The organism is Pseudomonas sp. Soil_N_39, assembly GCF_057655955.1.
In genome coordinates this window covers 1-55981 of record NZ_JBDGLI010000007.1, presented here as the reverse complement: position 1 = coordinate 55981, position 55981 = coordinate 1, and the positions used below count along the sequence as shown (strand labels likewise).

Below are 55981 nucleotides of genomic sequence, written 5' to 3'. Positions count from 1 at the left end.
GCAATTGGAGGAGGCCGAACAAGCCTTGCAGGAACAGCACAGCGAGCCCTCCGGGCTGGTGCGGATCAACGCCCCAGTAGTGTTCGGCCAGCGCCACCTGACGCCGTGGCTGGGCCAGTTATGCGAACGCTACCCAAAGCTGCAATTGGAGATCCAGCAGACCGACAGTTACGTCGACCCACTGCAGGAAGGCGCAGACCTGCTGTTTCGGATCGGCCCGTTGCAGGACTCAGGCATGCAGGCGCGGGTCGTCGCCCCCCATCGTTTCCAGATCGCGGCCAGCCCCGCTTACCTGGCTCGCCACGGCGCGCCGCTCAAACCCCAGGACCTGGCGGCTCACCAATGCCTGGCCTACAAAGGCGTGACCGGCCAGCAGCGCTGGTTCTTCCGCCGCCCGGGCCAGGCCTGGACACCCTACAGCGTCAAGGGCCCGATCACCGGCAACCACGCCGACACCTTGACCCAGGCCGCCGAACAAGGCCTGGGGTTAGTGATGTTTCCGTCCTGGCTGATCGGCGAAGCGTTGCGCAACGGTACGCTGGTCCCGGTACTGGAGGATTACCAGGCCTCCAACAGCCTCGAACCCCAACAGATTGCCATCCTCTGGCCGGGCAGCCGGCGCCTGTCGGTGAAGGTCCGCACCGTCATCGATTTCTTCCTGGCGTGTTTTGGCGAAGTGCCCTACTGGGATCGCTGACCGCAGTGTGGCGCTCCTTTATTGACTTCATCACTGAGCATTTCGAACGCGAAGGGCCGGCCAGGCGTTCCTGCGCGCTGGAATCCAGTGCAGCGCCCATGGGATGATCAGCCTCCGAGCATGACCATCCGTGGAGCGTTTCAATGTCATTGCTGAGTAAACAAGCCACTGCCCTGTTGCTGGGGGCCATCGCCAGCCTGGTCGTGGCAACCGCCCATGCGGCCCCGGCCAAAACCACTGGCGATGCACCGGCGCAGAAGATTTCGTTGCTGGGTGGCAAGCTCAATTTCACCCTGCCCAAGGGGTTCACGGCGACGCCACTGCCCGCCGGTGAACTGACCCAGGGTACGGCCGGAGCAACGGGCATAATGTATAGCAATGCCACCCGTAAAACCGTGGTGATCACCGCTGAAAACACCATCGTCAACGGCGCGAATGTGAAGGACAACGACAATGCCTTTCTCGACATCACCTTCGCCGACTTCGCCGTTCAGAAAACCAAAGCCTTGCCGGACGCCAAGATCCTCGGCGAAAAAAGCCTGACCCAGAAAGGCACAGGGCTGGGTCTGCGCCAACTCGACACCAGCGCCACCCAGGGCGGCGGGCCAACCCTGGACACGACGTTGATAGGTGCCTCCGGCACGCGCATGGCGGTGGTGCAGATCATCTCCCGGGCCAGCGACAAGACCGGTCATGAGGCGTTGGTGAAACAGATCGCCAGCGGTCAGTGACGGGCACCGCATAGCCCTCAATCGCGAGCGAGCTCGCTCCCACATTGGCTACCCGACACCCTGTGGGAGCGAGCTCGCTCGCGATGACGTCGGCACAGCCAACTTTGATGCAAGCTGACCCACCGCTATCGCGAGCAAGCTCGCTTCCACAGGGATTTACAGGGGTCAGGGGTTGAGACGCTCCAACCAGGCTCGCAGGTCCTGCACCTCCTGCGCACTGATGCTGTGGCCCAGGCCCAGGTAGGCATGGAATTCCGGTTCCAGTGCCAGGGTCTTCAGGAAGGTGTTGGCCTCGGTGCCATCGTGGTAGGGAATGATCGGGTCTGCCGTGCCATGGCCGATGAACACCGCCAGTGTCCGTCGCGACTCATCGGGGGTCAGTTCCGCCCGCAGCACCGATAGAACTCGCCCGCCCATCGCGGCAATACCACCGACGGCTTCGGGGTGTCGCAAGGCCACTTCGTAGCTCATCATCGCCCCCTGGCTGAAACCCACCAGGTAGACCTTGCTCGCGTCGGTCGAATATTTGGCCCGGGCCTTGTCGATGAAATCCAGCAGCATCTGGCCGCTGGCCTTCAGGTCCGAGGTGTCACCGTCATAGGCGCCCTCGCCCTTTTTGGCGAACCACTGGTAACGGTCCTGCTCCATGCTCTTGGGCGCCCGCACCGAGAGGTAGTTGTAATCCCGCGGCAACTCGTCCTTGAGTGCGAACAGGTCCTGCTCGTTACTGCCGGAACCGTGCAGGAAGATCACCAGCGGTCGGTTCCGGGCTTGCTCATCGATTTGGGCCAGGTAGTTGAGCGGCAGGTCCGTGTGCAGCGAGGGTTGGGCCTGCAACCCGGACGAGACCAGCAACAGAAACAGGGCGAGCGCTTTGAACATCGATCTTCCTCCATCGTTTCGATAGCCGCGCGGCAACGCACGTGCGGTGAGGTAGACAGCAGTTATCAGTCGTTGATCAATTTCCCCGTACGAATCGGTTCACGCCCGGCGACTTTTGCCTGCCAGATCCCCGGCTGGGTATAGCGCCCACGGTCCAGGGCAAACAGCACGCCGCTGGTGCCGGCCCGCACGGTGGTGACCCGATCACTCAACGGATCGACCACTTCGAACAGCGGATCGCCCCGCTCCACCCATTCGCCAGCCTCCCGCAGGAAACTCACCACGCCATGGTGCGGCGCGAACAGGTATTGGGTGCCTTCGAACGGGAAGCCTTCACAGCACTGCGCCGGCGCCGGCAGCCACTCCCCGGCGATGAAACCTTGCTCGGCCAGAAACCCGAGGATGGCTTCACAATTGGCCTGGGCCTGCTCCACCCGGGTATCGCCCATGCTGCCCAGTTCCAGGGTCGTCGCCAGGTTCGCCGCAGGGATCGCCGCCGTGGGAAAGGCCTTGGCCAAACGCAACCAGGGCGAGGAGCAGGACTCGTCGAACGAACTGCCGCCCGAATCCTCGCACAACAACGCCACACCGGCTTTCAAGCGTGCGGCCAGGGAGCGCCATTGCGGCCACTGCTGCGGCAAGGCGTACAAGTGGATCGCCGCCTCGAAATCACAATGCAGGTCCAGGGTGATGTCGGCGTCGCAGGCATGGCGCAGCAGCAGGCGATGCAGCGCTTCGAGTTGCGAAGGCGGTGCTGGCAAGTCATCGAGTACCTCAGCCATGGTCTGGCGGATCAGGGTGATATTGGCGGCCGGGTCGTCACCCAAGCGATCACCGATGCGTTGCGCCACCGGTGCGCTGAGCTCCACGAAGGAACGGTTGAAATTCTTGCCGCTGCCCAGTTCGAAACGCCCCATGTGGGCGCTTTGCAGATGTTGATCCAGGCCAATGGGGTTGGCCACCGGCACCAGTTCGATCACACCTTTGAGCAAGCCCTGGGCCTCAAGATCGTTGAGCCGCTGCTTCAGCTCCCAGGCGGTGCGCATGCCCGGCAGTTCATCGGCGTGCAGGCTGGCCTGGATGTAGGCCTTGCGCGGCCCATGGCCGTAACGAAACACACTGAGTCGGCGCTCGGTGCCCAGGTGGCTCCATGGCAAGGTATGGTCGATGCGTTGCATGAGGGGCTCCGAATGGCGGCATTACGATAGGCGCAGGGTAAACAATCGCCCATGAAAAAGGTGGCCGGCCGGGTCAATGGCGGGCCACCTTGGGGTTCAGCGATTAATGGCCGTAGATGTCAAAGGCGAAGTATTTGTCCTGCACCTGCTTGTACGTGCCGTTGGCACGGATTTCGGTGATGGCCGCGTTGAATTGATCGGCCAGGGCCTTATCGCCCTTGCGCACCGCAATGCCTGCGCCGCCGCCGAAGTATTTCGCGTCGTCATAGGTCGGGCCGACGAAGGCGAAGCCTTTGCCGGCGTCGGTTTTCAGGAAACCTTCGTCGAGGTTGACCGAGTCGGCCAGCATGGCGTCGAGGCGACCGGCGACCATGTCCAGGTTGGCTTCCTGCTGGGAACCGTAACGCACCAGGTCGATACCGGCGGGCACCAGCACTTCGGTGGAGAAACGGTCATGGGTACTGGCGCGCAGCACACCGACTTTCTTGCCCTTGAGTTCGGTCAGTGGGTCCTTGATGTTGGAGCCTTCCTTCATCACGAAGCGCGCTGGGGTGTGGTAGTACTTGATGGTGAAATCGACGTTTTTCTTGCGATCGTCGGTGATGGTCATGGACGACAGGATCGCGTCGATTTTCTTCACTTTCAGCGCAGGGATCAGACCGTCGAACTCCTGCTCGACCCAGACGCACTTGACCTTCATCTGTGCGCAGAGCGCATCACCGATATCGACATCGAAGCCGGCCAGCTTGCCGTCGGGGGTTTTCATCGAAAAAGGCGGGTAACCGGCTTCGATCCCGAGGCGGATCGGCTTGGCGTCTTCGGCCACGGCCGACAGGGACAACACGGACAGTGCCAGGGCACCGAACATGGCTAGCTTCTTCATTTTCGCTCCTGAGTGTGCAGGTATTTTATTGGATCGTTATGGGCAGATTCGTCGGCAGTGTTCGGTCAGCAAAAACCGAAGTGGCCGGGAGTCTAGAGGGGCACTCAGGAGGGGAATTATGTTGAAGCGACAAATAGTTATAAAAACAGCCAGGTGCGGCTGGCGGTCAGAGGATTTGCGAAAAACCTGACAGGTAAACATCCCCGGGACAGGCAAATACCCCTGTGGCGAGGGAGCTTGCTCCCGCTGGGCTGCGCAGCAGCCCTTGATGTCCGTCAGATGAAGGCATCGTCACCCTTATTAGGGCCGCTGCGCGCCCCAGCGGGAGCAAGCTCCCTCGCCACAAAAGCCTGTTTGCAATCTGCTTGTGACGCAGAATCAACAGTCGCAGCGGATCGCCTCGTCCGCCACGCGCTCCACCGAGCCGGTCAGGCGAAAGCCTTCATCGAGCCAACCCATGACGCCACCGATCATTTCCTTGACCGGGTAACCCAACGTTGCCAGACGCACCGCCGCCTTGTTCGCGCCATTGCAATGGGGACCGGCGCAATACACCACGAACAGGGTGGTCTTGGCATAGGCGGCCAGCGCCTGGGCGGTGAGCGTGCGGGTCGGCAGGTTGATCGCCCCGGGTACGTGACCGCGCTCATAGGCCAGCGGTCCGCGTACGTCCACCAGCACAAAATCGACGCTGCCGGCCTGTTGGCTGGCGTGAACGTCGGAACAATCCGTTTCGAACGACAAGCGACGACTGAAATGCTGCAGGGCGATATCGGCAGGGGCAGCAGGCACTTCGCGAACCAGGCTGGTCATGGGGATGTACTCCAGGGGTAGAGAAAGGCGTGAAGAGACTTTATCCCCCCGATGCTTACCGCTACAGTGGCGTACAAGACACTCTGTGGGAACTTTCCGACAAATGCAGCCTTTCCCGGGTCTGGTCGCGATCCTCGCCTACGACGGCCTGTGCACCTTCGAATTCGGTGTCGCCGTCGAGATTTTCGGATTGGAGCGCCCGGAATTCGATTTCCCTTGGTACGAACATCGGATCGTCGCGGTCGATGACGGCCCGATGCGCGCCATGGGCGGCTTCCAGGTATTGGCCGATGGCGGCATGGAACTGCTCGAAACCGCCCGGACCATTGTCGTGCCAGGCTGGCGCAGCCGCAGCGAGCCCCCCTCCCCGGCGTTGCTCGACGCGCTACGCCGGGCCCACGCCCGTGGTGCGCGCCTGCTGTCCATCTGTTCCGGGGCCTTCGTACTGGCCGCCGCAGGGCTGCTCGATGGCCAGGGCGCCACGACTCACTGGCGCTACACCGACGAGTTGGCCGAAAGCTTTCCCGCCGTTCGGGTCGACCCGGATGTGCTGTATGTCGACTCAGGACAGGTCATCACTTCGGCGGGCAGCGCCGCCGGCATCGACGCCTGCCTGCACCTGGTGGCACGGGACTATGGCGTCCAGGTCGCCAACACGGTGGCGCGCCGGTTGGTGATGTCGCCGCAACGTACGGGCGGCCAGGCGCAGTTCATTCCCTCGCCGGTCAGCCGTACGCCACGCAGCGACCTGTCGAGTGTCATGCAATGGGCCCGCGAGCGCCTGCACGAGCCTCTTGGCGTGCGCGAACTGGCCAGCCAGGCGGCCATGAGTGAACGCACCTTCCTGCGCCACTTCACCCAAGCCTGCGGCGTGTCGCCCAAGGCCTGGCTGCAACACGAACGCCTGGCCCGGGCCCGCGAGCTGCTGGAAAGCACCGGGGACAACACCGACAACATCGCGCAACTGTGTGGCTACCGCTCGGTGGAGAGCTTTCGCGTGGCGTTTCGCAGCGTGGTGGGGTTGGCGCCGTCGGTGTATCGGGAGCGGTTTGGGCGGGGGTGAACAGCCTACTGGTGATGACGCTGTCGAACGCTGTTATGGCGAGGGAATATAGGTGGGAGCAAAGCTTGCTCGCGATATGAGCGCCTCGATTTCTGAAAGGCCGCATCGCCTGTATCGCGGGCAAGCCTTGCTCCCACATACCTCTGGCCACAGGTTGATGTGCGGCATCATTGAGGCTTGCGCAACAAGTACGTATCCATGATCCACCCATTGGCTTTGCGCGCGGCCTTGCGGGTGCGTTCGATGTCATCGGCCACATCCCCCAGCCGGCCGGCGATCAGGATTTCATTCGGTGTCCCCACATAGGCGCCCCAGTAAATCTGCGTATCGGGATCACTCACCTGGCGGTAGGCGTCCTCGGCATCGAGCATCACCACCACGCTCGCCGCATCGCCCACCTGCCCCGCCGCCAAGCGGCGTCCGGTGGTGATTTCCAGCGACCCGCCAATGCTGTTCAACGGCACTTTGTGCCGGGCGGCCAGGGCCTGGGCACTGGTGATACCAGGGATCACCTCGAATTCAAAATCGCAGCGGCCCGCGTCGAGCATCGCCTGCAGGATACGCACGGTACTGTCGTACAACGCCGGATCGCCCCACACCAGAAAACCACCTCGCTGCCCGTCGGACAGTTCTCCATCGATCAAGCGTTCGAAGGTGGCTTGTTTGGCGCGGTTCAGCGCTTCGACGCTGTCCTTGTAGTCCAGCTCGCCGCGTTGGCGCTCCGGGCTGTAGGCTTCGACGAAACGGTAGGTGCGATCAACGATGTAGCGTCGACAGATTTCGCGCCGCAGGTCCAACAGCTTGTCCTTGGCGGGGCCCTTGTCCATGAGGAAGACCACGTCCAAGCGGTTCAAGGCTTTGACTGCCTGCATCGTCAGGTGATCCGGATCGCCTGCCCCAATGCCAATGACTGACAACTTCTTCATCGCGGCGACTCCTGGCCATGTCCCTCGGCGCGCAATCGCCATACGCCGTTGAAACGCAACTCAAGGGTGGACAACGGTTCAATGTCGATCCGGTTGAATGTGGCGGCCGGGCAGCCCAAGACATTCATCAAGGCTGCGCGGATCACAAAAGGGTGGGTGACGGCCAGCAGGTGCCCCGGTCGGGTTTCCAGGCGGGTCAGCCAGTCTCCGACACGCCGACACAACTGGGCGACGGATTCACCGCCATGGGGGGCCACCTCGGCATCGTCGAGCCAGGTTTGCAGGGCGTGCGGTTCAACCTTGAGCAATTCATCGATGGACGACCCGCGCCAGCGTCCCAGATCGCAATCGGCCAGGGCCGGGTCCACCTGGGGCTCGTCGCCGAACAGCGCGGCGGTCTGGCGAGTGCGCAGTTCCGGCCCGCACAGCAGTTGCCGGACGTTTCGATAGCCGTGCTCGACCTGCCCACGGCGCGCCAGCCAGTCGGCGTCCAGCGCTTCGTCCAGACCGAAGTGCGCCAACTTCTGGGCGGCGGTGCGGGCATGGCAGATCAACGTCAGGCGAGTGGTTTGCACACTGGATTCTCGGGTAATCGAACGGGTCCCATGGGCGGGATATTCACAGGTTTAGTTGTACAGCACCTTATACGAAATCAAATAAGTGAGACAAAAAGGCGTTATGTCCCACATATCCAGAAGTATCGACTGACATATCGGTTCCACCTGGCCGCGGCCAACTCCTACAAGGCTTTCGCACAATTCTGGAGCATTTTAAACGGAACGTAAAAACCACTGGACATGTAGCACCAGCTACATAAATACTGTTTTCAGGAGTTATGAAAGAAAACCAACATTCATCCAGGCAAGGAGCACGGATGCCGCCCCTCAGAGACCTGATTACCGATCCCGGCCTGATTTTGACGCCGTCGGAACGCAAGGTCGTACGTGCCCTGCTCGATCACTACCCACGCAACGGCCTCGGTCCGATGTCACGTCTGGCAGACCATGCCGGCGTCAGCGACCCGACCATCGTGCGGCTGGTGAAAAAACTCGGGTTTGGCGGTTATGCCGAATTCCAGGATGCACTGCTCAGTGACATGGACCATCGCCTGCGCTCCCCTCGCACGCTGTTGCAACCGCGGGCCAAATTGCAGCAAGGCGATACCTGGAGCCAGTACCTGGCCGCCAGCCAACGCAACCTCGTCGACACCCAGGCCCTGACCCAACCCGAAGACGTGCGCATTCTCGTGCAGTGGTTGCTCGACAGCCGCCATCAGGTGCATTGCTTCGGCGGGCGCTTCAGCAGCTTCCTGGCCCATTACCTGCTCAACCATTTGCGATTGCTGCGCGCCGGCTGTTTTGCCCTGGAAGATAACGCCCAGCTGCCTGACCGGCTATTCGACGTGCAGCGCCAGGACGTGGTGCTGATTTTCGATTACCGCCGCTACCAGGCCCAAGCCCTGCGTGTGGCCAGTGCGGCCAAGGCGCGGCACGCCCGGGTGGTGCTGTTCAGCGACGTCTATGCTTCGCCGTTGCGCGAGCTGGCCGACCTGATCATCAGCGCCCCGGTGGAATCGGTCTCGGCCTTCGACAGCCTGGTGCCGGCGCTGGCCCAGGTCGAAGCCCTGATCGCCTGCCTGACCCTGCAATGCCCCGAGCTGGCCGAACGCCTGGAAGGCATCGACGCCTTGCGCACGGAATTCAACACGCACCTGTTGGAGGAAAAATAAGGATGTTCTCGCTCCCCCACCGCTCCCCCCGGGATTTGCCGTTCACCCGCCAGCACACGGCGTTGCTGTTGGTGGACATGCAACGCGCCTGGCTGGAACCGCAATTCGATGCCCACCTGCACCGCCCCGAGGCCGAGTATTTCCTCCATCGGGCCCGCCAACTGGTCATTCCCAACCAGCAGCGTTTGCTCGATGCGATGCGAGATGCACAGCACAACGTGTTGCACACCCACATCGAAAGCCTCACCGCCGATGGCCGCGACCGTTCCCTGGACCACAAGCTGTCGGACATGCACCTGCCCAAAGGCAGCCCCGAGGCGCAGATCATTGCCGAGCTGACGCCGCAGGAAAACGAAATCGTGCTGCCCAAGACCTCCTCCGGGGTGTTCAATTCCACCAACATCGATTACGTGCTGCGCAACCTGCAGACCCGGCACCTGATCGTCGCCGGGATCGTCACCGACCAGTGCGTCGACATGGCCGTGCGTGACGCCGCCGACCGTGGCTACCTGGTCACGCTGGTGGAAGATGCCTGTGCCACCTACACCGAACAACGGCATCTGGCGTGCCTGAACGCGATCAAGGGCTATTGCTGGATCACTGACACCGACACCGTACTCGCTCGTTTGCGGGAGATGCAGCCATGAGTCACCTCGACGCCGCCGCCCTCCTCGCGCCGCTGCCGGTCACGACCCTGGTGACCACCGACCTGATCGGCGTGACCCGCGGGCGCTCGTTTCCCAGCGATGAATTGCCCCACTACGTCACCGCCGGTTGTGGCTGGGTGCCGGCCAACAGCGCGTTGACGCCCCAGGACATCATCGCGTCGACCAACCCCTGGGGCGCCTATGGCGACCTGCGCCTGGTGCCGGACCTGTCCAGCCGGGTAACCGTCAACAATGGGCCCGACACCCAAGCGCCGGCCCTGGACTTCATCCATTGCGATATTCGGGAAACCGACGGCCGTCCCTGGAGCGCCTGCCCGCGCACGCTGCTGCAGGGCGAAGTGGAGCGTTATCGCAGCGAACTGGGCCTGCAGGTTTTCGCCGCGTTCGAGCATGAATTCAACCTTGCCACCACGCCTGCGCAGCCTGATCGCCTGGCCTTCAGTCTCCAGGCCCAGCGCCAGCAGGCCGGGTTCGCCGGGTGGTTGCTCAGTGCCCTGCGAGCCGGCGGCGTCGAACCGGAAATGTTCCTGCCCGAATACGGCAAGCAGCAATACGAAATCACCTGTCGCCCGACCCTGGGCGTGGCCGCTGCCGACCGGGCGGTGAACGTACGGGAAATCACCCGCGAGATCGCCCGGCAGATGGGCCTGGACGTGAGCTTTGCCCCCAAGACCTCGGAAAATGCCGTGTGCAACGGCGTGCATCTGCACCTGAGCCTGCAAGACCTGAGCGCGGACCCGGTGCTGCATGACGCCGCCAGCAGCAATGGCTTGTCCAGCCTTGGCCAGCATTGGGCAGCGGGTGTGCTGCATTATCTGCCGGCGCTGTGCGCGCTGACGGCGCCGACGCCGTTGTCCTACGAGCGCCTGCAACCTCATCATTGGAGCGCCTCCTATGCGTGCCTGGGACAGCGCAACCGCGAAGCGGCGCTGCGCATCTGCCCGACCGTGAGCCTGGGTGGCAAGCCGCTGGCAAACCAGTACAACCTGGAGTTTCGCGCCATGGACGCCACCGCCTCGCCGCACCTGGCGATGGCGGCGCTGTTGATTGCCGGACGGCTGGGCATCCAGCAACGGCTGCCATTGCAGGCTGTCACCGATGAAATACCCGATGAGCTGGATGAATCACAACGGCGCGCCCGTGGCATTATCGCCCTGCCGACAACCCTGGCCCAGGCACTGGACTGCCTGCGCCACAGCGGGGCACTGCTCGAGACCCTGCCCGGCCCGCTGGCCGAAACCTATTTCGCCTTGAAGGCCCAGGAGCTGGCCTTGACCCAGGCGCTCTCACCTGCCGAGCGTTGCGAGCACTATGCACGAATCTATTGAATGCGCTGAATCAGGCCTCTACACCAGGCCGGCCTATCGATTGACCCGGGAGGAATCCGATCACCCGGTGTTGCTGGTGTGCGAACACGCCAGCCGTTTCATTCCCGTGGCGCTGAATGACCTGGGCCTGGATGAAACCGCGTCCCAGGAACACATCGCCTGGGACATCGGCGCCCTGCTCCTGGCTGAACGCCTGTCCGAAACCCTCGGCGCGACCTTGCTGTCGGCCAATTACTCACGGCTGTTGATCGACCTCAACCGCCCGCTGCATGTGCCGGACAGCATTCCGGCCCAGAGCGAGATCTACCAGGTCCCGGGCAACCACGACCTGGACGACGCCACGCGCCAATACCGTCAGCAGCGCCTGTTCCATCCTTTCCATGACCGGTTGCGGGCGTTGATCGACCAGCGCCTGGCCGCCAACCGGCCGGTACGCGTGGTGGGCATCCATAGCTTCACCCCGGTGTTCTACGGCCAGCCACGCGCCCTGGAAGCCGGCGTGCTGTTCGGCGAAGCCAAGGAGTACGCCCAGCACATCGTCGACGGGCTGAGCCGGCATTCGCTGCGGGCAGCGGGCAACCAGCCCTACAAGATCAACCCCCTGACCGACATGACGGTCCCGGTGCACGGCGATGGCCGCGGCCTGGACTCGGTCTTGATCGAAGTGCGCAATGACCAGTTGCGCAGCCCCGAGGGAGTAAGGACCTGGAGCGCCTACCTGGCGCCTCTGCTGTAGATAGGCAGCGGCAAGTTTCCAGCGACAGACAACAAGCAAGCGCAACCCACACAGCTGAAAAGGAAAACGGCTCATGAGCATCGAGGCATTTGGCTACAAACAGGAATTGAAACGCGGCCTGTCGCTGACAGACCTGGTGGTATACGGGATGATTTTCATGATCCCCATCGCACCGTTCGGCGTGTATGGCTACGTCAACGCAGAAGCACCGGGGATGGTGCCGCTGGCCTACATCATCGGCATGCTGGCAATGCTGTTTACCGCGTTGAGCTACGGCAGCATGGCCCGGGCCTTTCCGGTGGCAGGTTCGGTCTATTCCTACGCGCAGCGGGGCCTTAACCCACACGTCGGGTTCATCGCCGGCTGGTTGATGCTGCTGGACTACCTGCTGATCCCGCCGCTGCTCTATGTCTACGCCGCCATGGCGCTGAACCATTTGTACCCGGACATTCCCAAGGTCGGTTTCATCCTGGCCTTCCTGGTAAGCGCGACTTTCGTCAACCTGCGGGGCATCACCTTCACCGCGCGGATGAACATCATTTTCTTGCTGGCACAGCTGGTGGTGCTGGGGATTTTCCTGTTCTACGCCTGGAATGCCCTGCACGGCGGGGCCGGTCACGGCCAACTGACCCTGGCGCCGCTGTACAGCCCGGAACACTTCAACTTCGCCCTGCTGATGCAAGCCGTGTCCATCGCGGTACTGTCGTTCCTGGGCTTCGACGCCATTTCCACCCTGGCCGAAGAAATCAAGGGCGACCCGGGCCGCAGTGTCGGCAAGGCAGCCTTGGTGACCTTGCTGGTGATGGGAGCGATTTTCGTGGTGCAGACCTGGATCGCCACCGACCTGGCAGCAGGCATGGGCTTCAAGTCCGCCGACACCGCATTCTATGAAATCGCCGAATTGGCGGCCGGCAGTTGGCTGGCCACCTTGACCGCGGTGGCCACAGCCCTGGCCTGGGGCGTGGCGGTGGCGATCACCTCCCAAGCGGCAGTGTCGCGCCTGTTGTTCGGCATGGCCCGGGACGGCCAACTGCCCAAGGTGCTGGCCAAGGTCCATCCGAAACATAACACCCCTTACATGAGCATCTACCTGGTGGCGGTGTTGTCGTTGCTGATCTGCTACCTGTTCATCAACGCCGTGGACACCCTGACCTCCCTGGTCAACTTCGGTGCCCTGAGCGGCTTCATGTTGCTGCACATCACGGTCATCAACCACTACTGGCGCCGCCAGCAGTCCGGCCAATGGATTCGCCACCTGATCTGCCCGCTGATCGGCTTCGTGATCGTCGCGGCCATCCTGTACAACATGGGCGTGGCCGCGCAAAAGCTCGGCCTGATCTGGATCGCCGCGGGTGTGGTCTATCTGTGCCTGCTCAACAAATTCGGCAGTCGTACTGCCTTGCCCGATCCGGCGGGCCAATGAGAGGCGGCGGTCGAAGGGTTCGGCCAGCCGTGGTGACAACGCGTGGACATCGACAGTGATCGTCAAGCCCGGTGCCAGTCACCGGGCTCCCTGGAACAGGAGTGCAATCCATGCTGGCCTTACGTCCAGTTCAATTAGCCGATCTGCCGCAACTGCAACAACTGGCCCGTGACAGCCTGGTGGGGGTCACGTCGCTGCCGGACGATACCCGGCGCCTGGAGGAAAAAATCCTCGACTCGTGCGCCTCGTTCGCAGTCGATGCGCAAGAGCCGGGGGCGGAGAATTACTTTTTCGTCTTGCAGGATCTGGAGTCCGGGCGCCTGGTCGGCTGTTCGGAAATCCTCTCCAGCACCGGTTGCAACGAACCGTTCTACAGCCTGCGCAACCGACCGTTTTCCAGCGAATCCCGGGAGTTGAATATCCAGCATGGCGTACCCGCCTTATCCCTGTGCCAGGACCTCAACGGGCAAACACTGCTGCGTGGCTTCCACATCGACGCCGAACGGGTGCGCACGCCGGAATCAGAGCTGCTGTCCCGGGCCCGGCTGATGTTCATCGCCGCCCACCCCCAGCGCTTTGCCGAATCGGTCATCACCGAAATCGTCGGTTTCAGCAGCGAAGACGGCCAGTCGCCTTTCTGGGACGCCATCGGCCAGCACTTCTTCGACTTGCCTTATGCCGAAGCCGAACGGTTGTGTGGCTTGCAGAGCCGGACCTTTCTCGCCGAGCTGATGCCGCAATACCCGATCTACGTGCCCATGCTGTCGCCCGCAGCCCAGGCCTGCATCGGCCGGGTTCATCCCGACGGCCAGGAAGCCTTCGACATCCTCGAACGCGAGGGTTTCGAGACCAACAGCTATGTCGATATCTTCGACGGTGGGCCGACCTTGCATGCCCGTATCGTCAATATCCGTTCCATCACGCAAAGTCGCATCACCACAGCCAGGCAGAGCCCGCAGATTGACGCACGGGGCCTGTACCTGGTGAGCAACGAGCGCCTCGGCGGCTACCGGGCCATCGTCGCCGAACTGGACGTTAACGCCGACGGCCCAGTGGCCCTGTCGCCCGCCATGCTGACCGCCCTGGACATCCAGTCTGGCGCGCGGATCCGGGTGGTTGCCCTATGAACCTCAATCGATCCCATGGCCTGCACCGACGTTTGGACCGACACGATGAAGGAGTTGCAGCATGATTGTCCGTCCGGTGGCCATCACCGATCTGCCTGCCTTGCTGGACCTGGCCCGTTGCGCGGGTCCCGGGTTCACCAGCCTGCCGGCCAACGAAGAGCGCCTGGCCCACCGCGTTCGCTGGGCCCAGCGGACCTTCGCCGGCCAAGTCGAACGTGCCGACGCCGACTACCTGTTCGTGCTCGAAGACGATGACCGGCAGGTGGTGGGCATCAGCGCCCTGACCGGGGCGGTGGGGCTGCGTGAGCCTTGGTACAACTATCGGGTCGGGGTCACGGTCAGCTCGGCGCCGGAGCTGGGAATCCAGCGGCAGATCCCGACGCTGTTCCTCAACAACGAGATGTCCGGACAATCGGAAATCTGCTCGTTGTTCCTGCACCCCGAGCAACGCCACGGCCACAACGGACGCTTGCTGTCCCTGGCGCGCCTGCTGTTCGTGGCCGAGTTTTCCCAGCTGTTCGGCGAAAAACTCATTGCCGAACTGCGGGGCCATGCCGACGAACAAGGTTGTTCACCGTTCTGGGACAGCCTGGGACGGCACTTTTTCCAGAAGGATTTCAGCTACGCCGACCAGTTGTCCGGCATGGGCAACAAGTCGTTCATCGCCGAGCTGATGCCACGCCAGCCGCTGTACACCTGCCTGCTCACCGAACAAGCCCAGGCGGTGATCGGCAAGGCCCACCCGAACACTGAGCCGGCCCTGAAGATCCTCAGTGCCGAAGGCTTCAGCCATAGAGGCTATATCGACATTTTCGACGGCGGCCCAGTGATCGAAGCACCGGTGTCGAAGATCCGCAGCGTACGCGACAGTCAGGCGCTGACCCTGGCCATTGGCACCCCGGACGAACGGGCGCCGATCTGGCTGATTCACAACCGGCGCCTGGCAAACTGCCGCATCACCAGCGCCCGCGCGCACCTGCATGGCCACAACCTGCTGGTTGATCGCCTCACCGCCAAACGCCTGCAAGTGCAACCGGGCGACACAGTGCGCGCCGTGGCATTACCCAGGCAGGGGCAACAGGCGGTGGCGGCCTAGTGGTCTATGGTCTCGCTTGATGCCATAACAGCATCGCCCATACACATTCGTCATCATCTTTGCGCTTGCCACGTGATAGCCTTTGGATCTTTCGGCGTTGACACTTTTGCTCAAGCCTTTCCATTCCATTGGTGGAACTCATATGTCCAGGCTTTCCCATCAAGATTTGCGTCGTAACTTTCGTCAACTGCTGGCTTCCCAGACCTGCTACCACACCGCCTCGGTGTTTGACCCGATGTCGGCGCGCATCGCCGCCGACCTGGGTTTTGAAGTAGGCATCCTGGGAGGCTCGGTCGCGTCGTTGCAAGTATTGGGCGCGCCGGACTTCGCCCTGATCACCCTCAGCGAATTTGCCGAACAGGCCACCCGTATCGGTCGCGTGGCCCAGCTGCCAGTGATTGCCGACGCCGACCATGGCTACGGCAATGCCCTGAACGTGATGCGCACCATCATCGAACTGGAGCGTGCCGGCGTGGCGGCACTGACCATCGAGGACACTTTGCTGCCAGCCCAGTTCGGGCGTAAATCCACCGATTTGATCGGCGTGGCCGAAGGTGTCGGCAAGATTCGTGCGGCCCTGGAGGCGCGAGTCGATTCGGAAATGGCGATCATTGCCCGTACCAACGCAGGAATTTTGCCGGTCCAGGAAATCATCAGCCGCACCCAGCAATATGAGCGTGCCGGGGCGGATGGGATTTGCATGGTGGGTGTGCAGGACTTCGAACACTTGGAGCAAATCAGCGAGAACCTGACGCTGCCGTTGATGCTCGTCACCTATGGCAACCCGAAGTTGCGCGACGACAAGCGCCTGGCCGAGTTGGGCGTGCGCGTGACCATCGATGGCCACGGCGCCTATTTCGCCGCGATCAAGGCCACCTACGACAGCCTTCGTGAACAACGGCAGATCTTCACCCAGGCGTCGGATCTCAGCGCTACCGAACTGACCCACACCTACACCCAGCCCGAGGAGTACATCCGCTGGGCCGAGGAGTACATGAGCGTCAAGGAGTAAGCGAATTCGCTGCCATAGGATTAGCCTGTGGGAGCAAAGCTTGCTCGCGATAGCGGTGGGTCAGCTTGCATCAATGTGGGAGGTACCACCGCCATCGCGAGCAAGCTTTGCTCCCACAGAGGCCCTTGGTGGGCCAGATCCTAGCCCTTGCTGCGCAGCATTTCCTTGGGCACGTATTTGCCGATCTCGAACTTGCCGATCGCGGCGCGGTGGACTTCATCCGGGCCGTCGGCCAGGCGCAGGGTGCGTTGCATGGCATACATGTAGGCCAGCGGGAAATCGTTGGAAACTCCGGCGCCACCGTGGATCTGGATTGCCCGGTCGATGACCTTCAAGGCCACGTTCGGCGCGACCACCTTGATCTGGGCAATTTCGCTTTTCGCCACTTTATTGCCGACGGTGTCCATCATGTACGCCGCCTTCAACGTCAGCAGGCGCGCCATGTCGATCTCCATCCGCGAGTCGGCGATCTTGTCGATGTTACCGCCCAGACGCGCCAGCGGCTGGCCGAAAGCGGTGCGGCTGACGGCACGCTTGCACATCAATTCCAAGGCGCGCTCGGCCATGCCGATGGAACGCATGCAGTGGTGAATCCGGCCTGGGCCGAGTCGACCCTGGGCAATTTCAAAACCGCGGCCTTCGCCCAGCAGGACGTTTTCGTACGGCACCCGCACGTTATCGAACAGCACTTCGGCATGCCCGTGAGGCGCATCGTCGTAGCCGAACACCGGCAACGGCCGGACGATCTTGACCCCGGGGGTGTCCACCGGGACCAGGATCATCGAATGCTGGGCATGACGCGGTGCATCCGGGTTGCTCAGGCCCATGAAGATCAGGATCTTGCAGCGCGGGTCGCACGCGCCTGAGGTCCACCACTTCTTGCCGTTGATCACCCATTGGTCGCCGTCACGCTCGGCGCGGGCGGCCATGTTGGTGGCGTCCGAAGAGGCCACGTCCGGCTCGGTCATGGCAAAGGCCGAGCGAATCTCGCCGCGCAGCAGTGGCTCGAGCCAGCGTTGCTTTTGTTCTTCGTTGGCGTAGCGCACCAGCACTTCCATGTTGCCGGTGTCCGGCGCCGAGCAGTTGAACGGCTCCGGCCCCAGCAACGAGCGCCCCATGATCTCCGCCAGCGGCGCGTATTCCAGGTTGGTCAGGCCGGCGCCCAGCTCGGATTCCGGCAGGAACAGGTTCCACAGGCCCTCTGCCTTGGCCTTGGCCTTGAGCTCTTCCATGATGGCCGTGGGTTGCCAGCGGTCGCCTTCAGCCACTTGTCGTTCGAACACCGCTTCGGCCGGATAGACGTAGGCATCCATGAACGCCGTGACGCGTTCACGCAGTTCCTGAACCTTGGGGGAATAGGCAAAATCCATGAGCAGCACCTTCTGGGCAGAGGTTGTTTTAGGTCATGAAATCGATGCTAGTTCAGCTACGAAAATTTACCTAACCTATTCTCGGCGTGTATTAACATTCATCACCGATATATGTTTCACTGATTCTCATCGCCACCCGGCACCTCACAACAAGCCCAAGAACAAGAGTGCAGCGCCATGAATCTGAGCAAGGTCGACCTCAACCTTTTCATTGTCTTCGATGCGATCTACACCGAAGCCAACCTGACCCGCGCCGGGCAGATCGTCGGCATCACTCAGCCGGCCGTGTCCAATGCCCTGGCGCGTCTGCGCGAGACTTTCAACGACCCGCTCTTCGTGCGCACCGCCCAAGGGATGGTGCCAACGCCCATGGCCCAGAACATCATCGGCCCGGTGCGCAACGCCTTGTCGCTGCTGCGGGTGTCGGTGCAGGAAAGCCGGATCTTCAACCCATTGCAGGCCGTCAAGACCTACCGCATCAGCATGACCGACCTCACCGAAGGCGTGATCCTGCCGCTGCTGTTCCAGCGCCTGCGCCGCCTGGCCCCGACCGTGGCGATCGAGAGTTTCCTGTCCAAGCGCCGTGAAACCACCAAGGAACTGGCCGCCGGCCGCCTCGACTTCGCCGTGGATGCACCGCTCAACACCGACCCGCAGGTGCGCCACGTCAAGTTGATGGAAGATCGCTACGTGTGCGCCATGCGCAAGGGCCATCCGTTGGCAGGCAAGGAAAAGATCAGCCTCGACGATTACCTGGCCCAGACCCATGTGCACATTTCCAGTCGCCGCAACGGGTTGGGTTATGTCGACCTGGCCCTCGGCAAGATGGGCATCCAGCGCAAGATCGCCCTGCGTTCCCAGCATTACCTGATGGCGTCCCAGGTGCTGCAGCAGACCGACATGGTCATGACCGTCCCCGAGCGCTTTGCACGGCGTCACGATTTGCACGCCTTCCTGCTCCCGGTCAACGACGTGCCACCGGTGGAAACCCATCTCTACTGGCACGAAAGCACCGACCAGGACCCGGCCAACCGCTGGATGCGCGAGCAGATGATCGAGCTGTGCCAGCAGGTGACGGCCCATGAGAAAAAGCTCGACACGGTTTAGAAGATCAAAATTGTGGGAGCGAGCTTGCTCGCGATAGCGGTAGGTCTGCTCATATCAATGGCGACTGATCCGACGCTATCGCGAGCAAGCTCGCTCCCACAGGTTTTGTGTGCAATACCTCATTGCTTGACGCGAACGTCAACCTGCCTTTAGCTTAGCGCCAGCCCCTTTCGTTTTCGAGCGCTTCCATGAGCAGCCAGACCTACAGCATCTCCGACCTCGCCCGCGAATTGGATATCACCACACGGGCCATCCGCTTCTATGAAGAACAAGGCCTGTTGAGCCCGGAGCGACGGGGCCAGGAGCGCATTTATTCGCCGCGGGACAAGGTCAGCCTGAAGCTGATCCTGCGCGGCAAGCGCATTGGCTTTTCCCTGGCCGAGTGCCGCGAGTTGATCGAACTCTACGACCCTACCAGCGGCAATCAGAAACAGCTGCACAGCATGCTGGCGAAAATCGCCGAGCGCCGGGAACAGCTCGAACAGCAATTGCTGGACATCGAACAGATGAAACTGGAACTCGACACCGCCGAAGAACGCTGCATCCAGGCGCTGGAACAGACGATCAAAGGCGAGGAAATCGTCCAGTAACACCCCATGTCCCTTGTGGGAGCGAGCTTGCTCGCGATAGCGATGTAACGGACAACATCAATGTGACTGACATACCGCTATCGCGAGCAAGCTCGCTCCCACAGGGGGTCCTTCATCGTTCTCGATACTTTGGCAACTCACCACAGGTCAATCCCCATGTCCCTCCCCTCCTTTGTACGCTTGATCGAAGTCGGCCCCCGCGACGGGCTGCAGAATGAAGCCCAGCCCATCAGCGTCGCCGACAAGGTGCGCCTGGTGGATGCCTTGAGCGCTGCCGGCCTGGGCTATATCGAAGTCGGCAGTTTCGTCTCGCCCAAGTGGGTGCCGCAGATGGCGGGGTCCGCCGAGGTGTTCGCGCAGATCCAGCGCAAGCCCGGCGTGACCTATGGCGCCCTGGCGCCGAACCTGCGGGGGTTTGAAGATGCGCTGGCGGCGGGCGTGAAAGAGGTGGCCGTGTTCGCCGCCGCGTCCGAGGCGTTTTCCCAGCGCAACATCAACTGCTCCATCAAGGACAGCCTGGAGCGCTTTGCGCCGATCATGGCGGCCGCCAAACAGCACGGCGTCAGTGTGCGCGGCTACGTATCCTGCGTGCTGGGCTGCCCGTATGAAGGTGCGGTCAAGCCTGAGCAAGTGGCTTGGGTCGCCCGGGAACTGTACGCGATGGGCTGCTACGAGGTCTCCTTGGGCGACACCATCGGCACGGGCACCGCGGGCGCTACCCGCAGGCTGTTCGAGGTGGTGGGCTCCGAGGTGCCACGGGACAAACTCGCCGGACATTTCCACGACACCTACGGCCAGGCCATGGCCAACGTCTACGCCAGCCTGCTGGAAGGCATCGCGGTGTTCGACAGCTCCATCGCCGGCCTCGGCGGCTGCCCATATGCCAAGGGCGCCAGCGGTAACGTCGCCACCGAAGACGTGCTGTACCTGCTCGATGGGTTGGGTATCGAAACCGGTGTCGACCTGGACGCACTGATCGCTGCGGGCCGGCAGATTTGTGATGTGCTCGGCCGCCCTACGGGTTCTCGCGTGGCCAAGGCCCGCAACGCACAGTGAGGTGTTACCGCCGGCTTTGTAACAGCGACGAAACGAGTAACACGGAAACAATTTGTCAGGTTTGGCCTGACATATTTTTCAGAGGAAAATCACAACATATTGATTTATATGGATTTTTAAAAGTTGGCACGCCACCTGCTATATCTCTGGCATAACAAGAATAAAAAAACGCAGCAAACCCAATAAAAACAAGACGAAACGACTCTGACATAACAAAAACAACACGGCAGAGACGCAGCTAACAGATTTTTTTGGAGAAGATGGGCTTTTCAGGGTGCTTTCAGGAGCAACCCGCAACCGGGCAGAGAATAATAAAACTACCTTCAGGTAGCGCCCGAATCGGTTGGATCGCAAAGCGAAAAAGCAGATCAGCGCTCAAAAAAATACGTTTGCTCTTGATCCCGGATGGGGATCGCCAAAAACAGCGGTAAAGGGCCACGGCTACCAAAAACAACAACAGGCCGCCCCTCAATAATAAAAAAGAGCACGCGACGACAAAATTAAAGGGGAGCTTCGGCTCCCCTTTGTGCTGTCTGGGGTTTGGGTTTTTCGTGTGGGAGCGAGCTTGCTCGCGAAGACAGCGGCACCGTCAACATGTATGTCGCTTGGCACACCGCTTTCGCGAGCAAGCTCGCTCCCACAGGAGATTTTGCTCAGCCTTCTCTATCGCGCAGTTCTTCGATGCTGATTTCGCGCATGCGGAATTTCTGGATCTTGCCAGTGACCGTCATGGGGAATTCTTCGACGAATTTGAAATGACGCGGCGTCTTGAAGTGGGCGATGCGCGCCTTGCACCAGGCTTGCAGTTCTTGCTCGGTGGCGCTGTGGCCGGGATGGAACTTGATCCACGCCACGATTTCTTCGCCATAGCGTGAACACGGGATGCCGATCACTTGCACGTCCGCCACCGCCGGGTGGGTGAAGAAAAACTCCTCCAGCTCGCGCGGGTAAATATTCTCCCCACCACGGATGATCATGTCCTTGTTGCGCCCGACGATGCGGACGTAGCCCTGTTCGTCCATGGTTGCCAGGTCGCCGGTGTGCATCCAGCCATCCGCGTCGATGGCATCGGCGGTTCCCTTGGGGTTGTTCCAGTAACCGAGCATCACGCTGTAGCCGCGGGTACACAATTCGCCGACGGCGCCACGTGGAAGGAGATTGCCCGCCTCATCGATAATCTTGCTTTCCAGTTGCGGCTGGGTGCGGCCGACAGTGGTCACACGCAGCTCCAGTTCATCTGAAGGACCGGTCTGCAACGACACCGGGCTGGTTTCCGTCATGCCGTAGGCAATCTGCACTTCGGCCATGTGCATTTCGTTGATAACCCGCCGCATCACTTCGATGGGACATGTCGCCCCGGCCATGATGCCCGTGCGCAGGCTGGACAGGTCGAAGTCACCCCGCTGCGGCTGGTCCAGCAGGGCGATGAACATGGTGGGCACGCCATACAGCGCAGTAGCTTTTTCCTCGGCCACGGCCTTGAGCGTCAGCAACGGGTCGAAGGCATCGTTGGGGTAGATCATGGTGCTGCCATGGGTCATGCAGCCCAGGTTACCCATGACCATGCCAAAGCAATGGTAGAGCGGCACCGGGATCACCAGCCGGTCGCCAGCTGTCAGGCCCAGGCTTTCGCCCACCATGTAACCGTTGTTGAGAATGTTGTGATGGCTGAGGGTTGCGCCCTTGGGGAAGCCGGTGGTGCCGGAGGTGTACTGGATATTCACCGGCTCATCGAAGTGAAGACTGGATTGGCGCTCGGCCAGTTGTCCAGGCGTCACCGCCGCCCCCAGTGCGGCCAGTTGCGACCAGGGCAGAAAGCCTGACGGCGGTTGGGCATCGAGGCTGATCACGCCGCGTAAATCCGGCAAGCGCTCGCTCTGCAGGTGGCCGATCGATTGCTCTCCCAGCTCCGGCGCCAGCGCTTGCAACATGGCGTGATAATCCGAGGTCTTGAACGCGCCGGCGCATACCAGCCATTGGCATCCAGATTGTTTGAGCACGTATTCGAGTTCAGAAACGCGATAGGCCGGATTGATGTTGACCAGAATCACGCCGATCTTCGCACTGGCGAACTGGCTGATGCACCACTGGGCGCAATTGGGCGCCCACACGCCGAGGCGGTCGCCGGTTTTCAAGCCCAGCGCCAACAACGCCCTGGCGTGCAGATCGACGGCCTCGGCCAGTTGCTGCCAGGTGTAACGCAGCGATTGATGGCGAACCACCAACGCCTCGCCCTCTGGATAACGGGCCACCGTCTGGTCGAAAACCTCGCCGATGGTTTGGGCCAGTAAAGCCTTGTCCTGCGAACCTTGGGTGTAGCTGAGTTGCGAATGCGAACCGGATTGATCCATGACGCCCCCTCTTATCTTTATTAGTGGGTTGCTACGCTTGGAGATGAACCTATAGCGTTAAAGCTTGCCAGCAACCTGTGGGAGCAAAGCTTGCTCGCGACGAAAACACCCCGGCCTATCTTTCGGAGACCGTGTCATCGTTCATCGCGAGCAAGCTTTGCTCCCACATCGGGCATGCCTCTTCGCCGCCAGTGCCTGACTTACTCTGGCTCAAGTTGACGTTAACGTAAAGGGCGATTGACAGCTTCTCATCGCAGGCTTACGTTAACGTAAAGGTGAGAGCCATTCCCCCACTCTCCACACCCGATAAAAAAAGCCAAAGGTGTCCCATGAGCTACCCATCCCTGAACTTTGCCCTCGGCGAAACCATCGACATGTTGCGCGACCAGGTGCAGGCCTTCGTCAAGGCCGAACTGGCGCCCCGCGCGGCGCAGATCGATATCGACAACCTGTTTCCCGCCGACATGTGGCGCAAGTTCGGTGACATGGGCCTGCTGGGCATCACCGTCCCGGAAGAATACGGCGGCGCTGGCCTGGGCTACCTGGCACACGTGGTGGCGATGGAGGAAATCAGCCGCGGCTCGGCCTCGGTCGCCCTCTCCTACGGAGCCCACTCCAACCTCTGCGTGAACCAGATCAACCGCAACGGCAATCACGAACAGAAAACCAAGTACCTGCCCAAGCTGATCAGCGGCGAACACATCGGTGCCCTGGCGATGAGCGAACCAAACGCCGGCTCCGACGTGGTATCGATGAAACTGCGGGCCGACAAGCGCGGCGACCGTTACGTGCTCAACGGCAGCAAGACCTGGATCACCAACGGTCCCGATGCCAACACCTACGTGATCTACGCCAAGACCGACCTGGAAAAAGGTCCTCACGGCATTACCGCCTTCATCGTCGAACGCGACTGGAAAGGCTTCAGCCGTAGCAACAAGTTCGACAAGCTCGGCATGCGTGGCTCCAATACCTGCGAGCTGTTTTTCGATGACGTCGAAGTGCCGGAAGACAACATCCTCGGCGCGCTCAACGGTGGCGTGAAAGTCCTGATGAGCGGCCTCGACTACGAGCGCGTGGTGCTGTCCGGTGGCCCGACCGGGATCATGCAGGCTTGCATGGACTTGATCGTGCCCTACATCCACGACCGCAAACAATTCGGCCAGAGCATCGGCGAATTCCAGCTGATCCAGGGCAAGGTCGCGGACATGTACACCCAACTCAACGCCAGCCGCGCCTACCTGTATGCGGTGGCCCAGGCTTGCGAGCGCGGCGAAACCACCCGCAAGGACGCCGCCGGGGTGATCCTCTACAGCGCCGAACGCGCCACGCAAATGGCCCTCGACGCGATCCAGATCCTGGGGGGCAATGGCTACATCAATGAATTCCCCGCCGGTCGTCTGCTGCGAGACGCCAAGCTGTACGAAATCGGTGCTGGCACCAGTGAGATTCGTCGGATGTTGATCGGCCGCGAACTGTTCAACGAAACCCGCTAACGGAGCTGACCATGACCACGCTGCACACTCAGCTCAACCCGCGCTCGCCGGAGTTCATCGCCAACCGCGATGCCATGCTCGGACCCGTCGAGGCCCTGCGCAGCCTGCTCGCGCAAATCCGCCAGGGCGGCGGTCCCAAGGCCCAGGAACGGCACACCTCACGGGGCAAGTTGCTGCCCCGTGACCGCATCAACCGGCTGCTGGATCCGGGCTCGCCGTTTTTGGAAATCAGCCCGCTGGCAGCCCACGAAGTCTATGGCGAAGACGTGCCGGCGGCCGGCGTGATTGCGGGTATCGGCCGCGTGGAAGGCGTCGAATGCATGATTGTCGCCAACGACGCGACGGTCAAAGGCGGCTCCTATTATCCGCTGACGGTGAAAAAACACCTGCGCGCCCAAACCATCGCCCAGCAGAATCGCCTGCCGTGCATCTACCTGGTGGATTCCGGCGGCGCCAACCTGCCGCGTCAGGATGAAGTGTTCCCAGACCGCGAGCACTTCGGTCGGATCTTCTTCAACCAGGCCAACATGAGTGCCCAGGGCATCCCGCAGATTGCGGTGGTCATGGGTTCCTGCACCGCCGGTGGCGCCTATGTGCCGGCCATGGCGGACGAGGCGATCATGGTCCGTCAGCAGGCAACGATTTTCCTCGCCGGCCCACCGCTGGTGAAAGCCGCCACTGGCGAGGTGGTCAGTGCCGAAGACCTGGGCGGTGCCGATGTGCACTGCAAGATCTCCGGCGTGGCGGATCATTATGCCGACAGCGACGAACATGCCCTGGCCCTGGCCCGACGCAGCGTGGCCAACCTCAACTGGCGAAAACTCGGTGAATTGCAGCAACGTCAGCCCATCGCCCCGCTGTATTCGAGTGACGAGCTGTATGGCGTGGTGTCGGCCGATGCCAAGCAGCCCTTCGATGTTCGGGAGGTGATCGCGCGCCTGGTGGACGGTTCGGTGTTCGATGAATTCAAGGCGCTGTTCGGCACGACCCTGGTCTGCGGTTTCGCGCATTTGCACGGCTACCCGGTGGCGATCCTGGCCAACAATGGCATCCTCTTCGCCGAGGCTGCGCAGAAAGGCGCGCACTTCATCGAACTGGCCTGTCAGCGGGGCATTCCCCTGCTGTTCTTGCAGAACATCACCGGCTTCATGGTCGGACAGAAATACGAAGCCGGCGGCATCGCCAAACATGGCGCAAAACTGGTGACCGCCGTGGCCTGCGCCAAGGTGCCGAAATTCACCGTGATCATTGGTGGCAGTTTCGGTGCGGGTAACTACGGTATGTGCGGCCGCGCCTACGATCCGCGGTTCCTGTGGATGTGGCCGAACGCGCGGATTGGCGTGATGGGCGCCGAACAGGCGGCCGGCGTGCTGGTGCAGGTCAAGCGTGAACAGGCCGAACGCAGTGGCCACCCCTTCAGCGCCGAGCAGGAAGCCGAGATCAAGCAACCGATCCTCGATCAGTACGAAGAACAGGGTCACCCCTATTATTCCAGCGCACGGCTGTGGGACGACGGTGTCATCGACCCGGCCCAGACCCGCGACGTACTGGGCCTGGCCTTGTCCGCGTCACTGAACGCGCCTATCGAACCGAGCCGCTTCGGCGTGTTCCGGATGTAAACGGGGAATGTCCATGGATAATTTCAACACCCTCGAACTGCACACCGACCCACGGGGCGTTGCCACCCTGTGGCTCAGCCGCGAGTCGAAAAACAACGCGTTCAACGCCGAAATGATCCGCGAACTGATCCTCGCCCTGGACCAGGTCGGCAGCGATCCAAACCTGCGCTTTCTGCTGATCCGCGGTCGCGGCAAGCATTTCAGCACCGGTGCCGACCTGGCCTGGATGCAGCAATCGGCCGAGCTCGACTACCACACCAACCTCGATGACGCCCGGGAACTGGCGGAGCTGATGTACAACCTCGCCAAACTGAAAATTCCTACGCTGGCCGTCGTCCAGGGGGCGGCGTTTGGTGGCGCGCTGGGGCTTATCAGTGCTTGCGACATGGCCATTGGCGCCGATGAAGCACAGTTCTGTCTGTCGGAAGTGCGCATTGGCCTGGCGCCAGCGGTGATCAGCCCGTTCGTGGTGCAAGCCATCGGCGAGCGGGCGGCGCGGCGTTATGCGCTGACGGCGGAACGCTTCGACGGGCAGCGTGCGAAAGAAATCGGTTTGCTGTCGGAAAGTTACCCGGCCGAGACCCTGGACCAGCAGGTCGAACAGTGGATCGACAACCTGTTGCTCAACAGCCCGGCGGCCATGCGCGCCAGCAAGGAACTGCTGCGTGAAGTCGGCAACGGTGCCCTGACCCCGGCGCTGCGACGCTACACCGAAAACGCCATCGCCCGCATCCGCGTCAGCCCGGAGGGCCAGGAAGGCTTGCGGGCCTTCCTGCAGAAACGCGCGCCGAACTGGCAAGCCGAATCGAACAATAAGGAGCCGCGTTGATGAGCGCCCCTGCCCTCACCACATTGCTGGTGGCCAACCGTGGCGAAATCGCCTGCCGTGTAATGCGCACCGCCAAGGCCATGGGCCTGACCACCGTTGCCGTACACAGCGCCACCGACCGTGATGCACGCCACAGCCGCGAAGCCGACATTCGCGTCGACCTGGGCGGCAGCAAGGCCGCCGACAGCTACCTGCAAATCGAAAAATTGATCGCCGCAGCTAAAGCCAGCGGCGCCCAAGCCATCCACCCCGGTTATGGCTTCCTGTCCGAGAACGCCGGGTTCGCCAGGGCGATTGAAGACGCCGGACTGATCTTCCTCGGCCCTCCGGCCTCGGCCATCGACGCCATGGGCAGCAAATCGGCGGCCAAAACGCTGATGGAAACCGCCGGCGTGCCCCTGGTACCCGGTTATCACGGCGAAGCCCAGGACCTGGAGACCTTTCGCGACGCTGCCGAGCGCATCGGCTACCCGGTGTTGCTCAAGGCCACCGCTGGCGGTGGCGGCAAGGGCATGAAAGTCGTCGAGGACGTCAGCCAACTGGCCGAAGCCCTGGCCTCGGCCCAGCGCGAAGCACAGTCCTCATTCGGCGACTCACGGATGCTGGTGGAAAAATACCTGCTCAAGCCGCGCCATGTGGAAATCCAGGTATTTGCCGACCAACAGGGCAACTGCCTGTACCTCAACGAGCGCGATTGCTCGATCCAGCGGCGCCACCAGAAAGTCGTGGAAGAAGCCCCCGCCCCCGGCCTGACCCCGCAATTGCGCCGGGCCATGGGTGAAGCCGCCGTGCGCGCGGCCCAGGCGATCGGTTATGTCGGGGCCGGTACGGTGGAGTTCCTGCTGGATGCCCGGGGCGAGTTTTTCTTCATGGAAATGAATACTCGACTGCAGGTCGAGCATCCGGTCACCGAAGCGATCACCGGGCTGGACCTGGTGGCCTGGCAGATCCGCGTCGCCCAAGGCGAGCCATTGCCGATCACCCAAGCGCAAGTGCCGCTGCTCGGTCACGCCATCGAGGTGCGGCTGTATGCCGAAGACCCGGTCAACGATTTCCTGCCGGCCACCGGGCGCCTGGCGTTGTATCGCGAATCCGCCGAGGGGCCGGGTCGGCGAGTCGACAGCGGGGTTGCAGAAGGCGATGAAATCTCGCCGTTCTACGACCCGATGCTCGGCAAGCTGATTGCCTGGGGCGAAGACCGTGAACAGGCGCGCTTGCGGCTGTTAAGCATGCTCGACGAATTTGCCATTGGCGGGCTGAAAACCAATATCGGGTTCCTGCGCCGGATCGTCGCCCATCCCGCCTTCGCGGCGGCAGAGCTGGACACCGGATTTATCCCACGTTACCAGGCGCAATTACTGCCAGAGCCTGGCGAATTGGATGACGCGTTCTGGTTCGCCGCCGCCCAGGGATTCGCCTTGAGCCTGACGCCACGTGCGCGCTGCGACGATACTGGCTCTCCTTGGGCCAGCACCACCGGGTTACGCCTGGGGCTGCCCAGGGAAACCACCTTGCACCTGAGCTGCGAAGGCCAGGATCGTGCGCTGACGCTGGACGTTAGCGCCCATTGCGCGGAACTCAAGGGCGAGCAGCTAGTGATCGAACACCACGGCCTGCGCCGCAGCCATCGGGCCATTCGCCAGGGCGACAGCCTGTACTTGCAATGGGAAGGAGACCTGCACCGGATCGACCTGTATGACCCGCTGGCCGCCGCCGAAGCCAGCCACAGCCATCAAGGCGGCCTGGCCGCGCCCATGAACGGCAGCATCGTGCGGGTATTGGTGAGTGTTGGCCAGACGGTGGAGGCCGGGGCTCAACTGGTGGTACTGGAGGCCATGAAAATGGAGCACAGCATTCGTGCGCCCCAGGCCGGTGTGATCAAGGCGCTGTATTGCCAGGAAGGCGAAATGGTCAGCGAGGGCAGTGCCCTGGTGGCGTTCGAAGAATAGGAATCGGCCCGCTCCCAGGGCCGATCCAGTCAGAACCTGATGGTGGCCTGCACCACCACACCGATGATGCGGCATTGTTCGGTGTACAGGTTTTTCGGGTAAGTCGGATTGAGCGGAACCAGGTAACGCTGCCCGCTCTCTTCGATCAATTTGCGAAAGGTCGCGTCACTGCTGCCGGGCAGGCAGGCAACCACCAGTTTGCCGGGCACCGCCTCGATGGCCGGATCCACCAGGATCGACATGCCCTCGGGAATACTCAACCCACTGGGTGCGGTCATCGCGTCGCCCACCACTACCAGCCAGAACGCGGCTCCCAGGGCGTGGTAGTCCGTCAGTTCGTAGCGCGCCCGGCTGTAGGCATCAGGATCACCTTCGCGAACCTCGCCCACCTCGTGCCACTCACTGACCGGGTAACGGAAGTACGGGTTGTACTTCTGCGCCAGGGCCATGCCTTCTTCGGTGGAGGTGTCCGGCTCGCGGATCACCATCGCCACTTCCAGAAACTCCAGCCCCAACTCCCGCAGGACCCGGTTCATGTCTTCGACACTGGGCTGCCGGCGCTTGGTCAGCCAATGGCCAACGCCGCCCTGGGACATGCCCAACCGCTCTGCGAGCACCACTTGCGTGATGTGCAGCTCCTTCATCTTGGCCTTGACCAACTCTATCCATTTATCCATGTGCGGCACGATACGTGGGTGACCCCGACCCTCAAAACACAAATTGTAGTATTTAATTTGTCGTCACAATTACGGTAAGTACTATTCTGGATTCAGGAGTTCAGCCCCTCACACGGAGATTTTTATCACCATGGACACACCCAATACAGACCAACCCCGCAGCCCTTTCGACGGCACATTCCCGCCACTGCAGGATTGCCCGGCAGCCAAACGTGCCCTCGATTACTACTTGAAACCAGCTGTTTCGCCAGCCCAGGCAGAACATCGCTTCTTCGAGGTCAGCCACAGCGTCAGCGCGGAAGAAGCCCTCGTCCACGCATGCGACCTGCTGCGTTGTGCAGCGGCGACCGCCCATGAGTCGGCCAACCAGTTGGATGGTTCGAGCCGTGACCTGGCGTTTTCGGTGGTGCACATGATCGATCTGGTCAAGGTGATGCTTGACCGATCTCTGGATGGCTACCCTACTCGCTAGCGGTAACCCTTGGGAATGTCGTCGCGAATGCGGACGACGAGAAAAAATTTCCAATCGATACGATCAAATCATTTGACTTCCAAATGATAATGATTATTATTGCATCAACTGGTCGCGAGATCAGTCGATAGACCAGAAGACCTTAGGTCGGACTTCTGGAATATCTCCTCATCAGGCTAATCACGGTTTTTGACCCGGCTTTTTGCCGGGTCTTTTTTTGCCGATTTTTCGGCTTATGTCTTCAGGCTAATGAAGTCTTTTTGGGTGCTGCCAATTCGATGGCGGCGATCATAGCAAATGAATATCCGTTTACAAGCGTCCCCCCGCCACACAGGCGAAAACTATCGACAACCAGCACTTGAGAATCAATTGCAGACTCTCTAAGCTGGCCCGGCGTCCAGGGAGGACGCCCCCTCGTCTACGTGACGTAAATCGTCCCGGTTTCCCCTTTCTTGCGTGTAAAGTAACGGCCATGAAAATCCTTTCCAGGAACCGTGACCGTGGCTAAATCTTCCTTTGATATCAGTGCCAATTTCGACAGCGGCAACATCGAGGTCGTCGACATCAGCAACCCGTTGCAGTCGTTGCTCAAGATCCGACCCGATACCCGCAGCGCCCACTTTCAATGGTTCCACTTCAAGGCCAGCGGCTTGCATGTCGGCCAGGAGCATTCCTTCCGCCTGCTCAACGCCAGCCAATCGTCTTACAACAAGGCCTGGACGGGCTACCAGACCGTGGCCTCCTACGATCACGTCAATTGGTTCCGCATTCCAACCCAGTTTGAAGGCGACGCCCTGCGCTTTCATCTGGAAGCCGAACAACCCCACGCCTGGTTCGCCTACTTCGAACCCTACAGCCGTGGCCGTCATGACTGGCTGATCGAACAAGCCCAGCACAAGGCCGGCACCGAGCTATTGGCCGTTGGTAAAAGCGTGGAAGGCCGCGACATCCAACTGCTGCGCAAGGGCAACGGTGCCGAAGGCCGGCGCAAAATCTGGATCATCGCCCAGCAGCACCCCGGCGAGCACATGGCCGAGTGGTTCATGGAAGGCGTGATCGAACGCCTCCAGCAGCATGACGATGCGCAACTGAACCGGTTGCTCGCCAAGGCCGATCTGTACCTGGTGCCGAACATGAACCCGGACGGTGCGTTCCACGGGCACCTGCGGACCAACGCCATGGGCCAGGACCTCAACCGCGCTTGGCAGAACGCCAGTCCGGAAATCAGCCCCGAGGTTTTTTTCGTACAACAGCAAATGGAAAAGTACGGCGTCGACCTGTTCCTCGACGCTCACGGCGATGAGGAAATCCCCCACGTCTTCACCGCCGGTTGCGAAGGCAACCCGGGCTACACGCCGCGCATCGCCGAACTCGAAGAGCGCTTCCGCAGCCATCTCAAGCACCAGACCAAAGACTTCCAGACCGCTCACGGCTACACCCGCGACGAACCGGGCCAGGCCAACATGACCCTGGCCTGTAACGCGGTCGGGCAGAAATATGACTGCCTGTCCCTGACCCTGGAAATGCCGTTCAAGGACCACAACGATCACCCGAACCCGATCACCGGCTGGTCCGGCAAACGCTCGATGCAACTGGGCAAGGACGTGTTGAGCACCATCGAGGCCATGGTCGACGAGTTGCGCTGATCCAACGACCTGATCAACCCCTGTCCAAGGCGCCCCCCCTGGGTGGGAACAATGTGGGAGCAAAGCTTGCTCGCGATATAGGCAGTGAGGTCTTTCTGAAACCGAGTCGCCTGTGTCGCGAGCAAGCTTTGCTCCCACAATCATCAGCCCTTGCCGCGCAACATACTGTCCAACACCTCATCCCGGCGCACCCACGCGTGAAACAACGCCGCCGCCAGATGCACCAGCACGGTCAGGAACAACAGGTAAGCCAGGTACCCGTGGGCCTTGCGCAGCAGGGCGAACGTCTGTGCGTGCGCTGGCAGGATCGAAGGCAGTTGCAGCCAGTTGCCAAGCATCACCGGATCCCCCGCCGCCGAAATCATGCCCCAGCCTAACAGTGGCAGAACCAGCATCAAGGCGTACAACAGCACATGGGAGGCGTTTGCCGCCAGCACTTGCCAGCCCGGCAGATCGGCCGGCAGCGGCGGTTGACGGGTAGTAAAACGCACCACCAGGCGCACGATCACCAGCAGCAAAATCGCGATGCCCAACGGTTTGTGCAACTGCAGCAGCCATTCATGGCGTTCGGACACCGAAGCGACCATGCCGGCGCCGATAAACAGCATGGCGATGATCACCAATGCCATCAGCCAGTGCAGCAGCCGAGCCAGCGGTGCGAAGTGACGAGGGGCGCTCATGGGCGAGACTCCTGGGTGGCGGGCAATTGATTCACTTCACTGGTACGGCGCAGATAGGAACTGGCATAAGCAGCGGAACGCGCAACCAACAACGGATCGTCAGAACCTTCGATCCCTTGGGGCAGGATCAGCGGGTCATAGTTGATGTCGCGGCATTCGCCGTTGTCCTGCGCCTGGGTGCGCTCCAGCACCAGCGTGCCGGCGTTGAGCACCTTGCGGTCAGCGGGCCAGGCCTTACTGGCGTCATTCACCGGGTCACCCGGGTTGGCCAGGGTGATGTTCAGTTGCCAGCGCAACGGCCCGGCGGCGAGACGCTTCGCCAAGTCTTGCTCAAGGAAGTCGGCGCCCTGGGGTGGCGTCGCATCGGCAGCGTCCTGGCTCAGCGGCACCACACCCCAGCGCACGGCCTGGCGCTGTCCGGCAGGGTTGACCAGATAGAAGGCATTAATGCCGTTGTAGGTTTCGGTGGCGTAACTGGCCGACGGCTTGGCGGTCTTGATCCACTGCAGGAACGGCACCGCCTCGGGGTGCGCGGCAAAGAACGCCGGTACCGCCGCTGGATTCGGTTTTCCTGTGGCAGGGTCCGGCGACTGGGCTTGCTGGAGTTGGTAGAAGGCTTCGGGCGTGCCCACTGGAAACACGGGCATGCTGTTCATGCCGGTGCGCCATTGCTGGCCGTTGGCCTGGGTAAAGCGCAGCGCCAGGCTGCGAATCGGCACACTGCCGTCCGGTGCATAAGGGTTGCCGCTGGGCAAGGCAAAACGCCCAACCACTGGCGTTTGCGGCTGCGAGAACACCTGGGCGCTGGAATAGGCGCTCGCCTCGCCCGTGCTTTGGAAATAGCCCGCGACGCAGACCCCTTTTGAATGGTTGCGTCGAAAGCCCGGGTGAACGCCGTTGTTTTTTTCCAGGACATTGACCAGCGCCGCCGGTGTCAGGCGCTGTGGGTCAAGGCTGCCATTGACGTAGGCAAACGCCCCGGCCAGCGCGGCAACAATCACGGCGATGCCGCTCAGGCGCAGTGTCAGGGCGGCGGCACTCAAGGGCGGCCGGCTCGACGAGGGTGAAGGATCAACCATGAGAAAGCTCCAGGGCTCGAGGCCATTCGTTGGAAAGTACCCGTCAGACGAAGGCCTGGCAGCTTTATTCCCACGCCTCGTATTTATTTTTCCTGCACTGGAATAATCTCGTTCGTGGGGCGTCTTTCCAGTCCCGACGCAGTGACTGCCCACAGAAGCCACACTTTCATGAACGCACTCGACGAACAGTTGCGCGAACTCATTCCCAGGCTACGGCGTTTTGCCGTGTCGCTGACGCGCAACCCGAGCAACGCCGACGACCTGGTGCAGATGTGCCTGGAACGGGCGTTGTCCAAATGGAACGACAAGCGCCCGGACGGCGATCTGCGGGCCTGGCTGTTTTCGATCCTGTATCGGCAGTTTCTCGACAGCCATCGCCGCTCCCGCCGGTATGCGCGCATGCTGGAATTTTTCACCGGCCGCGACGATGCCCATCCTTCGGCCGAGCGCAGTGTGATCGCGCAATCGTCCTTGCAGGCCTTCGATCAGCTCACGACGGAACAGCGCGCACTGTTGCTCTGGGTGTCGGTGGAAGGCCTGAGCTACCAGCAAGTCGCCGATATCCTCGGCGTACCGACCGGCACGGTGATGTCCCGCCTGTCCCGCGCCCGCCAGGCCCTACGCCAACTCAGCGAGGGCGAAATCACCCGCCCCACCCTGCGGATACTCAAATGATCAGCATGCCCCCCAGCGACAGCGACCTGCACGCCTATGTCGATCGCCAACTGAGCGAGGCCGACCGGCGCCTGGTCGAGACCTACCTGGCCAACCAGCCTGACGTCGCCGCCCGGGTCCGGGCCTGGCAACAGGATGCGCAGCACCTGCGCACGGCCCTGAGCGGTGGCTTGCAACAGCCGCACAACCCGGAGCTCGACCCGGCCATGATTCGCCAGCGCCTGAAACATCGCTCCCGTCGCCACCTGGCCAGCGCCGCGGTGTTGCTGCTGGCCGTCAGTGTGGGTGGCTTCGGCGGCTGGCAGGCGCGGCAAATGACCCTGCTCAGCGCCGCCGCGCCCATGACCGATGCCCTGCAGGCGTACCGATTGATTGCCCAGCAGGGCATCCTTCCAGCCGATTACCAAGCTGGCGACGAGCGGCACATGCAAGATTGGCTCGACCGCTACTTCACCCAGGCCGACCGGCTGCCCGACCTGTCCAGCGCGGGCTTCAAGCCGGTCAGCGGGCGCTTGCTCAGCACCGAACAAGGCGCGGCGGCGATGGTGGTCTACCAGGATCCGAGCGGTCAGAAAATCAGCTTCTATGTGCGTCCACCCGGCCCGAAAAACTTCCTGCTGCCCCGGGGCAGTCGCCGCGATGGGGAACTGCAGGCCGAGTACTGGTCCGGGCCGGGCTACAACTATGCGATGGTCATCCCCAGTGATACGCCGGCGGCGCAGCGGCTCAAGCAGACCCTGAACTTCTGATCACCGTCCTCCCTTGTGCCCCCCCTTGTGGGAGCGAGCTTGCTCGCGATAGCGGTGTATCAATCGACATCATTTCTAACTGAACCACCGCTATCGCGAGCAAGCTCGCTCCCACAGGGGATATGGGCGCCCCCTGGAAAGTGTATTCAGCTCTGCCCAAACACCTGCGAAGGCCTGCGCAGCAACGGATCGAACGGGTTGATCCGCGGCCCGATCAGGGCCGCTTCGCGCTTGAGCATGTCCACCACCGTCGGCAGTCGATCTGGCCCCAACCGGTCGCTCACGGTTGCCACGCTCAAGGCGGCCACGGCCCGGCCATCACGGTCGAGGATCGGCACGGCCACCCCGGCCATGCCCTGCAATACACCGGTGTTGCGCCCGGCGTAGCCCAGTGTGCGCACGTTCTCCACTTCCGAACGCAGGAAGACTTCGTCGTACAAATGGAAATCCTTGAGCCGCGGCAGGTTGTATTGAATCACCGTGTCGCGCTCTTCTTCCGGCAGAAACGCCAGGATCGCCAGGCTGCCCTGCCCCACGCCCAACGCCACGCGGCCACCAATGTCGCCGGTGAACGTGCGGATCGGAAACGGCCCCTCGCTGCGATCCAGGCAAATGGCATCGAAACCACTGCGGGCGAGCAAAAACAGCGAGTCGCCCAAGGACGCCGACAACCGCAGCATGGCCGGGCGCACCAGTTCGCGCAGGTTGCCGGTGTTGCCGGCGCGGGCCGCCAGGGCGAAAAACTCCAGGCTCAGGCGATAGCGCTTGCTGCGTGCGTCCTGCTCAACCATGCCCTCGTCCATCAGGCTGCGCAGCAAGCGATGCGTGGTGGGCTGGGACAGGCCGATGCGCAGGGCCAATTGCGTCACCCGCTCACCGCCTTCGACGGTGTCACCCAGGCTGCGCAACACGGCAAATAGTCGGGAGACCGCACCGACACCTACCTCGCCCTTCTCATTATTCCGATCAGTGGAATCAATCATGCTGTTTCTCATAATTTAATTTATTCACTGAATGAAATTGAAAATAGTCTTCGCTTCAGTGAAATAGTCCATTGAGCCCATCCTATTCTTCGTCCTACTCTTCGTCCAGACAGGGGCGATTCGAACAACAGCGGCAGCCGACTTGAGGTCGAGCGCCAACGCACCCCAGCAGCACCCTTTCGTATCTGCCCATACAAAAAAGCGCGCCCTTGCGGCGACGCATAACAATCCCAGGTGGAGCGCAGCGATGGCTTTTGTGCAACTTGAAGGACTTGGCAAACGTTACGGCGACATCGACGCCGTGGTCGCCACCAACTTGTCGGTGGAAAAAGGCGAGTTCGTCTCGCTACTGGGGCCTTCCGGCTGCGGCAAAACCACAACCTTGCAGATGATCGCCGGCTTCGTCGAAGTCAGCAGCGGGCGCATCCTGCTGGACGGTCGCGACATCACTCACGCCAAGCCCGCCAGCCGTGGCCTGGGGGTGGTGTTCCAGAGCTACGCGCTGTTTCCCCACATGACCGTCAAGGACAACGTCGCCTTCGGCCTGCGCATGCGCAAAGTAGCCAATGACGAACTGCAACAACGGGTGGACCGAGTGTTGAAATTGGTCCGCCTGGACCGCCACGCCGACCGCTACCCACGAGAACTCTCGGGCGGCCAGCGCCAACGCGTGGCACTGGCCCGGGCGCTGGTGATCGAACCACCGGTGCTGTTGCTCGACGAGCCGCTGTCCAACCTCGACGCCAATTTGCGCGAAGAGATGCAATACGAAATCCGCCGTATCCAGCGCGAAGTCGAAATCACCACGCTGATGGTGACCCACGACCAGTCCGAGGCCCTGTCGATCAGTGATCGGGTCGTGGTCATGCAGGCCGGGCGCATCACTCAGATCGACGCGCCGTACACCCTTTACGAGCACCCGCGCACTGAGTTCATTTCCGGCTTCGTCGGCAAAGCCAACCTGCTGCCCGGCAGGCGGGATAACGCGGGCATCGTCCAAGCCTGCAGCCCGGCCGATGGCGAGCTGACCCTGAGCCTGCGCCCGGAAAAGATCGACCTGCGCGAGGCCGGCTCAGGGCGACTGCAAGGCACCCTCGTCAGCCGCTTCTTCCTGGGCAGCCAATGGCTCTACGGCGTTTCCACCAGCCTGGGTGAACTCTGCGTGGTGCGCCGCAACGACGGCTCCGCGCCCTTGGTCGAAGGCACGGCGGTGGGCTTGGACTGGGATCCGGCCCTGCTGCGGGTGCTGAGCGTGGACGAGGTGCCGGCATGAAGCTGATCGACGCGATGCGCCGTGGCCGACAGGGCTACCTGATGTCCGCGCCGGCCCTGGCCTTGTACCTGGGCTTGCTGGTCATCCCCTTGGGCTTGACCTTGGTCCTGTCGTTCAACGTCTTCGACTACAGTTCGGGCATCAATGGCGACGCCTACACCTTCGAGCACTACACCAGCCTGTTGGGCGATCCGTACTTCTACGAAATCTTTTTGCGCACCTTCTGGATCAGCGCCCTGACCACCCTCCTGTGCGTGCTGATCGGCGTGCCCGAGGCATACATCCTCAGCCGCATGGGCGCACCGTGGCGCTCGATTTTCCTGATCCTGATCCTCACGCCGCTGCTGATTTCAGTGGTGGTGCGCGCCTTCGGCTGGAGCTTGTTGCTCGGTGCCGACGGCCTGGTCAACCAGGCCCTGCAAGCCTTCGGCGGTGCGCCGATGAAGCTGCTCTATACGCCGTTCGCCGTGGTCATCGCCCTGGTCCACGTGATGTTGCCGTTCATGATCATTCCCGTCTGGACCTCGCTGCAGAAACTCGACCCGGCCGCCGAACAGGCCGCGCTGTCCCTGGGGGCGAGCCAGTTCACGGTGATCCGCAAAGTGGTGTTGCCGCAGATCATGCCCGGCGTGCTGTCCGGCACGCTGATTGTGTTCGGCCTTGCCGCCAGCTCCTTCGCGATTCCCGGCCTGCTCGGCGGACGGCGCTTGAAGATGGTCGCTACGTTGATCTACGACCAGTACCTGTCGGAGCTGAACTGGCCGATGGGCGCCGCCATTGCCGTCGCGCTGCTGCTGCTCAACCTGCTGATCATGCTGTCGTGGAACCGGATGATCGAAGGCCGCTACAAGAAGTCACTGGGGTAATGGGTCATGTCTAGAAACGGTCCTTTCGCATTGCTGTTCCACGCCTTGGTGGTGGTCTTCATGCTCGCGCCGCTGGTAGTGGTCTGCCTCGTCGCCTTCACCCCGGAAAACACCCTGAGCCTGCCGACCACCGAGTTTTCCCTGCGCTGGTTCCGCGCGGTGTTCGAGCGCGCGGATTTTGTCGACGCGTTCTACAACAGCCTGGTCCTGGCGTTCTGCGCGGCCTCGCTGGCGACCTTGATCGCGGTGCCGGCGGCCCTGGCGATCACCCGGCTCGAGTTCCCGGGGCGGGACTTCTTCAACGGCCTGTTCCTGTCGCCGATCATCATTCCGCACCTGGTGCTGGGGGTCGCATTGCTGCGCCTGTTTGCCCTGATGGGCGTGAACGGCAGCTTCGCCTGGCTGATCTTCGCTCATGTGCTGGTGATCACGCCCTATGTGCTGCGCCTGGTGCTGGCCTCGGCCATCGGCCTGGATCGCAGCGCCGAACAGGCCGCGCAATCGTTGGGGGCCGGACGCTTCACGCTGTTCCGGCAAATCACCTTGCCGATGATCCTGCCAGGGGTGGCCGGGGGCTGGCTGCTGGCGTTCATCAACAGTTTCGATGAAGTCACGCTATCGATCTTCGTCACCTCGCCGGCCACGCAAACCTTGCCGGTGCGCATGTACGTGTACGCCACCGAATCCATCGATCCGATGATGGCGGCGGTGTCGGCGCTGGTCATCGGGCTCACCGCGCTGACCATGATTCTGCTCGACCGGGTCTATGGCCTGGATCGGGTCCTGGTAGGCAAACAATGAGGGTGTCATGGCACTGCTGAAACGACTGGCCGAAGGCGACCGCCCGGCCCTGGACTTCACCCTCGATGGCCAGCCCGCCACCGGGCTGCTGGGGGACACGCTACTGACCGCCGTACTGACTTGCAGCGAACACCTGCGCGGCAGTGACTTCAGCGCCGAGCCCCGTGCCGGTTTCTGCCTGATGGGCGCCTGCCAGGACTGCTGGGTGCGCCTGGGCGACGGCCGCCGCGTACGTGCCTGTTCGACGCTGCTCGAAGCCGGGCAACACATCAACCGCGAACCGGGGCGCCAGGTATGAACACGCTCGACAGGCATGGCCTCATCGCGAGCAAGCTCGCTCCCACAGGGGAGCTGCGGCGTGCACAAAACCAACATCCACAGCCGATCCAATGTGGGAGCGAGCTTGCTCGCGATAGCGGTCGGTCAGGCAACAGCAATGTCGACTGGCCCAGCCTTATCGCGAGCAAGCTCGCTTCCACAGGGGGGTTGCGGCGTGCACAAAACCAACATCCGCAGCCGATCCAATGTGGGAGCGAGCTTGCTCGCGATAGCGGCTTCAATAGCGCCACTAAGCCCACTGCATCACCAACGAGGTGGCCATGAAACCCATAGCCATCATCGGCGCCGGCCCGGCCGGTATCCGTGCCGCGCAAACTCTGGTCGCCCACGGCCTGTATCCCGTCCTGCTGGACGAAGCCCCCCGCGGTGGCGGGCAGATCTATCGGCGCCAACCGGCCCATTTCAAGCGCTCGCCTGACAAGCTCTATGGCTTCGAAGCCCACAAGGCCAACGCCATCCACCAGACCCTCGACGCATTGCGCGAACAGCTCGATTACCGTCCCGACACCCTGGTGTGGAACGCCGAGGCCGGCCTGCTCGATACCCTGCATGAAGGCCGCGCCGGCCGCCTCGAGTACGCCAGCGTGATCGTCGCCACCGGCGCCACCGACCGGGTCCTGCCCGTACCGGGGTGGACCCTGCCCGGGATATACAGCCTGGGTGCGGCGCAGATCGCCCTGAAATTCCAGGGTTGCGCCATTGGCGAACGGGTGGTGTTCGCCGGCAGCGGTCCCTTGTTGTATCTGGTGGCCTATCAATACGTCCGGGCCGGCGCCCATGTGGTCGCCGTCCTCGACAGTTCGCCCTTTAGCGCCCAAGTCCGCGCCCTGCCCAGCCTGCTGGCACAACCGGCCACCCTCGCCAAGGGCCTCTACTACCGCGCCTGGCTGGCCGCCCGCGGCATCGCCGTGCATCAAGGCGCAAGCCTGGCGCGTCTCGATGGAGAACGCCGGGTGCAGTCGCTGCAATGGCGCAACGCAAGCGGCGAACACACCCTCGACTGTGACGCGGTGGCCTTCGCCCACGGCTTGCGCAGCGAAACTCAACTGGCCGACCTGCTGGGCTGCGCGTTTGCCTGGAACGCCCTCAACCGCGCCTGGTTGCCCCACCGGGACCGCGCCGGGCGCAGCAGCGTGCCGGGGATTTACCTGGCCGGTGACGGTGCCGGGATCATGGGCGCCGACGCGGCGGAAATGGCCGGTGAACGGGCGGCCTTGGCCTTGCTCGAAGACCTCGGCTACTCGACCGACCCGCAACGTTGCACGCAACTGGAACAAACCCTTGAACGCATCGGCCAGTTCCGCGAAGGCCTGGAGCGCGCGTTTGCCTTTCCTGAAAACTGGGCCGCCGACGCTGCCGATCACCTGATGATCTGCCGCTGCGAAGAAGTCAGCGCTGGCGACATCCGCCGGGTGGTGGGCGAAGGCCATTGGGAGATCAATCGGGTCAAGGCCCATTGCCGGGTCGGCATGGGCCGCTGCCAGGGGCGGATGTGCGGCACCGCCGCCGCGGAAATCATAGCCTGCGAAAGTGGCCGCGCCGTCTCCAGCATCGGCCGCTTGCGGGCCCAGGCGCCGATCAAACCCGTGCCGTTCGGCCTGGAGGTCGAGCCATGATCGAAGTGGATGCAGTGATCATTGGTGGCGGCATCGTCGGCGCCTCGGCCGCGTTGTTCCTGAGCCAGGCCGGACGCCGGGTGGCGTTGTTGGAACGCGACTTCTGCGGCTCACACTCCAGCGGCGTGAACTACGGTGGCGTGCGTCGCCAGGGCCGACCGCTGTCGCAACTGCCGTTGTCGCAACGGGCCCATGAAATCTGGTGCCAGTTGCCCCAATTGATCGGCATCGACGGCGAGTACCAGCGCAGCGGTCATTTGAAGCTGGCCCGCAGCGCTGAGGACCTGCAAGCGCTGCACGACTACGCCGTCGCCAGCCAAGGCTTTGGCCTGGATTTGCAACTGCTCGATCACACGGCCCTGCGCGCGCGTTTTCCATGGGTCGGCGCCGTCGCAGTGGGGGCGTCGCTGTGCCCGGACGACGGCCATGCCAATCCGCGCCTGGTGTCCCCAGCCTTTGCCCAAGCCGCTCGCCGCCAGGGTGCGCAAGTCCACGAACAATGCGCCGTCAGCAACGTTGTACATGATGGCCAGCGCTTCGCCGTGCACACCGCAACAGGTCTGACGTTTCACGCGCCCTGGCTGCTGAACTGCGCCGGAGCCTGGGCCAGCCAGTTCGCCGCGCAATTCGGCGAAGCGGTGCCGATGCACGCCGGGCACCCGGCGATGCTGGTCACCGAACCCTTGCCCTTGGTCATGGACGCCAGCACCGGCGTCGAGGGGGGCGGTATCTACGCCCGCCAGGTCTCGCGCGGTAATTGCGTGCTGGGCGGCGGCCAAGGCTTTGCATTGGACACCGCTCGCGCCCGGCCCGGCCAGAACGCCGTGCTGGAGATCCTGCGCCAGGCCGTCGAGCTCTACCCATTCCTGGAAGGCGCCCAGGCGATTCGTACCTGGAGCGGCACCGAAGGTTACCTGCCCGATCGTCAACCGGTGATCGGCCACAGCAGCACCCAGCCCGGTCTGTTGCACGCATTCGGCTTTGCCGGCGCGGGCTTCCAGATCGGCCCGGCGGTGGGCCAGGCGCTCACCGAGATCATCTGCAGCGGGGCTTCGACCACGCCGCTGGATGCGTTTTCCATCACCCGGTTTCACTCCATCTCCGTTGCTTGATAGAGGAAGGTCGCGCCAATGAATAACGTCAAACGCAGTGCACTGTTCGGTTTCTGCTCGCTGGGTTGCGCTTGCCTGGGCGCCCTGCTCCCGGCTACCCAGGCGTTGGCCGAGCCGACGCTTTACCTGGGCATGAACGGCGGCACCATGGAGCGGCTCTACGCCGACAAGGTCTTGCCGGCTTTCGAGAAAGCCAACAACGTCAAAGTGGTCATCGTACCCGGCACCTCCGCCGACATCCTGGCGAAGGTCCAGGCCAGCAAAGGCAACCCGCAAATGCACGTGATGTTCCTCGACGACGGCATCATGTACCGCGCCATCGCCATGGGGCTGTGCGACAAGCTCGAGGACAGCCCGACCCTGGCGCAGATCCCGGCCAAGGGGCGTATCAAGGATCAGGCCGTGGCCGTCAGCCTCGGGGTGACAGGGCTGGCCTACAACACCCGGCTGTTCAAGGAAAAAGGCTGGAATACGCCCACTTCATGGATGGACCTGGCCGATCCACGCTTCAAGGACAAAGTGGTGTTCCAGTCGATGGCCTCCTCCACTTTTGGCCTGCACGGCTTTTTGATGTTCAACCGGATCCAGGGCGGCAGCGAAACCGACGTCGAGCCGGGCTTCAAGGCGTGGCCGAACACGGTGGGGCGCAACGTGCTGGAGTACATCCCAAGCTCGGCGAAGATATCCGAAATGCTGCAGACCGACGAAGCGGCGCTGTTCCCGCTGACGCCGACCCAGGTGACCGCGTTGAAACTCAAGGGCATGCCAGTGGAATATGCCCAGCCGAAGGAAGGCGCCGTAGTCCTCAACGTCGCCGAATGCGCCATCGCCCAAAACACCCAGCCGGAACTGGCGCAAAAGCTCGCCGCTTTCCTGCTGACCCCGCAAGCCCAGGCCATTGCCCTGGAAGAAGGCGACCAGATCCCTTCCAACCCCAACACCCCGACCACCGACAAGACTCGTGGCCAGGTGGAAGCGATGAAGCAATACCTGGAAACAGCGATTGCCGTGGATTGGGACCAGGTCAACGAACAACGCCCGGCCTGGAACGCCCGCTGGAACCGCAGCATCGAGCGCTAGAGCGATCGACTGTGGCGAGGGGAGCAACACTGCTGTGGGAGCATGGCTTGCCCGCGATGCAGACGGCGCGGTCTCTGAGAAAACGAGGCGCCTGCATCGCGGGCAAGCCTTGCTCCCACAGATAAATCCCCTCGCCACAGGGTGTTGTACTGAGCTGATTATTGGTTAACTGTCTGGCTATGGGCGCCAGAGCCTCCCCTTGACCAACAGCGAACCCTCCCATGCACACCCTCGCCCAACTCCGCGCCGGCCAGCTCTCAGGCATCACCCGACTGGACCTGGCCTGCGGCTTGACGGAGTTTCCCCGGGAAATCTTCGAACTGGCCGATTCCCTCGAGATTCTCAACCTCAGCGGCAATCAGTTGGACTCGCTGCCCGACGACCTGGATCGGCTGCCCCACCTGCGCGTGCTGTTCTGTTCGGACAACCGTTTCACCGAACTGCCCGAATGTCTGGGCCGTTGCAGCGCGTTGACCATGGTCGGCTTCAAGGCCAACCGCATCACCCGTGTCACGGGCGACGCGCTGCCACCCCGGTTGCGCTGGCTGATCCTGACCGACAACGACATCAGCCAGTTGCCGGATGAACTGGGCCAACGCCCACACCTGCAAAAACTGATGCTGGCCGGCAACCGTTTGCAGCAGTTGCCGGCGAGCCTGGGCCAGTGTCATCGCCTGGAACTGCTGCGCATTGCCGCCAACCAACTGACCGAACTGCCGCAATGGTTGCTGGAGCTGCCGAGCCTCAGTTGGCTGGCCTACGCCGGTAACCCGCTGGAAACCCAGGCCGATGCCGCAGCCTTGAACACCACAACGCCCATCGATTGGTCGCAACTGGCGCTGCGACGACAACTGGGCGAAGGCGCTTCCGGGGTGATTCACCAAGCGCTCTGGCAGGCGCCCGACCAGGTGGCGCGAAGCGTCGCGGTGAAGTTGTACAAAGGCCAGATGACCAGCGACGGCTCGCCCCTGCATGAAATGCATGCCTGCATCACGGCCGGTCGACACCCGAACCTGATCGACGTATTGGGTCAGATCGCCGGGCACCCCGAGCGACAGGACGGGCTGGTCATGGCCCTGGTCGAGCCCAGCTACCGCAACCTCGCCGGGCTGCCGAGCCTGACGTCATGCACTCGCGACGTGTACGCCGATGAACTGCGCCTGAGCGCCCCGGTGGCCTTGCGCATCGCCCACGGCATCGCCTCGGTGGCGGCACACTTGCACCGCCAGGGCATCACCCATGGGGATCTGTACGGGCACAACATCCTGTGCAACGACCAAGGCGATTGCCTGCTGGGGGACTTTGGCGCGGCGTCGTTCCACGCCACTACGGACACCGTGCAAACCCGCGCACTGCAGCGCATCGAGGTACGGGCCTTCGGGATTTTGTTGGGGGAATTGCTGGCGCGAATCGAACCGGGGCTCAGTGCTGAGGAACTGGCAGCGTTGCAGGATCTGCAAGCGCGTTGCTGTCAGCCGGATGTACTGGCACGGCCAGGGTTTAATGAGATTGAAAGGTTGCTGAGCGAGTTCAAACACATCGACTAAACCAGCCCCCAAACTAACAAGCACGCCGCCTATTGTGGCGAGGGGATTTATCTGTGGGAGCAAGGCTTGCCCGCGATGCGGACACCTCGTTTTCTCAGAGACCGCGTCGTCTTCATCGCGGGCAAGCCTTGCTCCCACAGAGTGAACCGCACCCTGGGATAAATCCCCTCGCCACAGGGGGTGTAGTGCTTAACCGGCCAACCCGACAAACATGTCCTGCACGTCATCGTGGTTATCGAGGCCTTCAAGGAAGGCTTCGACTTCAGCCATCTGCTCGTCGGTCAGCCCGCTGACCGGGTTCTTCGGCTGGTAGCCCAACTTGGCCGACAGCACAGTAAAGCCCTGCTCCGGCAACGCCTTCTGTACCGCATCGAGGTCGGCAGGATCGGTGAGGAATAACGTGGCGCCGTCTTCGCCCGGCTCGAAATCCTGGGCACCGGCCTCGATGGCGGCCATTTCCGGATCGGCGTCCGGGCTGTCCGGCGCGGCTTCGATCATGCCGACATGGTTGAAGTCCCACGCCACCGAACCCGAGGCGCCCAGTTGGCCCTTGCGGAACGCGACGCGAATTTCGGCGACGGTACGGTTGATGTTATCAGTCACGCATTCAACGATCAGCGGCACCTGGTGCGGCGCGAACCCTTCGTAGGTGACGCGGTGGTATTGCACGGTTTCGCCGAGCTGGCCTGAACCTTTCTTGATCGCACGTTCCAGGGTCTCGCGGGGCATCGAGGCCTTCTTCGCCTGCTCGACCACCAGTCGCAAGTGCGCGTTGGTCGCGGTATCAGCTCCGTTGCGCGCGGCAATGGTGATTTCTTTCACCAGTTTGCCGAAGATCTTGCCCTTGGCGTTGGCAGCCGCTTCTTTGTGTTTAACCTTCCACTGTGCGCCCATTACTCACTCTCTTGTCTGACGCGCCGAGACATCTGCCGGCCGGCGCTGTGGCGCAAGTTTATACGGCCTAAACCGGCTGATCGACCAAAAAATTCACCCTACCGAATCGACATTTTCACAGTGTGTTGTAGGGCTTTTCTGAAATAGCGGCTCGCAAGCACCGTTCCTTCCCGTGGTTTCGTACCCTCTGCGCCTCTGTCCCTGCCAGTAGGAGGCGCAATGCGCAACGACACGGAAAGTCCCTTCAGCCTGACGCTCACGCAAAACGACCTGCAGTTGCAAGTCTTGCGTTTTAATGGCCGAGAAGCCCTCAACCAGCCGTACCGCTTCGACCTCGAACTGATCGGCCTGGCCCCGCCGATAAATCCCGACCTGCTACTGGGGCATCCGGCCTTCCTGCGCCTGGACGGTGAATCGGGCATCCATGGGATTGTCCACAGCGTCAGCCTGAGTGCTTCGGCCCCGCGACGCATCGGCTATCGCCTGACGTTGGTTCCCTACCTGCAGCAACTGGAACAAGGCCCGCGGCGTCGGGTTTTCCATCGGCTCAGTGTGGTGCAGGTGCTGCAACGCCTGCTGGAAGACCATGCCCTGCCCGCCGACAGTTACCGTTTCGAGCTGCCCCATGGGCAGTACCCATGTCGCCCATTCTGCATCCAGTACGACGAAAGCGACCTGACCCTCCTGCAACGGCTGTGCGAGGAGGAAGGCATTCATTACCACTTCGAGCACGCCCTCCAGGGCCACGTCCTGGTGTTCGCCGAAGACCCGAAGAGTTTCCCCGCGCGCCCCATCGAGCTGCCCCTGCACCCGAACGACAAACTGATACCGACCATCAAGCGCGTGTATTTGCGCCACCACGCGATGATGCCTGGCTTGCCTGTCGGGTTCAGTGACCGGGCCACGACCGAAACCGAAGTCTCGGCGGAGAATCAACCCCTTGAGCAGATCGATCATGAAGCCCAGCGAGGCAACCCCGCCTTGATTCACCGTTACCAGGCCGGACGCCGCCATCTGGAACGGTTGCGCTGTCGGCAACGGGAAATCCATGGCCACAGTGATCAACCGGCCCTGCACGGCGGCGACATCGTGCAGATCAGCGAACACCCGGTTTCCACCTTCAACGATCAATGGCTGATCACCGAGGTCCAGCACCGCGGGCGGCAGTTTTCGATCCTGGAACCGGACCTGCCCGCCACGCCCTCGGCCCGTGACTACCGTAACCGGTTCACCGCCATTCCCTGGTCCACCGTGTTCAGGCCGGCCCTCAAGCATCCCAAGCCGCGCATTCCCGGGTATCACCTGGCCCATGTACTCGGCCATGCCGGCCAGCCGGCCCAACCCGATGAACGCGGCCAAGTGAGTGTCAGCCTCTGGGCGCCGGACCAGGAAGGCATCACGCTGCCCGTATCGCGACTGACGCTGGGCGACAGCCCTTCCCTGATAGCGGGCAGCGAAGTGCTGGTGAGTTTTCTCGATGGCGACCCCGACCGACCGGTGCTGTGCCCAGGGGCGGTCGATACCGGCGCAGGACACGCCGCTGCCCCACCGAAACCGTCCCGTGGCAATCACGATGCCGGGCTGCTGTTGGACTGGCTGTTGAACCCGCCCGACTTCACACCCTGATCCTGCCCTTTTGGCTTCTTGCCAGCAAACCTGATCTGGCTCATGCAAACCCAGCGAAACGGGCTTACAGTAAAGACACAACGCCGCGCTAGACGGCGCTCTACCCTGATTGTTGGAGATACCCGCAATGCCCTGGAAAAACTCGGAAAACCGCTACAGTACCGTCACGGTAACCCTGCACTGGCTGATGCTGGTCCTGCTGGCCGTGGTTTATGCCTGCATTGAGTTGCGGGGAATTTTTCCCAAGGGCAGCGGCGGCCGGACATTGATCAAGGAAGCGCATTTCATGCTCGGCCTGACGGTGTTCCTGTTGGTTTGGCTGCGCCTGTTCGCCCGCAGCATGGGCAAGGCACCGGGGATTTTCCCGGCATCACCTGCCTGGCAAACCGTCCTTGCCCGCCTGATGCACTGGGCGCTGTACCTGTTCATGATCGCCATGCCGCTGCTGGGCTGGCTGATCACCAGCGCCGAAGGACACCAGGTGATGTTCTATGGTTTCGATTTGCCGTTGCTCGTTGATCAAGACAAGGATTTTGCCAAGCAACTGGAAGGCTGGCACGTGCTCGGCGGCACCATCGGCTATTGGCTGATCGGCCTGCATGCCTTGGCGGGGCTGTATCACCATTACGTGGTGCGCGACAACACGCTGTTGCGGATGATGCCCAAACGCGGCTGATCGTCCGTTAATCGAACCCTCGGCGGCCTTGCAAACCGCCGGTGTGGACAAAGACCAGGCGGGTGCCGGGGGCAAAGCCTCCCGCCTCGACCCGCGCCTTGAGCAGCATCAAGGCCTTGCCGGTGTACAACGGCTCCAGTTCGATGGCCGCCGTGGTTTCGATGAAGTCGGTGAGTTCGGCATCGACCCGGGCGAAACCGCCACGGCTGCCGTCGAACAATTCATAACACGGGCTGGAAAGCTCCGCCTCCGCCACGATGCGCTCGACCTGCTGGGCCACGCCATGGTCCGGGGGCACCGCCAGCACGCCGTAGACCGGGCGCTCGCCCGCTTCGGCCAGCACCAGTCCGGCCAGCGACGTTCCAGTTCCGCAGGCCAGCCACCAGCCGTGATAATCCGCCCACCCCAATGTCACTAATTGCTCACGAACACTGGCCGCCCACGTCATGCAACCTTGTGCCCCAGGTAATCCTGAACCACCCTCGGGCACCGGGTGCAAATGTGGATAGCGGATCAGCCACGGCCCCCAGAAATCCGCTGCGTGCCGCTCTCGGTATCCGCCATAACCCAACCAGTGCAGGTCCATGCCGAACGCTTTCAGGTCGCGCACCGTCGGCGTGTCCTGGGGATGACCGCGCAACAGCCCGGCCGTGGGAAAGCCGAAGCGCTTGCCGGCCGCCGCCAGCGCATGCAAATGGTTGGAATAGGCCCCGCCCAGGCTCATGACCCCTTCGGCACCGGCCTCATGGGCGGCGCGCAGATGATGGACCAGCTTGAACCACTTGTTGCCGCTGATCAGCGGATCGATCCGGTCCAGGCGCAACACCGCCACTTCGACACCGGCACGGGCGAGCCAGTCCATGTGAAGAGGTTCGAGTCGGGGTTGGGGGTGCCAGTCGAGGGCGGGAAGCAGCATGGCGGCAGGCCTGGGAAAAGATGCCGGCATCTTAGCAGCTTGCCGGCCGGTGACTTCAGGTGCACCACCACCCTACTGTGGGAGCGAGCTTGCTCGCGATAGCGGTTAGTCAGCAGCATGAATGTTGACTGACCTGCCGCTATCGCGAGCAAGCTCGCTCCCACAAGGTTTTTGCTGGGATTGTGCCTTACAACTGCGCCGCCAACCGCGAGCCCTGGTTAATCGCCCGCTTGGCGTCCAGCTCCGCCGCCACGTCGGCACCGCCGATGAGGTGAACCGTCTGCCCCGCCGCTTCCAGGCCTTCCTGCAACTCGCGCAGCGGATCCTGGCCGGCGCAGATCACGATATTGTCCACGGCCAGCACCTGCGGCTCGCCGGCTTCACCGATACGAATGTGCAGGCCGTCATCGTCGATCTTCAGGTACTCGACGCTGTTGAGCATCTGCACCTGCTTGTTCTTCAGGCCCGTGCGGTGAATCCAGCCGGTGGTCTTGCCCAGGCCGTCACCGACCTTGGAGGTCTTGCGTTGCAGCAGGAACACCTGGCGCGCCGGTGCATGGGGTTCGGCCTTGATCCCGGCCACGCCGCCACGAGCCTCAAGGTGCGTGTCAATACCCCACTCCTTCCAGAACGCCTCACGGTCCTGGCTGGTGGCAACGCCTTGGTGCACCAGGAATTCCGACACGTCGAAGCCAATCCCTCCGGCACCGATCACCGCGACACTGCGGCCCACTGGCTTGCGTTCGAGGATCACGTCCAGGTAGCTCAACACCTTGGCATGCTCCACCCCAGGAATCGCCGGCACGCGTGGGGCGATGCCGGTAGCGAGGATGATCTCGTCGTAACCGCCAGCCACCAATTGCGCCACATCCACCCGGGTGTCGAGGCACAGCTCGACATGGCTGGTCTGCAATTTGCGCTTGAAGTAGCGTAGGGTTTCGAAAAACTCTTCCTTGCCCGGCACGCGCTTGGCAACGTTGAACTGGCCACCGATTTCACTGGCCGAATCGAACAGCGTCACTTGGTGCCCACGCTCGGCCGCCACCGTGGCTGCGGACAACCCCGCCGGGCCGGCACCGACCACAGCGATTTTCTTCACCTGGGTCACCGGCAGGTAGTTCAGCTCGGTTTCGTGGCAGGCCCGCGGGTTGACCAGGCAACTGGTGAGCTTGCCGCCAAAAGTATGGTCCAGGCACGCCTGGTTGCAGCCGATGCAGGTGTTGATTTCATCGCTGCGACCGGCAGCGGCCTTGTTGACGAACTCCGGGTCGGCCAGGAACGGCCGCGCCATGGAGACCATGTCGGCATCGCCTTCGGCCAGGATCTGCTCGGCCACTTCCGGGGTGTTGATGCGGTTGGTGGTGATCAGCGGGATATTCACCGAACCGCGCAGCTTGGCCGTGACTTTGCTGAACGCCGCCCGCGGAACCTTGGTGGCAATGGTGGGAATTCGTGCTTCGTGCCAACCGATACCGGTGTTGATGATCGTCGCGCCGGCCTGCTCGATGGCCTTGGCCAACAGGACGATTTCGTCCCAGGTGCTGCCGCCTTCCACCAGATCGAGCATCGACAGACGAAAAATGATGATGAAGTTCAGGCCTACCGCTTCGCGCACCCGGCGGACGATTTCCACCGGCAGACGCATACGGTTTTCATAGCTGCCGCCCCAACGGTCGGTGCGGTGGTTGGTATGGGCCGCCAGGAACTGGTTAATGAAATAACCTTCCGAACCCATGATCTCGACGCCGTCGTATTCGGCCTTCTGGGCCAGGACCGAGCAGGTAACGAAATCGCTGATCTGCTTCTCGATGCCCTCCTCGTCCAGTGCCTTGGGCTTGAACGGGTTGATTGGCGCCTGGATCGCGCTCGGTGCCACTTGCTTGGGGCTGTAGGCGTAGCGCCCGGCATGGAGAATCTGCATGCAGATCTTGCCGCCGGCCTCGTGTACGGCCCGGGTCACGATCTGGTGCTTGAACGCCTCTTCTTCCGTGGTCAGCTTTGCGGCGCCCGAGTAGACACCGCCCTCGTCGTTCGGCCCGATCCCACCGGTGACCATCAGGCCCACGCCGCCCCGGGCGCGCTCGGCAAAGTAGGCTGCCATGCGTTCGAAGCCACCGGGTTTCTCTTCCAGCCCGGTGTGCATCGAGCCCATCAGGGTACGGTTGCGCAACGTGGTGAAACCCAGGTCCAGCGGGGCCAGCAGGTGCGGGTAATGAGAGGCGGTCATCGGTAGCTCCACAACGGGCGATCACGGAAAAAAGCGCAAGCTCTGCGGCTTGCGTCTGTCATGGCTCACAGCGTAAGAGTCAGGGTGCGGGCGCTCAATGACCGTAACTGACAACTTAATGATCCAAATGTGCAAGACGCCGATCAGTCGTGGGTGACTCTCAGCGGGGTGAGCCAGTCCTATCAACGCTGGCTCAGGTGCTCAACCCAACAATAACGCTAATCACACGGTTGTCATTGCATGCATCCCCAACGAAAAATGCTGCACAACGAGTTGCACGCCCGCCCGTCGTTGTATTTCGACGAACCGGCCCACGTCTTCCACCTGGCGTTTCTGGGCGACAACGGCCAGTGCAACGCGCTGCTTGAGCGACTGAGCCCTGATACCGTCACAGCGGAAGCCGCGCAAGGCATCACCCGCCTCGAAGGCCATCCACTCAAGTGGGAGCGCCATGCCGAGTTCTTCACCCTGACCCTGGTCGTGCCGGCCAGCAGCGATGAGTTGCAATGGACAACGCTGCCCGAAAGCCTTGCCCGAGGTATCGAGGGTCACGCCCAGCACCTCATCAATGCCGTTCAGGTGGTGGTTCGCGCAGAAGCCAGTCTCGACCTGCCCAGCTACGGTTTCAAGGACCCTTGCGGCTCATGTGTGGGTGGTGGCGATGCGGTGGTCTGGAGCGATTTTCGCCTGACCGAGGATGGCACCAATCGCCTGCTGTTCATCAACCGACGGCTCAACGCTTATCGCCAGGGCCGCATGATCCGGCGCCTGCTGGAAATCGAGACCTACCGGATGATGGCGTCCTTGTCGCTGAATATCGCCAAGGCACTGGACCCGCAACTGAATGAATTCGATCGCACCCTGGTGAGCCTGTCCGAACGCAACGCCAATGCCAGCGGTGTGCACGCCAAGGCGCTGCTGGAGGACATTGCCCTGCTGTCTCGCCAGGTGGTCAGCAGCACGGTCAGGAATCGCCACCGATTCAGCGCGACCCGCGCCTACGCACAACTGGTGTTCGAGCGCCTGGGGGAGTTGCGTGAAAGTCACCTGGGGGACTGCCAGCGACTGGGCGTGTTCATCGAACGGCGTTTCAAGCCCACGGTGCGTTATTGCGCAGCCACCGAACAGCGCCTCGAACAACTGGCCATGAGCGTCGCCAACCTGGGTGACCTGCTGCAAGCCCGCGTGCAAGTCGAGATGGAAGACCAGAACGCCGAGATCCTGCGCAGCCTCAATGCCCGCGCCGATGCCCAGATCAAGATCCAGCGCGCGGTGGAAGGCTTGTCGATCATTGCCATCACCTACTACCTGATCAACCTGTTCAAGTTGGTCTACAGCGGGTTGCACACCTTGGGCGCAAACCTCTCGGCCCGCGAAGCGCTGCTGGGCATGACGCCGCCGGTGCTGTTGATCATGCTGCTGATTCTGATCCGAATCAGGAAGGCCAAAAACCACTAGCGCGCCTTGCCAGCGCAGAGAGCGTCCAAGGGGTCTTTGGACGACTTGGCGTTTACTTGCCGTGCGCACAAATCAGCTCCCGAGCTTCGCTAATCCCTTGTTTTACCGTACCCTGCCCCGTAGCTCCTGATGAAAAATCACGAACCTGCACACGGCCGCTGACTGTTCCCCCATGCGCAAATTTCTGTACCTGCTGTTTTCACTGGCCTTGATTGCCGCCCTGGTCACCTACGCACTGTGGACGACCGAGCGTCCGGCGGGTCACTACCTGTCAGACCTGCGCATCAACCTGGCGGTCGACCAGGGCACGCCCGCCGACCGCGGCAACCTGCTGGGTATCCAGCCCGAACTGTTCCCCACCGACTACCAGAGCCCCGAGCGCCTGCACCGCAAGCTGGCGGCCTATCTGCAAGCGGCTCGCGACATGGGCTTTCTCAATGCCAAAACCGTGGTGGTGCTGCCCGAGCACATCGGTACCTGGCTGATGGTCGGCGGCGAAAAAGACGAGTTGTACCAGGCCACGACTCTGAAGGAAGCCATGCACTGGCTGGCGGTCAGCAATCCGCTGGCGTTCATCCAGGCGCTGGTCAGCGCTCAAGGCGATAACCGACTGGACGATGCCTACCTGCGCATGAAAGCCGAACGCATGGCCCATGACTATCAAGCGCTGTTCGGTGGGCTGGCCAAGGAGTTCGGCGTAACCCTGGTGGCAGGCTCCATCGTGCTGCCCGAGCCCAGCGTCAGCGAAGGCGAGCTGAAGATCGGCCGTGGCGCGTTGTACAACAGCAGCCTGGTGTTTGGCAGCGATGGCCGGCCGATTGGCCAGCCACAACGCCAGCGACATCCGGTATTTGAACAGCGGGATGTACTGGGCGCCGAACAGCCAGCCGCTCCCCTCGTCATCGACACCCCAGCCGGACGCCTGGGTGTGCTGATCGGCAGCGACAGTTGGTACCCGCTCCACTACCGGCAGCTCAACGAACAGGGTGCGCAACTAATCGCAGTGCCTGCCTTCGTCATCGGTCGCGGCGCCTGGGACAAACCCTGGAGCGGTTATAAAGGCCTGTCCACACCGAGCGAAGTGAGCCTCAAGCCCGGTGAAGTGAGCGAGGGGCAAGCCTGGCATCGCCTGACACTGACCGGCCAATTGCCCATCAGCCACGCCCGGGGCGGCATCAGCGTGTTCCTGCGTGGCCAGTTCTGGGACAGCGGCAGCGCCGGCCAGAGTTTCATCAGCCACAACGGGCAACACTTTCCCGATGGCGAAGTCCGTGGCGCGCGCCTGCTGAACCTGTGGTTGTGAACATGAAACCGCAGCCGATGCGCCTGGGGGACCTGTCAGTGGGCTTCGTCCATAGCCTGGCTGACGCGGTCGCCAGCCATGGGCAAGACCCCAAGCCTTTGCTGGAACAGTACGGCCTCGATGCCGCGCGCCTGGCCGAGCCCGGAGCACGCCTGTCGATCCCACGCTACATGCGCCTGGGCCACGCCGCGATTCAACAGACCCAAGACCCGGCCCTGGGCCTGCGCATGGGCCAGCTCGGGCGCTTGAGCCAGGCCGGGCTGGCGGGCGTTACCGCCGCCCAGGCGCCGACCGTGCGCGAGGCGGCCCGCTGCATGACCCGCTTCGAGCCGCTGTATGGTTCCAACTATCGCGGCCAGTCGAGTTTCCATGAGGATGCCCGCGGCGCCTGGCTACGGTTCTATTCCATCAGCCCCTATAACGCCTACAACCGCTTCGTCGTGGACTCGATCATTGCCGGCTGGCTGGCGCAATTGTCCAGCGTCAGCGGCGTCGCGCTGCGACCCGAACGCATCGAAATCGAATTCGAGGAGCCGGCGTACCTGGAAGCCTACCGCACCCTCGGTGACTGCCCGATCCAGTTTGGCGCCGAACAGAATCAACTGCGCCTGGACCTGGACAGCCTCGCCCAGCGCAACCCACAGCATTGCCCCAGCACCTGGCACTATCTGGTTCAGTTGTGTGAACGGGAACTGGAACAATTGACCCGCACCCGCAGCCTGCGTGAGCGCATCATCCAACTGCTGGGACCGTTGCTCAGCGGCGGCCGGGAACCCGACCTGGAAGAAGTGGCGACTCGCCTGAAGCTGCCGACCTGGACCCTGCGTCGCAAGCTGGCAGAGGAAGGCACGCAATTTCGCGCCATCCTCAACGACACCCGCCGAGACCTCGCCATGACCTACATACGCGATACCGAACTGGCGTTCGGCGAAATCGCCTACTTGTTGGGTTTTGCCTCAGCCGAGGCCTTTCAACGAGCCTTCAAGCGCTGGAACGACCAGACGCCTGGGGAGTTTCGTCGTAGTCACAGAGGGCACTGAGCTTCACGCTCTCTTACAACTCCGTTGCATCTTCGGCGGGTTCCAACGGGTCCAGTTCATAGGCCTGGTATTCCAGCAGCTCTTCCTGATAATCATCCATTACGTGTCCTTCCCCTGTCATTGAATCCAATGCCTGATGGCGCTGGCATCAGCATAAAGCTGCTTTATGAACAAAACATGAAGCAAAGGCTTCATGAATTAAACGTAGCACAGGGTCGGAAAATTACCGCGTGAAGTGTGACAGGGCGTAACGCCCCGCCACGGGACCTCAGGAGGCCGGAAGCGGCTGGATCGGCTCGCTCGGGGCCGGCAACGAGCTGGAAGGTGGTGGTGGCGGCGTCACGGTTTCCGTCGTCGGCGCAGACTCGAACGACTCAGGCGCAATCGGCGCGGGCTCGCTCGGTGGTGCGACGGGCTCCGACACCGCAGGAGCGGTTTCGGCAGGGGCCGGCGCAGCCTCCTCTACCGGCGTGGCTGCTGCGGGTGCAGGTGCAGGTGCAACAGGTTCCGACGCAGGTGCTGCAACGGGAGCCGGGGCCGGCATCAAGGCGGCCGGTTCAGCCTTGGTTTCCGGGATACCCAGTTCTGCCTTCGGCTTATCGGCGTTCTCAGCCTTCTCGGCAGCTTTCTTCGCTTCGGAGGGCAGGAACAGCTCCACCAGGGCAAAGAAGCGCTCATAGAACTTGGCCGCCGATACGGTTTCGCTGGCGACCTTGACCATCGAATCATCCGAGGAGCCGATCGGCATCGACACCGAACCCAGCACGCCCACACCCAGGCTGGCGGAGTTGTTGGTTTTCTTCAGGGCATAACGGTCCTGCAAGGCGTTGGCGAACATGGTCGCACGGTGTCCGGCACCGCCGTCCTCGGCACAGACCAGATTGAAACTGATCTCCATGTGGGTCTCGCCGGTCTGCTGGAAGCTCTTGTGGCCACTGACCAGCTTCGGATCGCTGCTGGTGATGATGTAGCCCTGGCTGAGCAACGCCCGCCGCCCGGCCTCGCAGGTCGCCGCGTCACTCACCGGGTACGTGCGCGAGAACGTGCCCGAATCATCGAAGTTCTCGTGCTCGTAAATGGCGGTTTTCTTCGACGAGCAACCGGCTGCGGCGGCCAGCACCAATGCAAGCCCGACGGTGCGCATGTGAAATGATTTGAACATTGAACATCCTGAGAGAAACGGTCCGGGGCGTATTGTGCAACAGAACGCGACCTGGCAGCGTGGCTAATCTTGTTTCAAGGGGGTTACAAGTTTACTGGCGGTTGTTTGCAGGAAAAAGACGCTGGTCCGGTAGAGCGACGAATACCCTGCTTTTGGGCAACAAGCAGATACAAAAACCTCCGGCGGTTTGGCTTAATTTTGTTCACTTGAGCCGTTAATGAAGATTTTGATATTCCGTTCCGAGAGGCGTGGTTTTTACTTGGATTGGTGTGTATATCCGTTTCTTCGGTAACGGCTGCTGGCGGTTCCGCTCTTACAGCGGGTCACTTTTGGAAGAGCGCCAAAAGTAACCAAATGTATGGTCAGCCCATCTCCTGCAACCACGGGCGATGAGCGGTAAAGCATGCTTGCACTAATGTATCCGGGCT

General features: G+C 62.2%; 51 protein-coding genes (1 of these 51 cut by a window edge). 35 read left to right on the top strand and 16 right to left on the bottom strand.

What is annotated here, in order from left to right:
* Positions 1-697 carry the 3' portion of a LysR family transcriptional regulator gene (locus AC3A5O_RS12470; protein ID WP_305481297.1) on the top strand. It extends 236 nt beyond the left edge of the window, so 697 of the gene's 933 nt are visible here — the last part of the coding sequence; the start codon falls outside the window, past its left edge; its stop codon occupies positions 695-697.
* A gap of 143 nt (positions 698-840) precedes the next feature.
* On the top strand, positions 841-1428 hold the full coding sequence (locus AC3A5O_RS12465) for a DcrB/PsbP domain-containing protein (RefSeq protein WP_305470436.1): 588 nt from the start codon (positions 841-843) through the stop codon (positions 1426-1428).
* Positions 1429-1593: 165 nt separating this feature from the next.
* Here AC3A5O_RS12465 and AC3A5O_RS12460 read toward each other — a convergent pair whose 3' ends face one another.
* From AC3A5O_RS12460 to AC3A5O_RS12445, 4 genes are all read right to left on the bottom strand, one after another.
* Positions 1594-2310, bottom strand: coding sequence for an alpha/beta hydrolase (locus AC3A5O_RS12460; RefSeq protein WP_305470435.1), 717 nt, complete (start codon positions 2308-2310; stop codon positions 1594-1596).
* A gap of 65 nt (positions 2311-2375) precedes the next feature.
* A complete protein-coding gene (locus AC3A5O_RS12455) occupies positions 2376-3488 on the bottom strand; it encodes a M14 family metallopeptidase (protein WP_305481295.1) in 1113 nt (370 codons plus the stop codon).
* A gap of 103 nt (positions 3489-3591) precedes the next feature.
* On the bottom strand, positions 3592-4371 hold the full coding sequence (locus tag AC3A5O_RS12450) for an ABC transporter substrate-binding protein (protein ID WP_305470433.1): 780 nt from the start codon (positions 4369-4371) through the stop codon (positions 3592-3594).
* A 378-nt stretch (positions 4372-4749) separates the two neighbouring features.
* Positions 4750-5184: a rhodanese-like domain-containing protein gene (locus AC3A5O_RS12445; RefSeq protein WP_122568079.1), complete on the bottom strand. Its 435-nt coding sequence runs from the start codon at positions 5182-5184 to the stop codon at positions 4750-4752.
* Between the two features lie 103 nt (positions 5185-5287).
* On the opposite strand from AC3A5O_RS12445, the gene ftrA reads away from it, so the two are divergent.
* A complete protein-coding gene (gene ftrA, locus AC3A5O_RS12440; protein WP_305470432.1) occupies positions 5288-6247 on the top strand; it encodes a transcriptional regulator FtrA in 960 nt (319 codons plus the stop codon).
* Positions 6248-6414: 167 nt separating this feature from the next.
* Here the strand turns inward: ftrA and cobF are convergent, their stop codons facing one another.
* Positions 6415-7173: a precorrin-6A synthase (deacetylating) gene (gene cobF, locus AC3A5O_RS12435; protein WP_487753231.1), complete on the bottom strand. Its 759-nt coding sequence runs from the start codon at positions 7171-7173 to the stop codon at positions 6415-6417.
* Positions 7170-7748, bottom strand: coding sequence for a histidine phosphatase family protein (locus AC3A5O_RS12430; RefSeq protein WP_305492025.1), 579 nt, complete (start codon positions 7746-7748; stop codon positions 7170-7172). The genes cobF and AC3A5O_RS12430 overlap by 4 nt, the downstream gene beginning before the upstream one ends.
* 299 nt (positions 7749-8047) lie before the next feature.
* Between AC3A5O_RS12430 and AC3A5O_RS12425 the strand changes: the two genes are divergently transcribed.
* The 8 genes from AC3A5O_RS12425 (at position 8048) to AC3A5O_RS12390 (ending at position 16292) form a co-directional block, all read left to right on the top strand.
* Positions 8048-8902, top strand: coding sequence for a MurR/RpiR family transcriptional regulator (locus AC3A5O_RS12425; RefSeq protein WP_305470430.1), 855 nt, complete (start codon positions 8048-8050; stop codon positions 8900-8902).
* A gap of 2 nt (positions 8903-8904) precedes the next feature.
* Complete coding sequence (locus tag AC3A5O_RS12420) at positions 8905-9549, top strand: cysteine hydrolase family protein (RefSeq protein WP_305492024.1); 645 nt, start codon at positions 8905-8907, stop codon at positions 9547-9549.
* Positions 9546-10898: a type I glutamate--ammonia ligase gene (locus tag AC3A5O_RS12415; protein WP_487753230.1), complete on the top strand. Its 1353-nt coding sequence runs from the start codon at positions 9546-9548 to the stop codon at positions 10896-10898. Before AC3A5O_RS12420 ends, AC3A5O_RS12415 begins: the two co-directional genes overlap by 4 nt.
* Positions 10882-11634, top strand: a complete 753-nt coding sequence (locus tag AC3A5O_RS12410; RefSeq protein WP_487753229.1) for an N-formylglutamate amidohydrolase — start codon at positions 10882-10884, stop codon at positions 11632-11634. The genes AC3A5O_RS12415 and AC3A5O_RS12410 overlap by 17 nt, the downstream gene beginning before the upstream one ends.
* Positions 11635-11707: 73 nt before the next feature.
* The gene (locus AC3A5O_RS12405; protein WP_305470427.1) at positions 11708-13057 is read left to right on the top strand and encodes an APC family permease; all 1350 of its coding nucleotides are present in this window, start codon (positions 11708-11710) and stop codon (positions 13055-13057) included.
* Between the two features lie 110 nt (positions 13058-13167).
* Positions 13168-14184: an arginine N-succinyltransferase gene (locus AC3A5O_RS12400; protein WP_487753228.1), complete on the top strand. Its 1017-nt coding sequence runs from the start codon at positions 13168-13170 to the stop codon at positions 14182-14184.
* A 61-nt stretch (positions 14185-14245) separates the two neighbouring features.
* Complete coding sequence (astA, locus tag AC3A5O_RS12395) at positions 14246-15280, top strand: arginine N-succinyltransferase (RefSeq protein WP_122568069.1); 1035 nt, start codon at positions 14246-14248, stop codon at positions 15278-15280.
* 142 nt (positions 15281-15422) lie between these two features.
* A complete protein-coding gene (locus AC3A5O_RS12390; protein ID WP_122568068.1) occupies positions 15423-16292 on the top strand; it encodes an isocitrate lyase/PEP mutase family protein in 870 nt (289 codons plus the stop codon).
* Between the two features lie 140 nt (positions 16293-16432).
* On the opposite strand, the gene AC3A5O_RS12385 is transcribed toward AC3A5O_RS12390, so the two are convergent.
* Positions 16433-17662, bottom strand: coding sequence for an acyl-CoA dehydrogenase (locus tag AC3A5O_RS12385; RefSeq protein WP_122568067.1), 1230 nt, complete (start codon positions 17660-17662; stop codon positions 16433-16435).
* 177 nt (positions 17663-17839) lie between these two features.
* Here AC3A5O_RS12385 and AC3A5O_RS12380 point away from each other — a divergent pair, with 177 nt between their 5' ends.
* The 3 genes from AC3A5O_RS12380 to AC3A5O_RS12370 all read left to right on the top strand — a co-directional run bounded on the left by AC3A5O_RS12380 (position 17840) and on the right by AC3A5O_RS12370 (position 20415).
* Complete coding sequence (locus tag AC3A5O_RS12380) at positions 17840-18769, top strand: LysR family transcriptional regulator (protein ID WP_109751673.1); 930 nt, start codon at positions 17840-17842, stop codon at positions 18767-18769.
* Between the two features lie 188 nt (positions 18770-18957).
* Positions 18958-19359, top strand: a complete 402-nt coding sequence (locus AC3A5O_RS12375; RefSeq protein ID WP_122568066.1) for a MerR family transcriptional regulator — start codon at positions 18958-18960, stop codon at positions 19357-19359.
* Between the two features lie 156 nt (positions 19360-19515).
* Complete coding sequence (locus AC3A5O_RS12370) at positions 19516-20415, top strand: hydroxymethylglutaryl-CoA lyase (RefSeq protein ID WP_305470424.1); 900 nt, start codon at positions 19516-19518, stop codon at positions 20413-20415.
* Positions 20416-21068: 653 nt separating this feature from the next.
* On the opposite strand, the gene AC3A5O_RS12365 is transcribed toward AC3A5O_RS12370, so the two are convergent.
* Positions 21069-22766 (bottom strand): AMP-binding protein, encoded by a 1698-nt coding sequence (locus tag AC3A5O_RS12365; RefSeq protein ID WP_305470423.1) that lies wholly within the window; start codon positions 22764-22766, stop codon positions 21069-21071.
* A 329-nt stretch (positions 22767-23095) separates the two neighbouring features.
* Here AC3A5O_RS12365 and AC3A5O_RS12360 point away from each other — a divergent pair, with 329 nt between their 5' ends.
* The 4 genes from AC3A5O_RS12360 to AC3A5O_RS12345 are packed head-to-tail and all read left to right on the top strand — an operon-like array spanning position 23096 to position 28656.
* The gene (locus AC3A5O_RS12360; RefSeq protein ID WP_122568063.1) at positions 23096-24259 is read left to right on the top strand and encodes an isovaleryl-CoA dehydrogenase; all 1164 of its coding nucleotides are present in this window, start codon (positions 23096-23098) and stop codon (positions 24257-24259) included.
* 11 nt (positions 24260-24270) lie between these two features.
* Positions 24271-25878 (top strand): carboxyl transferase domain-containing protein, encoded by a 1608-nt coding sequence (locus tag AC3A5O_RS12355; protein WP_305470422.1) that lies wholly within the window; start codon positions 24271-24273, stop codon positions 25876-25878.
* A 13-nt stretch (positions 25879-25891) separates the two neighbouring features.
* On the top strand, positions 25892-26707 hold the full coding sequence (locus AC3A5O_RS12350) for a gamma-carboxygeranoyl-CoA hydratase (RefSeq protein WP_305470421.1): 816 nt from the start codon (positions 25892-25894) through the stop codon (positions 26705-26707).
* The gene (locus AC3A5O_RS12345) at positions 26707-28656 is read left to right on the top strand and encodes an acetyl/propionyl/methylcrotonyl-CoA carboxylase subunit alpha (RefSeq protein ID WP_305470420.1); all 1950 of its coding nucleotides are present in this window, start codon (positions 26707-26709) and stop codon (positions 28654-28656) included. The genes AC3A5O_RS12350 and AC3A5O_RS12345 overlap by 1 nt, the downstream gene beginning before the upstream one ends.
* Before the next feature lie 29 nt (positions 28657-28685).
* Here AC3A5O_RS12345 and AC3A5O_RS12340 read toward each other — a convergent pair whose 3' ends face one another.
* Entirely contained in the window at positions 28686-29333 is a 648-nt protein-coding gene (locus AC3A5O_RS12340) for a LexA family protein (protein ID WP_122568060.1), read from the bottom strand.
* A gap of 130 nt (positions 29334-29463) precedes the next feature.
* Here AC3A5O_RS12340 and AC3A5O_RS12335 point away from each other — a divergent pair, with 130 nt between their 5' ends.
* Together AC3A5O_RS12335 and AC3A5O_RS12330 are read left to right on the top strand one after the other, a co-directional pair.
* Positions 29464-29805: a DUF6124 family protein gene (locus tag AC3A5O_RS12335; protein WP_122568059.1), complete on the top strand. Its 342-nt coding sequence runs from the start codon at positions 29464-29466 to the stop codon at positions 29803-29805.
* A gap of 494 nt (positions 29806-30299) precedes the next feature.
* Positions 30300-31451 (top strand): M14 family metallopeptidase, encoded by a 1152-nt coding sequence (locus AC3A5O_RS12330; RefSeq protein ID WP_487753227.1) that lies wholly within the window; start codon positions 30300-30302, stop codon positions 31449-31451.
* Positions 31452-31594: 143 nt separating this feature from the next.
* Here AC3A5O_RS12330 and AC3A5O_RS12325 read toward each other — a convergent pair whose 3' ends face one another.
* Complete coding sequence (locus tag AC3A5O_RS12325; protein ID WP_487753226.1) at positions 31595-32131, bottom strand: cytochrome b; 537 nt, start codon at positions 32129-32131, stop codon at positions 31595-31597.
* Entirely contained in the window at positions 32128-33210 is a 1083-nt protein-coding gene (locus AC3A5O_RS12320) for a catalase family peroxidase (protein ID WP_487753225.1), read from the bottom strand. Before AC3A5O_RS12320 ends, AC3A5O_RS12325 begins: the two co-directional genes overlap by 4 nt.
* Before the next feature lie 168 nt (positions 33211-33378).
* Between AC3A5O_RS12320 and AC3A5O_RS12315 the strand changes: the two genes are divergently transcribed.
* Together AC3A5O_RS12315 and AC3A5O_RS12310 are read left to right on the top strand one after the other, a co-directional pair.
* The gene (locus tag AC3A5O_RS12315; RefSeq protein ID WP_122568054.1) at positions 33379-33885 is read left to right on the top strand and encodes a sigma-70 family RNA polymerase sigma factor; all 507 of its coding nucleotides are present in this window, start codon (positions 33379-33381) and stop codon (positions 33883-33885) included.
* Positions 33882-34634 carry an anti-sigma factor family protein gene (locus AC3A5O_RS12310; protein ID WP_305470416.1) on the top strand — a complete coding sequence of 251 codons (753 nt, stop codon included), beginning with the start codon at positions 33882-33884 and terminating at the stop codon, positions 34632-34634. Before AC3A5O_RS12315 ends, AC3A5O_RS12310 begins: the two co-directional genes overlap by 4 nt.
* A 146-nt stretch (positions 34635-34780) precedes the next feature.
* On the opposite strand, the gene AC3A5O_RS12305 is transcribed toward AC3A5O_RS12310, so the two are convergent.
* Positions 34781-35617, bottom strand: coding sequence for an IclR family transcriptional regulator (locus tag AC3A5O_RS12305; RefSeq protein WP_487753224.1), 837 nt, complete (start codon positions 35615-35617; stop codon positions 34781-34783).
* Between the two features lie 247 nt (positions 35618-35864).
* On the opposite strand from AC3A5O_RS12305, the gene AC3A5O_RS12300 reads away from it, so the two are divergent.
* The 8 genes from AC3A5O_RS12300 (at position 35865) to AC3A5O_RS12265 (ending at position 44251) form a co-directional block, all read left to right on the top strand.
* Complete coding sequence (locus tag AC3A5O_RS12300) at positions 35865-36890, top strand: ABC transporter ATP-binding protein (RefSeq protein WP_487753223.1); 1026 nt, start codon at positions 35865-35867, stop codon at positions 36888-36890.
* Positions 36887-37756: an ABC transporter permease gene (locus AC3A5O_RS12295; protein WP_122568050.1), complete on the top strand. Its 870-nt coding sequence runs from the start codon at positions 36887-36889 to the stop codon at positions 37754-37756. Before AC3A5O_RS12300 ends, AC3A5O_RS12295 begins: the two co-directional genes overlap by 4 nt.
* A gap of 6 nt (positions 37757-37762) precedes the next feature.
* The gene (locus tag AC3A5O_RS12290; protein WP_072405341.1) at positions 37763-38557 is read left to right on the top strand and encodes an ABC transporter permease; all 795 of its coding nucleotides are present in this window, start codon (positions 37763-37765) and stop codon (positions 38555-38557) included.
* A gap of 7 nt (positions 38558-38564) precedes the next feature.
* Positions 38565-38855 (top strand): (2Fe-2S)-binding protein, encoded by a 291-nt coding sequence (locus AC3A5O_RS12285; RefSeq protein ID WP_122568049.1) that lies wholly within the window; start codon positions 38565-38567, stop codon positions 38853-38855.
* A 301-nt stretch (positions 38856-39156) separates the two neighbouring features.
* Positions 39157-40512, top strand: coding sequence for an FAD/NAD(P)-dependent oxidoreductase (locus AC3A5O_RS12280; protein ID WP_487753222.1), 1356 nt, complete (start codon positions 39157-39159; stop codon positions 40510-40512).
* A complete protein-coding gene (locus tag AC3A5O_RS12275) occupies positions 40509-41624 on the top strand; it encodes an NAD(P)/FAD-dependent oxidoreductase (RefSeq protein WP_122568047.1) in 1116 nt (371 codons plus the stop codon). Before AC3A5O_RS12280 ends, AC3A5O_RS12275 begins: the two co-directional genes overlap by 4 nt.
* A gap of 18 nt (positions 41625-41642) precedes the next feature.
* Positions 41643-42704, top strand: a complete 1062-nt coding sequence (locus tag AC3A5O_RS12270; RefSeq protein ID WP_122568046.1) for an ABC transporter substrate-binding protein — start codon at positions 41643-41645, stop codon at positions 42702-42704.
* Between the two features lie 221 nt (positions 42705-42925).
* Positions 42926-44251 carry a leucine-rich repeat-containing protein kinase family protein gene (locus tag AC3A5O_RS12265; protein WP_487753221.1) on the top strand — a complete coding sequence of 442 codons (1326 nt, stop codon included), beginning with the start codon at positions 42926-42928 and terminating at the stop codon, positions 44249-44251.
* Between the two features lie 189 nt (positions 44252-44440).
* On the opposite strand, the gene AC3A5O_RS12260 is transcribed toward AC3A5O_RS12265, so the two are convergent.
* Positions 44441-45145 carry a YebC/PmpR family DNA-binding transcriptional regulator gene (locus AC3A5O_RS12260; RefSeq protein ID WP_003183149.1) on the bottom strand — a complete coding sequence of 235 codons (705 nt, stop codon included), beginning with the start codon at positions 45143-45145 and terminating at the stop codon, positions 44441-44443.
* 219 nt (positions 45146-45364) lie between these two features.
* Between AC3A5O_RS12260 and AC3A5O_RS12255 the strand changes: the two genes are divergently transcribed.
* Together AC3A5O_RS12255 and AC3A5O_RS12250 are read left to right on the top strand one after the other, a co-directional pair.
* A complete protein-coding gene (locus AC3A5O_RS12255; RefSeq protein ID WP_305470409.1) occupies positions 45365-46771 on the top strand; it encodes a type VI secretion system Vgr family protein in 1407 nt (468 codons plus the stop codon).
* Positions 46772-46898: 127 nt separating this feature from the next.
* A complete protein-coding gene (locus tag AC3A5O_RS12250) occupies positions 46899-47447 on the top strand; it encodes a cytochrome b (RefSeq protein WP_122568042.1) in 549 nt (182 codons plus the stop codon).
* A gap of 7 nt (positions 47448-47454) precedes the next feature.
* On the opposite strand, the gene AC3A5O_RS12245 is transcribed toward AC3A5O_RS12250, so the two are convergent.
* Positions 47455-48363, bottom strand: coding sequence for a 1-aminocyclopropane-1-carboxylate deaminase/D-cysteine desulfhydrase (locus tag AC3A5O_RS12245; protein ID WP_122568041.1), 909 nt, complete (start codon positions 48361-48363; stop codon positions 47455-47457).
* A 187-nt stretch (positions 48364-48550) separates the two neighbouring features.
* Positions 48551-50590 (bottom strand): oxidoreductase, encoded by a 2040-nt coding sequence (locus AC3A5O_RS12240; RefSeq protein ID WP_487753220.1) that lies wholly within the window; start codon positions 50588-50590, stop codon positions 48551-48553.
* Positions 50591-50830: 240 nt separating this feature from the next.
* On the opposite strand from AC3A5O_RS12240, the gene AC3A5O_RS12235 reads away from it, so the two are divergent.
* From AC3A5O_RS12235 to AC3A5O_RS12225, 3 genes are all read left to right on the top strand, one after another.
* Positions 50831-52048, top strand: a complete 1218-nt coding sequence (locus AC3A5O_RS12235) for a DUF3422 domain-containing protein (RefSeq protein WP_487753219.1) — start codon at positions 50831-50833, stop codon at positions 52046-52048.
* Positions 52049-52220: 172 nt separating this feature from the next.
* Complete coding sequence (locus AC3A5O_RS12230; protein ID WP_122568038.1) at positions 52221-53351, top strand: carbon-nitrogen hydrolase family protein; 1131 nt, start codon at positions 52221-52223, stop codon at positions 53349-53351.
* 2 nt (positions 53352-53353) lie between these two features.
* Positions 53354-54391, top strand: a complete 1038-nt coding sequence (locus tag AC3A5O_RS12225) for an AraC family transcriptional regulator (protein WP_305470406.1) — start codon at positions 53354-53356, stop codon at positions 54389-54391.
* 268 nt (positions 54392-54659) lie between these two features.
* Here AC3A5O_RS12225 and AC3A5O_RS12220 read toward each other — a convergent pair whose 3' ends face one another.
* Positions 54660-55553: a DUF2242 domain-containing protein gene (locus tag AC3A5O_RS12220; protein WP_487753218.1), complete on the bottom strand. Its 894-nt coding sequence runs from the start codon at positions 55551-55553 to the stop codon at positions 54660-54662.
* Positions 55554-55981: the final 428 nt, after the last annotated feature.

What these genes read in the sequence shown, in the direction of transcription:
- AC3A5O_RS12465 (WP_305470436.1), top strand. Translation starts at nt 841, where the DNA reads ATGTCATTGCTGAGTAAACAAGCCACTGCCCTGTTGCTGGGGGCCATC.
- AC3A5O_RS12460 (WP_305470435.1), bottom strand. Translation starts at nt 2,310, where the DNA reads ATGTTCAAAGCGCTCGCCCTGTTTCTGTTGCTGGTCTCGTCCGGGTTG.
- AC3A5O_RS12455 (WP_305481295.1), bottom strand. Translation starts at nt 3,488, where the DNA reads ATGCAACGCATCGACCATACCTTGCCATGGAGCCACCTGGGCACCGAG.
- AC3A5O_RS12450 (WP_305470433.1), bottom strand. Translation starts at nt 4,371, where the DNA reads ATGAAGAAGCTAGCCATGTTCGGTGCCCTGGCACTGTCCGTGTTGTCC.
- AC3A5O_RS12445 (WP_122568079.1), bottom strand. Translation starts at nt 5,184, where the DNA reads ATGACCAGCCTGGTTCGCGAAGTGCCTGCTGCCCCTGCCGATATCGCC.
- ftrA (WP_305470432.1), top strand. Translation starts at nt 5,288, where the DNA reads ATGCAGCCTTTCCCGGGTCTGGTCGCGATCCTCGCCTACGACGGCCTG.
- cobF (WP_487753231.1), bottom strand. Translation starts at nt 7,173, where the DNA reads ATGAAGAAGTTGTCAGTCATTGGCATTGGGGCAGGCGATCCGGATCAC.
- AC3A5O_RS12425 (WP_305470430.1), top strand. Translation starts at nt 8,048, where the DNA reads ATGCCGCCCCTCAGAGACCTGATTACCGATCCCGGCCTGATTTTGACG.
- AC3A5O_RS12420 (WP_305492024.1), top strand. Translation starts at nt 8,905, where the DNA reads ATGTTCTCGCTCCCCCACCGCTCCCCCCGGGATTTGCCGTTCACCCGC.
- AC3A5O_RS12415 (WP_487753230.1), top strand. Translation starts at nt 9,546, where the DNA reads ATGAGTCACCTCGACGCCGCCGCCCTCCTCGCGCCGCTGCCGGTCACG.
- AC3A5O_RS12410 (WP_487753229.1), top strand. Translation starts at nt 10,882, where the DNA reads ATGCACGAATCTATTGAATGCGCTGAATCAGGCCTCTACACCAGGCCG.
- AC3A5O_RS12405 (WP_305470427.1), top strand. Translation starts at nt 11,708, where the DNA reads ATGAGCATCGAGGCATTTGGCTACAAACAGGAATTGAAACGCGGCCTG.
- AC3A5O_RS12400 (WP_487753228.1), top strand. Translation starts at nt 13,168, where the DNA reads ATGCTGGCCTTACGTCCAGTTCAATTAGCCGATCTGCCGCAACTGCAA.
- astA (WP_122568069.1), top strand. Translation starts at nt 14,246, where the DNA reads ATGATTGTCCGTCCGGTGGCCATCACCGATCTGCCTGCCTTGCTGGAC.
- AC3A5O_RS12390 (WP_122568068.1), top strand. Translation starts at nt 15,423, where the DNA reads ATGTCCAGGCTTTCCCATCAAGATTTGCGTCGTAACTTTCGTCAACTG.
- AC3A5O_RS12385 (WP_122568067.1), bottom strand. Translation starts at nt 17,662, where the DNA reads ATGGATTTTGCCTATTCCCCCAAGGTTCAGGAACTGCGTGAACGCGTC.
- AC3A5O_RS12380 (WP_109751673.1), top strand. Translation starts at nt 17,840, where the DNA reads ATGAATCTGAGCAAGGTCGACCTCAACCTTTTCATTGTCTTCGATGCG.
- AC3A5O_RS12375 (WP_122568066.1), top strand. Translation starts at nt 18,958, where the DNA reads ATGAGCAGCCAGACCTACAGCATCTCCGACCTCGCCCGCGAATTGGAT.
- AC3A5O_RS12370 (WP_305470424.1), top strand. Translation starts at nt 19,516, where the DNA reads ATGTCCCTCCCCTCCTTTGTACGCTTGATCGAAGTCGGCCCCCGCGAC.
- AC3A5O_RS12365 (WP_305470423.1), bottom strand. Translation starts at nt 22,766, where the DNA reads ATGGATCAATCCGGTTCGCATTCGCAACTCAGCTACACCCAAGGTTCG.
- AC3A5O_RS12360 (WP_122568063.1), top strand. Translation starts at nt 23,096, where the DNA reads ATGAGCTACCCATCCCTGAACTTTGCCCTCGGCGAAACCATCGACATG.
- AC3A5O_RS12355 (WP_305470422.1), top strand. Translation starts at nt 24,271, where the DNA reads ATGACCACGCTGCACACTCAGCTCAACCCGCGCTCGCCGGAGTTCATC.
- AC3A5O_RS12350 (WP_305470421.1), top strand. Translation starts at nt 25,892, where the DNA reads ATGGATAATTTCAACACCCTCGAACTGCACACCGACCCACGGGGCGTT.
- AC3A5O_RS12345 (WP_305470420.1), top strand. Translation starts at nt 26,707, where the DNA reads ATGAGCGCCCCTGCCCTCACCACATTGCTGGTGGCCAACCGTGGCGAA.
- AC3A5O_RS12340 (WP_122568060.1), bottom strand. Translation starts at nt 29,333, where the DNA reads ATGGATAAATGGATAGAGTTGGTCAAGGCCAAGATGAAGGAGCTGCAC.
- AC3A5O_RS12335 (WP_122568059.1), top strand. Translation starts at nt 29,464, where the DNA reads ATGGACACACCCAATACAGACCAACCCCGCAGCCCTTTCGACGGCACA.
- AC3A5O_RS12325 (WP_487753226.1), bottom strand. Translation starts at nt 32,131, where the DNA reads ATGAGCGCCCCTCGTCACTTCGCACCGCTGGCTCGGCTGCTGCACTGG.
- AC3A5O_RS12320 (WP_487753225.1), bottom strand. Translation starts at nt 33,210, where the DNA reads ATGGTTGATCCTTCACCCTCGTCGAGCCGGCCGCCCTTGAGTGCCGCC.
- AC3A5O_RS12315 (WP_122568054.1), top strand. Translation starts at nt 33,379, where the DNA reads ATGAACGCACTCGACGAACAGTTGCGCGAACTCATTCCCAGGCTACGG.
- AC3A5O_RS12310 (WP_305470416.1), top strand. Translation starts at nt 33,882, where the DNA reads ATGATCAGCATGCCCCCCAGCGACAGCGACCTGCACGCCTATGTCGAT.
- AC3A5O_RS12305 (WP_487753224.1), bottom strand. Translation starts at nt 35,617, where the DNA reads ATGATTGATTCCACTGATCGGAATAATGAGAAGGGCGAGGTAGGTGTC.
- AC3A5O_RS12300 (WP_487753223.1), top strand. Translation starts at nt 35,865, where the DNA reads ATGGCTTTTGTGCAACTTGAAGGACTTGGCAAACGTTACGGCGACATC.
- AC3A5O_RS12295 (WP_122568050.1), top strand. Translation starts at nt 36,887, where the DNA reads ATGAAGCTGATCGACGCGATGCGCCGTGGCCGACAGGGCTACCTGATG.
- AC3A5O_RS12290 (WP_072405341.1), top strand. Translation starts at nt 37,763, where the DNA reads ATGTCTAGAAACGGTCCTTTCGCATTGCTGTTCCACGCCTTGGTGGTG.
- AC3A5O_RS12285 (WP_122568049.1), top strand. Translation starts at nt 38,565, where the DNA reads ATGGCACTGCTGAAACGACTGGCCGAAGGCGACCGCCCGGCCCTGGAC.
- AC3A5O_RS12280 (WP_487753222.1), top strand. Translation starts at nt 39,157, where the DNA reads ATGAAACCCATAGCCATCATCGGCGCCGGCCCGGCCGGTATCCGTGCC.
- AC3A5O_RS12275 (WP_122568047.1), top strand. Translation starts at nt 40,509, where the DNA reads ATGATCGAAGTGGATGCAGTGATCATTGGTGGCGGCATCGTCGGCGCC.
- AC3A5O_RS12270 (WP_122568046.1), top strand. Translation starts at nt 41,643, where the DNA reads ATGAATAACGTCAAACGCAGTGCACTGTTCGGTTTCTGCTCGCTGGGT.
- AC3A5O_RS12265 (WP_487753221.1), top strand. Translation starts at nt 42,926, where the DNA reads ATGCACACCCTCGCCCAACTCCGCGCCGGCCAGCTCTCAGGCATCACC.
- AC3A5O_RS12260 (WP_003183149.1), bottom strand. Translation starts at nt 45,145, where the DNA reads ATGGGCGCACAGTGGAAGGTTAAACACAAAGAAGCGGCTGCCAACGCC.
- AC3A5O_RS12255 (WP_305470409.1), top strand. Translation starts at nt 45,365, where the DNA reads ATGCGCAACGACACGGAAAGTCCCTTCAGCCTGACGCTCACGCAAAAC.
- AC3A5O_RS12250 (WP_122568042.1), top strand. Translation starts at nt 46,899, where the DNA reads ATGCCCTGGAAAAACTCGGAAAACCGCTACAGTACCGTCACGGTAACC.
- AC3A5O_RS12245 (WP_122568041.1), bottom strand. Translation starts at nt 48,363, where the DNA reads ATGCTGCTTCCCGCCCTCGACTGGCACCCCCAACCCCGACTCGAACCT.
- AC3A5O_RS12240 (WP_487753220.1), bottom strand. Translation starts at nt 50,590, where the DNA reads ATGACCGCCTCTCATTACCCGCACCTGCTGGCCCCGCTGGACCTGGGT.
- AC3A5O_RS12235 (WP_487753219.1), top strand. Translation starts at nt 50,831, where the DNA reads ATGCATCCCCAACGAAAAATGCTGCACAACGAGTTGCACGCCCGCCCG.
- AC3A5O_RS12230 (WP_122568038.1), top strand. Translation starts at nt 52,221, where the DNA reads ATGCGCAAATTTCTGTACCTGCTGTTTTCACTGGCCTTGATTGCCGCC.
- AC3A5O_RS12225 (WP_305470406.1), top strand. Translation starts at nt 53,354, where the DNA reads ATGAAACCGCAGCCGATGCGCCTGGGGGACCTGTCAGTGGGCTTCGTC.
- AC3A5O_RS12220 (WP_487753218.1), bottom strand. Translation starts at nt 55,553, where the DNA reads ATGTTCAAATCATTTCACATGCGCACCGTCGGGCTTGCATTGGTGCTG.